Source organism: Kitasatospora sp. NPDC058162 (assembly GCF_042884005.1).
GTDB lineage: Bacteria > Actinomycetota > Actinomycetes > Streptomycetales > Streptomycetaceae > Kitasatospora.
Map to the genome: position 1 here is coordinate 300,684 of NZ_JBHVUS010000003.1, position 55,656 is coordinate 356,339.

Annotated in this window: 53 protein-coding genes (2 of these 53 running past the window's edge); 31 read left to right on the forward strand and 22 right to left on the reverse strand. The window is 73.0% G+C overall.

Going from position 1 to position 55,656, the window contains the following annotated elements:
* Positions 1–2,099 carry the 5' portion of a D-alanyl-D-alanine carboxypeptidase gene (locus ACFVXG_RS07780; protein WP_387925325.1) on the reverse strand. It extends 244 nt beyond the left edge of the window, so only the first 2,099 of its 2,343 coding nucleotides appear in the window; its start codon is at positions 2,097–2,099; its stop codon lies off the left edge, out of view.
* 298 nt (positions 2,100–2,397) lie between these two features.
* On the opposite strand from ACFVXG_RS07780, the gene ACFVXG_RS07785 reads away from it, so the two are divergent.
* The 3 genes from ACFVXG_RS07785 (at position 2,398) to ACFVXG_RS07795 (ending at position 4,730) form a co-directional block, all read left to right on the forward strand.
* Positions 2,398–3,150: a GPP34 family phosphoprotein gene (locus ACFVXG_RS07785; protein WP_387925326.1), complete on the forward strand. Its 753-nt coding sequence runs from the start codon at positions 2,398–2,400 to the stop codon at positions 3,148–3,150.
* A gap of 510 nt (positions 3,151–3,660) precedes the next feature.
* Entirely contained in the window at positions 3,661–4,524 is an 864-nt protein-coding gene (locus ACFVXG_RS07790; protein ID WP_350505096.1) for a helix-turn-helix transcriptional regulator, read from the forward strand.
* Positions 4,521–4,730 (forward strand): DUF397 domain-containing protein, encoded by a 210-nt coding sequence (locus ACFVXG_RS07795; protein ID WP_350505095.1) that lies wholly within the window; start codon positions 4,521–4,523, stop codon positions 4,728–4,730. The genes ACFVXG_RS07790 and ACFVXG_RS07795 overlap by 4 nt, the downstream gene beginning before the upstream one ends.
* A 133-nt stretch (positions 4,731–4,863) precedes the next feature.
* Here ACFVXG_RS07795 and ACFVXG_RS07800 read toward each other — a convergent pair whose 3' ends face one another.
* On the reverse strand, positions 4,864–5,979 hold the full coding sequence (locus ACFVXG_RS07800; protein ID WP_387925328.1) for an ADP-ribosylglycohydrolase family protein: 1,116 nt from the start codon (positions 5,977–5,979) through the stop codon (positions 4,864–4,866).
* A gap of 259 nt (positions 5,980–6,238) precedes the next feature.
* The gene (locus ACFVXG_RS07805; RefSeq protein WP_387925330.1) at positions 6,239–8,827 is read right to left on the reverse strand and encodes a bifunctional FO biosynthesis protein CofGH; all 2,589 of its coding nucleotides are present in this window, start codon (positions 8,825–8,827) and stop codon (positions 6,239–6,241) included.
* A gap of 181 nt (positions 8,828–9,008) precedes the next feature.
* On the opposite strand from ACFVXG_RS07805, the gene ACFVXG_RS07810 reads away from it, so the two are divergent.
* The 3 genes from ACFVXG_RS07810 to ACFVXG_RS07820 are packed head-to-tail and all read left to right on the forward strand — an operon-like array spanning position 9,009 to position 12,279.
* The gene (locus tag ACFVXG_RS07810) at positions 9,009–10,295 is read left to right on the forward strand and encodes an outer membrane lipoprotein carrier protein LolA (protein WP_387925332.1); all 1,287 of its coding nucleotides are present in this window, start codon (positions 9,009–9,011) and stop codon (positions 10,293–10,295) included.
* Positions 10,296–10,298: 3 nt separating this feature from the next.
* The gene (locus tag ACFVXG_RS07815) at positions 10,299–11,375 is read left to right on the forward strand and encodes an ABC transporter ATP-binding protein (RefSeq protein ID WP_387925334.1); all 1,077 of its coding nucleotides are present in this window, start codon (positions 10,299–10,301) and stop codon (positions 11,373–11,375) included.
* The gene (locus ACFVXG_RS07820) at positions 11,362–12,279 is read left to right on the forward strand and encodes an ABC transporter permease (RefSeq protein ID WP_387925335.1); all 918 of its coding nucleotides are present in this window, start codon (positions 11,362–11,364) and stop codon (positions 12,277–12,279) included. Before ACFVXG_RS07815 ends, ACFVXG_RS07820 begins: the two co-directional genes overlap by 14 nt.
* A 12-nt stretch (positions 12,280–12,291) precedes the next feature.
* Here ACFVXG_RS07820 and rarD read toward each other — a convergent pair whose 3' ends face one another.
* Together rarD and ACFVXG_RS07830 are read right to left on the reverse strand one after the other, a co-directional pair.
* On the reverse strand, positions 12,292–13,296 hold the full coding sequence (gene rarD, locus ACFVXG_RS07825) for an EamA family transporter RarD (protein ID WP_387925336.1): 1,005 nt from the start codon (positions 13,294–13,296) through the stop codon (positions 12,292–12,294).
* A gap of 190 nt (positions 13,297–13,486) precedes the next feature.
* A complete protein-coding gene (locus ACFVXG_RS07830) occupies positions 13,487–14,335 on the reverse strand; it encodes an SDR family oxidoreductase (protein ID WP_387925338.1) in 849 nt (282 codons plus the stop codon).
* 179 nt (positions 14,336–14,514) lie between these two features.
* On the opposite strand from ACFVXG_RS07830, the gene ACFVXG_RS07835 reads away from it, so the two are divergent.
* On the forward strand, positions 14,515–14,856 hold the full coding sequence (locus tag ACFVXG_RS07835; RefSeq protein ID WP_387925761.1) for a winged helix-turn-helix transcriptional regulator: 342 nt from the start codon (positions 14,515–14,517) through the stop codon (positions 14,854–14,856).
* A 52-nt stretch (positions 14,857–14,908) separates the two neighbouring features.
* Here the strand turns inward: ACFVXG_RS07835 and ACFVXG_RS07840 are convergent, their stop codons facing one another.
* On the reverse strand, positions 14,909–15,685 hold the full coding sequence (locus ACFVXG_RS07840) for a TetR/AcrR family transcriptional regulator C-terminal domain-containing protein (RefSeq protein ID WP_387925340.1): 777 nt from the start codon (positions 15,683–15,685) through the stop codon (positions 14,909–14,911).
* A 42-nt stretch (positions 15,686–15,727) separates the two neighbouring features.
* On the opposite strand from ACFVXG_RS07840, the gene ACFVXG_RS07845 reads away from it, so the two are divergent.
* Entirely contained in the window at positions 15,728–15,919 is a 192-nt protein-coding gene (locus ACFVXG_RS07845) for a DUF6011 domain-containing protein (RefSeq protein WP_387925342.1), read from the forward strand.
* Positions 15,920–15,978: 59 nt separating this feature from the next.
* On the opposite strand, the gene ACFVXG_RS07850 is transcribed toward ACFVXG_RS07845, so the two are convergent.
* Positions 15,979–18,000, reverse strand: coding sequence for a tetratricopeptide repeat protein (locus ACFVXG_RS07850; RefSeq protein ID WP_387925344.1), 2,022 nt, complete (start codon positions 17,998–18,000; stop codon positions 15,979–15,981).
* 246 nt (positions 18,001–18,246) lie between these two features.
* Here ACFVXG_RS07850 and ACFVXG_RS07855 point away from each other — a divergent pair, with 246 nt between their 5' ends.
* The 6 genes from ACFVXG_RS07855 (at position 18,247) to ACFVXG_RS07880 (ending at position 26,125) form a co-directional block, all read left to right on the forward strand.
* Positions 18,247–18,966: a chitinase gene (locus ACFVXG_RS07855; RefSeq protein ID WP_387925345.1), complete on the forward strand. Its 720-nt coding sequence runs from the start codon at positions 18,247–18,249 to the stop codon at positions 18,964–18,966.
* 259 nt (positions 18,967–19,225) lie between these two features.
* Complete coding sequence (locus ACFVXG_RS07860; protein WP_387925347.1) at positions 19,226–21,907, forward strand: MXAN_6230/SCO0854 family RING domain-containing protein; 2,682 nt, start codon at positions 19,226–19,228, stop codon at positions 21,905–21,907.
* A 131-nt stretch (positions 21,908–22,038) separates the two neighbouring features.
* A complete protein-coding gene (locus ACFVXG_RS07865; RefSeq protein ID WP_387925349.1) occupies positions 22,039–22,542 on the forward strand; it encodes a hypothetical protein in 504 nt (167 codons plus the stop codon).
* Positions 22,543–22,592: 50 nt separating this feature from the next.
* Positions 22,593–24,344, forward strand: coding sequence for an NB-ARC domain-containing protein (locus tag ACFVXG_RS07870; RefSeq protein WP_387925351.1), 1,752 nt, complete (start codon positions 22,593–22,595; stop codon positions 24,342–24,344).
* The gene (locus ACFVXG_RS07875; RefSeq protein WP_387925353.1) at positions 24,254–25,288 is read left to right on the forward strand and encodes a tetratricopeptide repeat protein; all 1,035 of its coding nucleotides are present in this window, start codon (positions 24,254–24,256) and stop codon (positions 25,286–25,288) included. The genes ACFVXG_RS07870 and ACFVXG_RS07875 overlap by 91 nt, the downstream gene beginning before the upstream one ends.
* Before the next feature lie 120 nt (positions 25,289–25,408).
* Entirely contained in the window at positions 25,409–26,125 is a 717-nt protein-coding gene (locus tag ACFVXG_RS07880; protein ID WP_387925354.1) for a DsbA family oxidoreductase, read from the forward strand.
* A gap of 31 nt (positions 26,126–26,156) precedes the next feature.
* Here ACFVXG_RS07880 and ACFVXG_RS07885 read toward each other — a convergent pair whose 3' ends face one another.
* From ACFVXG_RS07885 to ACFVXG_RS07915, 7 genes are all read right to left on the reverse strand, one after another.
* On the reverse strand, positions 26,157–27,275 hold the full coding sequence (locus tag ACFVXG_RS07885; protein WP_387925356.1) for an alpha/beta hydrolase: 1,119 nt from the start codon (positions 27,273–27,275) through the stop codon (positions 26,157–26,159).
* Positions 27,276–27,393: 118 nt separating this feature from the next.
* Positions 27,394–28,620, reverse strand: coding sequence for a serine hydrolase domain-containing protein (locus tag ACFVXG_RS07890; protein ID WP_387925358.1), 1,227 nt, complete (start codon positions 28,618–28,620; stop codon positions 27,394–27,396).
* Between the two features lie 222 nt (positions 28,621–28,842).
* Positions 28,843–29,295: a hypothetical protein gene (locus tag ACFVXG_RS07895; protein ID WP_387925360.1), complete on the reverse strand. Its 453-nt coding sequence runs from the start codon at positions 29,293–29,295 to the stop codon at positions 28,843–28,845.
* 13 nt (positions 29,296–29,308) lie between these two features.
* A complete protein-coding gene (locus tag ACFVXG_RS07900) occupies positions 29,309–29,608 on the reverse strand; it encodes a hypothetical protein (RefSeq protein WP_387925361.1) in 300 nt (99 codons plus the stop codon).
* Positions 29,601–29,726: a hypothetical protein gene (locus tag ACFVXG_RS07905; protein ID WP_387925363.1), complete on the reverse strand. Its 126-nt coding sequence runs from the start codon at positions 29,724–29,726 to the stop codon at positions 29,601–29,603. The genes ACFVXG_RS07900 and ACFVXG_RS07905 overlap by 8 nt, the downstream gene beginning before the upstream one ends.
* Positions 29,714–29,947 (reverse strand): hypothetical protein, encoded by a 234-nt coding sequence (locus tag ACFVXG_RS07910; protein WP_387925365.1) that lies wholly within the window; start codon positions 29,945–29,947, stop codon positions 29,714–29,716. The genes ACFVXG_RS07905 and ACFVXG_RS07910 overlap by 13 nt, the downstream gene beginning before the upstream one ends.
* Positions 29,948–29,973: 26 nt before the next feature.
* Positions 29,974–30,342 carry an ATP-binding protein gene (locus ACFVXG_RS07915; RefSeq protein WP_387925367.1) on the reverse strand — a complete coding sequence of 123 codons (369 nt, stop codon included), beginning with the start codon at positions 30,340–30,342 and terminating at the stop codon, positions 29,974–29,976.
* Positions 30,343–30,517: 175 nt separating this feature from the next.
* Here ACFVXG_RS07915 and ACFVXG_RS07920 point away from each other — a divergent pair, with 175 nt between their 5' ends.
* Both ACFVXG_RS07920 and ACFVXG_RS07925 read left to right on the forward strand, forming a co-directional pair.
* Complete coding sequence (locus tag ACFVXG_RS07920) at positions 30,518–31,405, forward strand: helix-turn-helix domain-containing protein (protein WP_387925369.1); 888 nt, start codon at positions 30,518–30,520, stop codon at positions 31,403–31,405.
* 10 nt (positions 31,406–31,415) lie between these two features.
* Complete coding sequence (locus ACFVXG_RS07925) at positions 31,416–31,616, forward strand: DUF397 domain-containing protein (protein ID WP_380397484.1); 201 nt, start codon at positions 31,416–31,418, stop codon at positions 31,614–31,616.
* A gap of 137 nt (positions 31,617–31,753) precedes the next feature.
* On the opposite strand, the gene ACFVXG_RS07930 is transcribed toward ACFVXG_RS07925, so the two are convergent.
* Positions 31,754–32,437: a RibD family protein gene (locus tag ACFVXG_RS07930; protein WP_387925371.1), complete on the reverse strand. Its 684-nt coding sequence runs from the start codon at positions 32,435–32,437 to the stop codon at positions 31,754–31,756.
* Between the two features lie 257 nt (positions 32,438–32,694).
* Here ACFVXG_RS07930 and ACFVXG_RS07935 point away from each other — a divergent pair, with 257 nt between their 5' ends.
* From ACFVXG_RS07935 to ACFVXG_RS07965, 7 genes are all read left to right on the forward strand, one after another.
* A complete protein-coding gene (locus ACFVXG_RS07935) occupies positions 32,695–32,958 on the forward strand; it encodes a hypothetical protein (RefSeq protein WP_387925373.1) in 264 nt (87 codons plus the stop codon).
* Complete coding sequence (locus ACFVXG_RS07940; RefSeq protein ID WP_387925374.1) at positions 32,939–33,457, forward strand: DUF6879 family protein; 519 nt, start codon at positions 32,939–32,941, stop codon at positions 33,455–33,457. Before ACFVXG_RS07935 ends, ACFVXG_RS07940 begins: the two co-directional genes overlap by 20 nt.
* Before the next feature lie 6 nt (positions 33,458–33,463).
* Positions 33,464–34,312, forward strand: coding sequence for a helix-turn-helix domain-containing protein (locus ACFVXG_RS07945; RefSeq protein WP_387925376.1), 849 nt, complete (start codon positions 33,464–33,466; stop codon positions 34,310–34,312).
* Between the two features lie 214 nt (positions 34,313–34,526).
* Positions 34,527–35,783: a methyltransferase domain-containing protein gene (locus ACFVXG_RS07950; protein ID WP_387925378.1), complete on the forward strand. Its 1,257-nt coding sequence runs from the start codon at positions 34,527–34,529 to the stop codon at positions 35,781–35,783.
* A gap of 141 nt (positions 35,784–35,924) precedes the next feature.
* Positions 35,925–37,151, forward strand: a complete 1,227-nt coding sequence (locus tag ACFVXG_RS07955; RefSeq protein WP_387925380.1) for an oxygenase MpaB family protein — start codon at positions 35,925–35,927, stop codon at positions 37,149–37,151.
* 160 nt (positions 37,152–37,311) lie between these two features.
* A complete protein-coding gene (locus ACFVXG_RS07960; RefSeq protein ID WP_387925382.1) occupies positions 37,312–37,791 on the forward strand; it encodes a hypothetical protein in 480 nt (159 codons plus the stop codon).
* A gap of 101 nt (positions 37,792–37,892) precedes the next feature.
* Positions 37,893–38,390: a hypothetical protein gene (locus tag ACFVXG_RS07965; RefSeq protein WP_387925384.1), complete on the forward strand. Its 498-nt coding sequence runs from the start codon at positions 37,893–37,895 to the stop codon at positions 38,388–38,390.
* A 21-nt stretch (positions 38,391–38,411) separates the two neighbouring features.
* Here ACFVXG_RS07965 and ACFVXG_RS07970 read toward each other — a convergent pair whose 3' ends face one another.
* Positions 38,412–39,833 (reverse strand): BTAD domain-containing putative transcriptional regulator, encoded by a 1,422-nt coding sequence (locus tag ACFVXG_RS07970; RefSeq protein ID WP_387925386.1) that lies wholly within the window; start codon positions 39,831–39,833, stop codon positions 38,412–38,414.
* 133 nt (positions 39,834–39,966) lie between these two features.
* Here ACFVXG_RS07970 and ACFVXG_RS07975 point away from each other — a divergent pair, with 133 nt between their 5' ends.
* From ACFVXG_RS07975 to ACFVXG_RS07995, 5 genes are all read left to right on the forward strand, one after another.
* Complete coding sequence (locus ACFVXG_RS07975) at positions 39,967–42,888, forward strand: BTAD domain-containing putative transcriptional regulator (RefSeq protein WP_387925388.1); 2,922 nt, start codon at positions 39,967–39,969, stop codon at positions 42,886–42,888.
* A 117-nt stretch (positions 42,889–43,005) separates the two neighbouring features.
* The gene (locus tag ACFVXG_RS07980) at positions 43,006–43,452 is read left to right on the forward strand and encodes a CAP domain-containing protein (protein WP_387925390.1); all 447 of its coding nucleotides are present in this window, start codon (positions 43,006–43,008) and stop codon (positions 43,450–43,452) included.
* A gap of 44 nt (positions 43,453–43,496) precedes the next feature.
* Positions 43,497–44,063, forward strand: coding sequence for an RICIN domain-containing protein (locus ACFVXG_RS07985; RefSeq protein ID WP_387925392.1), 567 nt, complete (start codon positions 43,497–43,499; stop codon positions 44,061–44,063).
* A gap of 78 nt (positions 44,064–44,141) precedes the next feature.
* A complete protein-coding gene (locus tag ACFVXG_RS07990; protein ID WP_387925394.1) occupies positions 44,142–44,942 on the forward strand; it encodes a GNAT family N-acetyltransferase in 801 nt (266 codons plus the stop codon).
* Between the two features lie 200 nt (positions 44,943–45,142).
* A complete protein-coding gene (locus tag ACFVXG_RS07995) occupies positions 45,143–45,892 on the forward strand; it encodes a hypothetical protein (protein ID WP_387925396.1) in 750 nt (249 codons plus the stop codon).
* An 83-nt stretch (positions 45,893–45,975) separates the two neighbouring features.
* On the opposite strand, the gene ACFVXG_RS08000 is transcribed toward ACFVXG_RS07995, so the two are convergent.
* On the reverse strand, positions 45,976–46,617 hold the full coding sequence (locus ACFVXG_RS08000) for a TetR/AcrR family transcriptional regulator (protein ID WP_387925397.1): 642 nt from the start codon (positions 46,615–46,617) through the stop codon (positions 45,976–45,978).
* A gap of 418 nt (positions 46,618–47,035) precedes the next feature.
* On the opposite strand from ACFVXG_RS08000, the gene ACFVXG_RS08005 reads away from it, so the two are divergent.
* The 3 genes from ACFVXG_RS08005 to ACFVXG_RS08015 all read left to right on the forward strand — a co-directional run bounded on the left by ACFVXG_RS08005 (position 47,036) and on the right by ACFVXG_RS08015 (position 49,604).
* Positions 47,036–47,386 (forward strand): DUF6542 domain-containing protein, encoded by a 351-nt coding sequence (locus ACFVXG_RS08005; protein WP_387925399.1) that lies wholly within the window; start codon positions 47,036–47,038, stop codon positions 47,384–47,386.
* A complete protein-coding gene (locus tag ACFVXG_RS08010; protein WP_387925400.1) occupies positions 47,379–49,040 on the forward strand; it encodes an LCP family protein in 1,662 nt (553 codons plus the stop codon). Before ACFVXG_RS08005 ends, ACFVXG_RS08010 begins: the two co-directional genes overlap by 8 nt.
* Positions 49,041–49,223: 183 nt before the next feature.
* Positions 49,224–49,604 carry a VOC family protein gene (locus ACFVXG_RS08015; RefSeq protein ID WP_387925402.1) on the forward strand — a complete coding sequence of 127 codons (381 nt, stop codon included), beginning with the start codon at positions 49,224–49,226 and terminating at the stop codon, positions 49,602–49,604.
* Positions 49,605–49,672: 68 nt separating this feature from the next.
* Here ACFVXG_RS08015 and ACFVXG_RS08020 read toward each other — a convergent pair whose 3' ends face one another.
* The 5 genes from ACFVXG_RS08020 to nuoN all read right to left on the reverse strand — a co-directional run.
* A complete protein-coding gene (locus ACFVXG_RS08020) occupies positions 49,673–50,743 on the reverse strand; it encodes a 2-oxoacid:ferredoxin oxidoreductase subunit beta (RefSeq protein WP_387925403.1) in 1,071 nt (356 codons plus the stop codon).
* On the reverse strand, positions 50,740–52,740 hold the full coding sequence (locus tag ACFVXG_RS08025; protein WP_387925405.1) for a 2-oxoacid:acceptor oxidoreductase subunit alpha: 2,001 nt from the start codon (positions 52,738–52,740) through the stop codon (positions 50,740–50,742). Before ACFVXG_RS08025 ends, ACFVXG_RS08020 begins: the two co-directional genes overlap by 4 nt.
* A gap of 293 nt (positions 52,741–53,033) precedes the next feature.
* Positions 53,034–53,696 (reverse strand): response regulator, encoded by a 663-nt coding sequence (locus ACFVXG_RS08030; protein ID WP_387925407.1) that lies wholly within the window; start codon positions 53,694–53,696, stop codon positions 53,034–53,036.
* 105 nt (positions 53,697–53,801) lie between these two features.
* A complete protein-coding gene (locus tag ACFVXG_RS08035; protein WP_387925409.1) occupies positions 53,802–54,809 on the reverse strand; it encodes a polyprenyl synthetase family protein in 1,008 nt (335 codons plus the stop codon).
* 252 nt (positions 54,810–55,061) lie between these two features.
* A protein-coding gene (gene nuoN / locus ACFVXG_RS08040) for an NADH-quinone oxidoreductase subunit NuoN (protein ID WP_387925411.1) crosses the window boundary here: on the reverse strand, positions 55,062–55,656 show its end. 1,043 nt of this gene lie beyond the right edge of the window; 595 of the gene's 1,638 nt are visible here — the last part of the coding sequence; its start codon lies off the right edge, out of view — the gene reads right to left on this strand; the stop codon is at positions 55,062–55,064.

Genomic DNA, 55,656 nt, shown 5'->3' on the forward strand with positions numbered 1-55,656 from the left:
ACGGTGCCGACGACGTCGCCCTTCTTCACCACGGTCTGGCCGGTCAGCCCGTTCTGCGCGGCCTGGATCTGCTTGCCGCTGACCTTGAGGACGGTGGGCAGGATGCCGTCGCCCGGGTTCGGGGAGGTGGCCTGCTGGCCGAGGGTGACGCCGAGGATCAGCCGCTTCACGCCGCCGATGTCCTTGTAGGCGGCCCACATCAGGCAGCCGCCGGCCGGGGTGCTGGAGCCGGTCTTGACGCCGATGACGCCGGTCTTCGGGTTGATCAGGTTGTTGGTGTTGGAGATCTTCACGTTGTTGAACGTGGTGTCCGGGGTGGAGACGATCTGCCGGAAGATCTCGTCCTGCATGACCTGCTCGGCCAGCTTCAGCTGGTCCTTCGCGGTGGACTTGGTGTCCGCGTTGTAGCCCGCCGGGTCGGCGTAGGTGGTGTTGGTCATGCCGAACTTGGCCGCGGTGTCGTTCATCTGCTTGACGAACGCCTCCTCGGAGCCGGAGTGGAAGCGGGCGAGCAGCCGGGCCACGTTGTTGGCGGACGGCAGCATCAGCAGTTCCAGCGCCTGGTACTCGGTGAGCTCCTGGTTCTCGGTGAGCGTCACCCGGGACTCGTCGGCGTTGCCGGACTCCTGCGCGGCCTGCTTGTCGACCTTGATCTTGGGGCCGCTCTCCCCCTTCTTGAGCGGGAACTTCTGCAGGATCAGGTAGGCGTTCATCACCTTGGTGACGCTGGCGATCGAGGCCGGCGTCTCCTGGCCCGAGCTGCCGAGGCTGCCCACGCCGACCACCTCGGCGGCGGACTGGCCCTTGGCCGGCCAGGCGATGTCGAGCTGGTCGCCGGAGAAGCTGAAGCTGCCCGCGGCCGTCATCCGCAGCTTCGGGTCCGGCAGCGGGCGCAGCAGCTGGGCCACGACGACCGCGCCGAGCACCACGGCCAGGAACGCCGTCCAGATGGTGATCCGCTTGAGCGCGCGCCGCAGCGGCGAGACCGGGCGGGCGTTGAGGGTGGCCAGCACCTCCATCGCCTCGGCCGTGTTCTCCGGTGAGGGCAACGGCTGGGGCTGGGGCTGCGGCTGGGGCGGCAGCTGCGGGGAGGGCAGCGGCTCGGGCCGGGGCAGCGGCGGGACGGGCGGCACCGGCCGCGGGTCCGGCTCGGGCAGCGGCGTCGGCGCGGGGGCGGGGCCCGGCTTCGGCTTCGGGGCCGGTTCGGGCAGGGGTTCCGGGGTCGGGTCCGGCTCGGGCAGCGGAGCGGGCTCCGGGGGCTCGGGGACGCTCCCGGCCGCGGCAGCGGCGGGCGGAGTCGCGGGAGCCGCAGGAGTCGCAGGAGCCGCGGGAGCGCGCAGCGGCTTGGGCTTCTCCAGCTTCTCGGACCGGCCCGACTGCGCCGCCCCGCCCGACTCCTGACCAGGCTGCCCGCTCTTGGTCAGTGCGACGGGCGCGGTGGCCTCGGCGGCGGCGTCGTCGGGCGTGTCGGCTCCGTCGTCCGCCTTCTCGGTCTTGTCGGCCTGCTCGGCCCGCTCGGCCTTCTCCGGCGTCTCCGCCTTCTCCGGCTTCTCGGCGCTGCGGTCCGGCTTGTCCGCCTCATCCGCCTTGTCCGCGGCCTTCCCGGCGGCTTCCTCCGCCACCGCGGTGGTCCGCATGGCGAGACGCGGGTCGGCGACGGGCGGCCGCTCGGCGGTCCCCTTCTTGCCGTCCGCCTCCGGCGCGTCCTTCTCCTCCCCCGCGTCGCCGTCGGAACCGTCCTCGTCGGCGGGCTTCAGCAGCTCGTCCGGCAGTCGCAGCGCGGTGGTCTTGTTGTCCACCGGCAGGCGCAGCATCGTCGTCCGGCTGTCCACATCCCGGACACGGAGCTCCACGGTCAGGCCGCCCTTGGCGCCCGCCTTCGGCGCGTCGGCACTGCCGTCGACACTTCCGTCGACGGCAGTGCCGGCAGCGGCCTCGACGGAAGTGTCGGCCGCGGAGGATGCGTCAGCGGACGCGTCGGGGGAGACGTCAGCGGGAGCCCCGGCTGACGCCCCGGCAGCCGTCGCGCCCGTCCGTTCGCGTTCGCGGTCCCGCTCCCGCTCGCCGTCCCTCAGCACCCTGTCGGGGGACTCGCCCACGTATCCCAGCCTCCTCAACGCCCGGCGGGGCATCGGCAGACCCGATTTCGGGAAGCCGACGCCCCGCCCCGTGTACCTGTACAGTCTCCGCCACCGGCGGCCGATCCAGCCGCGCACACCCCGCCCGACCGGGGCTTATTGCCGCCGCACGGCCGCAGCGCGGTCTGTTCAAGGGTCAGACGCCGGGCCCGAGGCCGCCGGTTCCGCGCCTTCACCGCAAGGTCACGATTCGGAGGCGTACTCGACAAGCCCGTGTGAGAGGCGTCACCCTGTCTCTCATCCACGCGGGGAGGCTTGGATGGGCAAGAGCCGCAGAACTGTTCCCGAGGAACTCTTGCTGCTCGCTTTGGACCCGACCACGGGTACCACGGCGCAGCCGCAGACCCTCGACCTCGGACTCGCCGGGGCCCAGCTCGTCGAGCTGTCCCTGGCCGGACGGATCGTACCGGAGGGCGACCGGATCGCCGTCGTGCTCGCACGGCCGACCGGGGACCCGACGCTCGACCACGCACTGGAACTGCTGCGCCGACGCGGCAGTCCGGTCCGCGCGGCGCACTGGATCGGCGGGCCCCGGCTGGGGCTGCGACAGACGTACCTGGCGCACCTGGAGCGCTGCGGCATGGTCACGGCCGTGCCGGGGCAGGTGTGCGGGGTGCTGCCGACGACCCGGTACCAGGCGTCCGACGACTGCACCAACGCCGCGATCAAGCAGCGGCTCGACACCGCGATCCGCACCGGCGTGCCGCCGGACCCGCGGACGGCCGCGCTCGCGGCCCTCGCCCACTCGGTGGGGCTGGGCAAGCACCTGTACCCGGGCAACGAGGGCCGGTCCTCACGGTCGCGGCTGCGCGACCTGATCCGGTACGACCCGCTGGGCGGGATGGTCGCGCACGCCGTGATGGACGTGCAGAACGGCCTGCCCGCGCAGCAGAACCGTTCATCCCAGGGTCCCGGGGCCGGTTCCGGGGCCGGTTCCGGTCGCTCCGGCGCCCGGGCCGCCGGCCGGGCACCGGGCGGGCGGGTCTCCGCTCCCCGGGTCGGGGTGCGCTGACCGGGAGGACCGCCGGGCCCGTACCGGGCGACGGCCTCCACGGCATACCCGGCGCGCACCGCACCGTTCGCGCCCCTCGGCGGCGCTGAACGACCCGTCGCACGTCTCCGCACCACCGGGACGACCGGTACCACCCGCACCTCCGGCACCATCCGCACCGCGAAAAGCACGAGAAGCACAACAAGCACGAGAAGCACGAGGAGCACAGAGGGGCGGTCGCCCCGCGACGCAAGTCGCCCGGCGACCGCCCCTCTGCCGTTCCCGCAGGCCCGTCGAGGCCCATCGCACGCACCCGGTTCGAGTCGCCGAGCCGCATTACCACCTGGGAGCTTCCGCTGTCTCACGGACGCGCTTTTCCGATGATCTGTTCTACTGCGCTGCTGTGATTCCCCGGCGCCGACCTGGCCCAAGGTGACATGCTGCTCCAAGTCAGGGGGGTTGGTCCCAATGTCCGAAGTGTTCCGAGGGCTGCCGTTCCAACGATCACCAGAGGTTCGGCCGGAGGTCGACGTGTCCGCGAACATCAATCCCACCGTGCGCCGCCGACGGCTCGGCTCCGAGCTGCGCAAACTCCGCGAAGGCCTGGGGATGACGGCGGAGGAGGTGGCCGGCCGGCTGATGGTCTCCCAGTCGAAGATCAGCCGACTGGAGAACGGCCGCCGCAGCATCAGCCAGCGCGACGTGCGCGACCTCTGCGACGTGTACAACGTGGCCGACGAACAGATGCGCAGCAGCCTGATGGAGATGGCCAAGGAGTCCCGCCAACGCGGCTGGTGGCACGACTTCAACGACATGCCGACCCCGTACAGCGTCTACATCGGGCTGGAGGCCGAGGCCTCCTCGATCCGCGCGTACGAGTCCTCCTTCATCCCCGGGCTGTTGCAGACCGAGCAGTACGCCCAGGCGGTGGTCGAGGGCACCCAGCCGGACACCGACGCGATCGCGGTGCAGCGCCGGGTGCAGGTACGGATGAAGCGCCAGGAGCGCGTCCACGGCGAGAACCAGCTCGGCAGCCTGTGGACCGTCATAGACGAGGCGGCGCTGCGCCGCGAGGTCGGCAGTCGCGAGGTCATGGCCCGCCAGCTGCGGCAGATGCTGGAGCTGAGCCTGCGCCCGAACATCACCATCCAGGTGATCCCGTTCTCGCACGGTGCCCACCCCGGCATGACCGGGACATTCTCCCTGCTGGAGTTCCCGGAGTCAGCCGATTCCACGGTTGTCTACTTCGAAGGTGTGACGAGCGATCTCTACCTGGAGAAGGAGGCCGATGTGCGCCGCTATACCGGTCTGTACGACTACCTGAGAGCGGCCGCGCTCGGTGTCGCGGAGAGCCGGTCGCTGATAGCCGACATCGAAAAGGGATACCACGAATGAGCACCCCCGCCGAGCACGGAACCCGTTGGCGCAAGAGCAGTCACAGCGGAGGCCAGGGCGCCTGCGTGGAGATCGCCGGACCGGCCGCGGGAGCGGTCGCGGTCCGGGACTCCAAGGACCCGGCCGGGCCGCAACTGCGCTTCTCCACCCAGGCCTGGAACGCCTTCGCCTCGGCTGCGGCCGCGGGGGCCTTCGGCGAGGTCTGAACGGGACCCGTGCTCGGCCCGGTTGCCCGTAGCGCCGGCCGTCGCCCCGAGCGGCGGTCGGCGCTACGGGCAACTGCCGTTCCGGGGGCGGTCCTTCACGAGGGCGTCAGCCGGAACGGCAGTCCGCCGGGGCTCAGTGCGCCACCGGGTAGCGGACGGCCCAGTCGGCCCCCTCCGGGCTCTGCCGGTCGTGCAGTTCGGTGCCGTGGGTCAGCTCCAGGGCGAAGTCGTCGGCGAGTTCGAGGATCGCCCCGCGCCCCTCCAGCCCCGCGACCAGGCCCGGCGGCAGGGCGGTGTCGCCGTGCAGCACACCGAGCAGGTTGCCGCATATCGCGCCGGTGGAGTCGCTGTCCCCGGAGTGGTTGACGGCCAGCAGCAGGCCCGAGCGGACGTCGTGGGCGACCAGCGCGCAGTAGACCCCGATGGCCAGCGCCTCCTCGGCGACCCAGCCCTCCCCCAGCGCCTCGACCCGCTCGGCGGACGGCTCGCCGGCCCGGACCGCGTCCAGCGCGGCCCGCAGCGCGGCGGTGGTCTCCTCGTGCGCGTGCCGCTCGGAGAGCAGGGCCAGCGCCAGGTGCACGCCCTCCTCCAGGGTGCCGCCGCGGGCGACGGCCTGGACGATCACCGCGAACGCGCCCGCCGCGAGGTAGCCGGTGGGGTGGCCGTGGGTGAGCACCGAGCACTCCACCGCGAGCTGGAACACCAGGCCCGGCTCCCAGGTGGTGAGCAGCCCGAAGGGCGCCGCCCGGACCACCGTGCCGCAGCCCTTGGAGTGCGGGTTCTTGGGCCGCTCCAGGGTGCCGAGCCGCTCGCCGTCCGGTCCGGAGAGGCCGGTCAGGCAGCCCTGGCCGGGGGCGCGCTGGGCGTACAGCCACTCCTCGCGGCCGAGCCAGCCGAGGTCGGGGCGGCGCTCGTCCGGGCCCCAGTCGCGCTGGGTGGCGGCCCAGCGCAGGTAGGCCAGGTGGAGGTCGGTCGGCGGGTGCCAGCTGCCGGTGTCACGCCGGATGTGGGCGCGGATCAGGCCGTCCACGGTGAACAGGCTGAGCTGGGTGTCGTCGGTGACGGCGCCGGTGCGCCCGTAGGCGGGGAGGTAGCCGGTGACGCCCTGCGGGCCGTGCTGGGCCCGGATCTTCTCCAGCGATTCGAACTCGACGCCGGCGCCGAGCGCGTCACCGATGGCACCGCCGAGCAGGCAGCCGCGCACGCGGCTGCGGAAGTCCTGCTGCTGGGCTCGTGACCACAGGGGCATCACGACGGGGCGCCTTTCGTCGGGGTCGGGGGCCGCGCGCACGGCCGGGGCCGCCGATGCGCCCTGGCACTGTACTTCGAAGGCTTGAACGAAAGGACGGCATCCCACGGAGTCCGCCGCCCCCGCCCGGCCCCTGCCCAGCCCCTGCCCAGCCCCTGCTCAGCCCCGGCCGGCACCGTCCCTACCCGCACGACCCCTGCCCGTACGGCCCCCGCCCCGGCCGCCGCCCGTACGGCGGCCGGGGTCCCGGTGCCCGGCCTCAGTCGAGGACGGGCAGCAGCTCCGGCAGGTGCCCGTCCGAGGCGAGCGCCGCCGCCCGCCGCTCGGCGGGCACCTCGCCGTAGAGGGTGGTGCGCTGGCGGTGCGGGCGCCCGGCCGCCTCGGCGATCGCCTGGAGGTCGCGCACCGACTTGTAGCTGCCGTACGCCGAGCCGGCCATCCGCGAGATGGTCTCCTCCATCAGCGTGCCGCCGAGGTCGTTGGCGCCGGAGCGGAGCATCTCGGCGGCGCCCTCCGCGCCCAGCTTGACCCAGCTGGTCTGGATGTTGGGGATGTGCGGGTGCAGCAGCAGCCGGGCCATCGCGACCACGGCGCGGTTGTCCCGGGCGGTCGGGCCGGGGCGGGCGATGCCGGCCAGGTAGACCGGGGCGTTGGTGTGGATGAACGGGAGGGTGACGAACTCGGTGAAGCCGCCCGTCCTCTGCTGGATCTCGGCGAGCAGCCGCAGGTGCCCGAGCCAGTGCGCGGGGGTGTCCACGTGCCCGTACATCATGGTGGACGAGGAGCGGATGCCCAGCTCGTGCGCGGTGCTGACCACCTCGACCCAGGTCGCGGCCGGCAGCTTGCCCTTGGTGAGCACCCAGCGGACCTCGTCGTCGAGGATCTCGGCGGCGGTGCCGGGGATGGTGTCCAGGCCCGACTCCTTGGCCCGCTGCAGCCAGTCGCGGATCGACAGCCCGGTCCTGGTGGCGCCGTTGACCACCTCCATCGGGGAGAAGGCGTGCACGTGGATGCCGGGCACCCGCTCCTTCACCGCGCGGGCGATGTCGAAGTAGGCGGTGCCGGGCAGGTCCGGGTGGATGCCGCCCTGCATGCACACCTCGGTGGCGCCCACCTCCCAGGCCTGCGCGGCCCGTTCGGCGACCTGCTCCAGGGAGAGGGTGTAGGCGTCGGCGTCGGTGCGGCGCTGGGCGAAGGCGCAGAAGCGGCAGCCGGTGTAGCAGACGTTGGTGAAGTTGATGTTCCGGGTGACGCAGTAGGTGACGTCCTCGCCGACCGCCGCCTTGCGGACGTCGTCGGCGATCCGGCACAGGGCGTCCAGGGCCGGGCCGTCCGCGTGGAACAGCGCCAGCGCGTGCTCGTCGGTGAGCCTGGTCGGGTCGTCGGCGGCCACCGCCAGCGCCTCGCGCAGGTCCCCGGCGAGGCGCTCGGGCGCGCCCTTGGCCAGCACCTGCTCGCGCAGCACCTCCCAGTCGCCGTACACGTCCTCGAAGTCGGCCCGGCGGTCGCCGGTGCGGCCCTCGGTGTCGACGGCGGTGTGCAGGTCGGTCCGGCCGTACGACTCCGGCAGGTCCTCGGGCTCCTGCCAGGGGTGGCCCTGGACGGTCGCGTCCGGGTTGGCCAGGCCGGTGGCCGGGTCGGCCAGGGCGCGGACGTGCGGCAGCACCCGCGGGTCCAGCCAGGGTTCGCCGCGCAGCACGTACTCGGGGTAGACGGCGAGGCGCTCGCGCAGGGTGAAGCCGGCCGCGGCGGAGCGCTCGGCGAGGCGGTCGATCTGCGGCCAGGGGCGCTCGGGGTTGACGTGGTCCGGGGTGAGCGGGGAGACGCCGCCCCAGTCGTCGACGCCGGCGGCGATCAGCCGCTCGTACTCGCCGTCGACCAGGTTCGGCGGCGCCTGGAGGCAGGCGGTCGGGCCGAGCAGGTGCCGGGCGACCGCCACCGTGGCGACCAGCTCGTCCAGTTCGGCGTCGGGCATGCCGCGCATCGCGGTGTCCGGCTTGGCGCGGAAGTTCTGCAGGATCAGTTCCTGGACGCCGTGGTAGGCCCGGGAGACCTTGCGCAGCGCGAACAGCGACTCGGCGCGCTCCCGGTACGTCTCGCCGATGCCGATCAGCAGGCCGCTGGTGAAGGGGACGGAGCTGCGGCCCGCGTCCTCCAGCACCCGCAGCCGGACGGCGGGTTCCTTGTCCGGGGAGCCGAAGTGCGGGCCGCCGGGCTCGCTCCACAGCCGGGTGGCGGTGGTCTCCAGCATCATGCCCATGGACGCCGAGACGGGCTTGAGGCGCTGGAAGTCCGTCCAGCTCAGCACCCCGGGGTTGAGGTGCGGCAGCAGGCCGGTCTCCTCCAGGATGCGGATCGACATCGCCCGGACGTAGGCGATGGTGTCGTCGTAGCCGTGCGCGTCCAGCCACTCGCGGGCCTCGGGCCAGCGGTCCTCGGGCTTGTCGCCGAGGGTGATCAGGGCTTCCTTGCAACCGAGTTCGGCCCCGCGCCGGGCCACCTCCAGCACCTCGTCCGGGGACATGAACATCCCGTGGCCGGCCCGGCGCAGCTTGCCGGGGACGGTGACGAAGGTGCAGTAGTGGCACTTGTCGCGGCAGAGCCGGGTGAGCGGGATGAAGACGCTCTTGGAGTAGGTGATGACGCCGGGGCGGCCGGCCGCCTCCAGGCCGGCGTCGCGGACCCGGGCGGCGCTCGCACAGAGGTCGAGCAGGTCCTCGCCCTTGGCCTGGAGCAGCACGGCGGCCTCGGTGAGGTCGAGGGCCACGCCGTCCCGGGCGCGACGCAGGGCGCGTCGCATGGCGTTCGCGGTCGGAGGGTTGCTTGCGTCCGTGGCGGTTCCGTCCATGGCGCGACCCTACGCCAGGGTGGTACGGCGGGATGACCCAACCCTGAGGCCGTCTCAGGGTCGGCGTACCTACCAGGTTCACCTCGAAGTGCCCCTGCAGGGCGATGACGTGGCGGCGGCACCGGCCTCTAATGGAGGGGCAGGGCCAAACGCACGGGTTCGTAGAGGAGTTGAGGAAGCCATGACCAATGAGACGGCGGGGGAAGACCGTTCGGACGGCGCGGTGCCGTACCGCTCGCGGCGGCGCACCCTGGTGCGCGCCGGGGTGCCGGTGGCGGTGGCGGCGGTGATCGCCGCCGGGGTCGGGCTGGTGCCGGCGCTGGCCGCCGACTCGCCGCCCGACCTGCCGCAGCTGTCCGCCGAGCAGGTGGTGGCCAAGGTGCTCGGCTCCGACGCCCAGACCCTGTCCGGGACGGTCTCCGTCTCCACCGACCTCGGGGTGCCCAGCCAGCTGCTGGGCGCGGCCGCGGGCAGCCTCGGCGCGGCGGCCGGGCACGGCGGCGGCGGGGGCGGCGCGACCGCGGACCCACAGGCCAAGCTGCTCGGCCTGCTCGGCGGCGACCAGACGCTGCGGGTCGCGGCGGACGGCCCGGACCGTCAGCGGGTCGACCTGATGGAGAACATGGCCGGCTACACCCTGGTCCACAACGGCGACCAGAGCTGGGCCTGGGACAGCTCGACCAACACCGCCCTGCACATGACCGGGCGTCCGGCCGACCACGCCGACCACGCCGGGAAGCCGAAGACCCCGCTCACCGGGGTGCCGACCACCCCGCAGGAGGCCGCCAAGCAGTTCCTGACCGGGAGCGCCGGCACCACCTCCGTCACGGTCGACGGGACGGCCAACGTGGCCGGGCAGAAGGCCTACCAGCTGAGCGTCAAGCCGACCCAGTCCGGCTCGACCGTCGCCGAGGTGCGGATCTCGGTGGCGGCCGACAACGGGGTGCCGCTCGCGGTGGTGGTGAAGTCCACCGACGGCTCCACCGTGCTGGACGTGCACTTCACCGACGTCTCCTTCGCCAAGCCGGCCGCCAAGACCTTCGACTTCACCGTGCCCAAGGGCGCCAAGGTGACGGAGCAGAAGGCGGACGCGGCGGCCAAGGGGCACGACGCCCAGGGCAAGCAGGACCAGGGCGACGCGGCCAAGGGCGCCGAGGGCGCCAAGGGCCACGACGGCGTGAACGTGATCGGCGAAGGCTGGACGGCCGTGGTCTCCACCCAGCTGCCCGCCGCCGTCGAGGCGCCGGACCAGGCATCCGGCGCGGCGCCGAAGGCCGACGGCAAGAAGGGCAAGCACCAGAGCCGGGCGATGAACCCGCAGGCGCTGGTGAAGTCGCTGGGCAAGCCGGTCGGCGGCGGCACCCTGATCAGCACCAAGGTCGTCAACGTCCTGCTCACCGACGACGGCCGGGTCTTCGCCGGCGCGGTGACCCTGCCGGTCCTCCAGCACGCCGCCGGGGTGAACTGACGGATGACCGAGACTCCCGTAACGGGGGACGTTACGGAGTCGGCCGGGGGTCCGGGCGCCGCTGCGCGCCCGGCCCCCGTGCCTCCAGCTCCTTCCGCTTCCCCGGCCTCCCGCACCTCCGCCGGCTCCGACTCCGGCACCGACGACGTGATCAGGACCCGCGGCCTGACCAAGCGCTTCCACGGCGGCCAGCTCGCCGTCGACGGCCTGGACCTGACCGTGCCGCGCGGCTCCGTGTTCGGCTTCCTCGGCCCCAACGGCTCCGGCAAGACCACCACCATCCGGATGCTGATGGGCCTGATCGCCCCCACCTCCGGCCTGGCCACCGTGCTCGGCGAGTCGATGCCGCAGTCCGTCGCCTCCGTGCTGCCCCGGGTGGGCGCGCTGATCGAGGGCCCGGCGCTGTACGGCTTCCTCTCCGGCCGGGACAACCTGGTCCGCTTCGACGCCGCCGACCCGACCGCCGACCCGCGCACCCGCCGGCAGCGGGTCGAGACCGCGCTGGAGCGGGTCGGCCTGAGCGCCGCCGCGGGGAAGAAGGCCCGCGCCTACTCGCTCGGCATGAAGCAGCGCCTGGGCCTGGCCGCCGCGCTGCTGCAGCCGCGCGAGCTGCTGGTGCTGGACGAGCCGACCAACGGGCTGGACCCGCAGGGCATGCGGGAGATCCGGGCGCTGGTCCGGGAGGTCGCGGCGGAGGGCACCACGGTGTTCCTCTCCTCGCACCTGCTGGACGAGATCGAGCAGGTCTGCACCCACGCGGCGGTGATGTCCCGGGGCCGGCTGATCGTCCAGGGCACCGTCGCCGAGCTGGCCGCCCGGGCCCAGGGCCGGCTGGTGGTCCGCACCCCCGACGTGGCGCAGGCCGCGGAGGTGCTGGCGGCCCACCAGGTGGGCGCGCTGGTGCCCGGCGAGGGCCGGGTCGACGGCGAGCTGGGCGCGAGCGGTGACGAGGCGCTGCCCAAGCTGTGCGCGGCGCTGGTCGAGGCCGGGGTCCGGGTGCACGGGTTCGGGCTGGAGCGGGGCACGTTGGAGGACGCCTTCGTGGCGCTGACCGGGGAGGGCTTCGATGTCGCAGGCTGAGGCGTCGCGGGCTGAAGCCCCGCGGGCCGGGACCGAGCGGGCCGGGACGGTGCTGGTGGCCGGACGACGGCCGCAGACCGCGTCCGGGTTCCTGGCGCTGTTCCGCAACGAACTGCACCTGACCTTCCGCCGGATGCGCACCAAGGTGCTGCTCGGCATCCTGGCGGTGCTGCCGATCCTGATCGGGGTCGTGGTCAAGCTCAACACCGACAGTCCGCACGACGGCGGCGGCGGTCCGAGCTTCATCGCGCAGACCACCCAGAACGGGCTGTTCCTGGTGTTCACCGCGCTGGCGGTGGCCCTGCCGGTCTTCCTGCCGATGACGGTCGGCGTGGTCGCCGGGGACTCGGTGGCGGGCGAGGCCGCCACCGGGACGCTGCGCTACCTGCTGGTCGCCCCGGCCGGGCGGACCAGGCTGCTGGCCGCCAAGTTCACCGCCGGGCTGGTGTTCTGCCTGGCCGCCACCGCGGCGGTAGCGGTGACGGCACTGGCCGCGGGCGCCGCGCTGTTCCCGCTCGGCGAGGTCACCCTGATCTCCGGGGACACCATCGGCTTCGGCGACGCCCTGCTGCGCGCGGTGCTGGTGGCCGGGGTGGTCGCGGTCTCGCTGGCCGGGCTGGTGGCGATCGGGCTGTTCGTCTCCACCCTCACCGGCAGCGGCATCGCGGCGATGGCCGCGACCGTCGGGCTGGTGATCACGGTGCAGATCCTGGACGCCTTCCCGCAGCTCGACGCGATCCGGCCGTTCCTGTTCACCCACTACTGGATGAACTTCTCGGACCTGCTGCGCGAGCCGATGTACTGGGACGGCGTGTGGAAGGACCTCGGCCTCCAGGCCGCCTACGTCGCCGTGTTCGGCTCGGCGGCCTGGGCCCGGTTCACCAGCCGCGACATCAGCGCGTGACCGGCGGGCCCGTCAGCGCGTGACGGACTCCGCGACGGACTCCGTCACGGGTTCCGCCACGGGCTCCGCGACGGCGGCGGGCTGCGGCACGGCCGCGGCCCGCCCGGCGCGGTCGGCCCGCACCTGGCGCAGCGCGTCCCAGGTGAGCAGCGCGAGCGCGGCCCACACCAGGGCGAAGCCGGCCCAGCGCGCGGGCGGCATCGACTCGTGGAACACCGCGACACCGATCAGGAACTGGAACACCGGCGCCAGGTACTGCAGCAGGCCGAGCACCGTCAGCGGCACCCGGACGGCGGCCGCGCCGAAGAACAGCAGCGGGATCGCGGTGATCACGCCGCTGAGCATCAGCAGCCCGGAGTGCCCCCAGCCGTACGAGCCGGCCACCGTGTGCCCGAAGGTGCCGCGCCCGCTGACCTCCAGGTAGACGAGGTAGCCGAGGGCGAAGGGGAACATGAAGGCGCTCTCCGCGGCCAGGCTCTCCAGCCCGCTCAGCCCGACCTGCTTCTTCAGCAGGCCGTAGGTGGCGAAGGAGAGCGCCAGGGTGAGCGCGATCCAGGGCAGCTGCCCGTAGGCGGCACTCAGCACCGCGACGGCGGCCGCGCCGATGCCGACGGCCGTCCACTGCGCACCGCGCAGCTTCTCCTTGAGCACCAGGACGCCGAAGCCGATGGTGACCAGCGGGTTGATGAAGTAGCCGAGGCTGGTCTCCACCACGTGGCCGTTGTTGACGGCCCAGATGTAGACGCCCCAGTTGACGGAGATCACCGTGGCCGCGCCGGCCAGCATGGCGAGCCGGCGGGGCTGGCGCAGCAGCGGGCGTATCCAGCTCCAGTGCCGCTGGGCGACCAGCATCAGCACCACCGCGACCAGGGACCAGACCATCCGGTTGGCCAGGATGTCGTCGGCGGCGCCGGGCTCCAGCAGGGGCCAGAACAGGGGGAAGAGCCCCCAGATCCCGTAGGCCGCCATGCCGTACCAGAGGCCTCGGCCGCTGTCCTGCTGGGTCGTCTGTGGCATGGCCGAGTGCCCTCCCGCGCGCGCGAATATCGATGCGACGGTAGCTGGCGGGAGGGCGGACTGTCATCTCCGTTGCCGGATTTTGGTCATGACAGTGCTTGCATGCTGGACAGGCCCGGTGTTCGGGCCGGTCAGTGCCGGTCGGAGCGCACCGGAGGCCGGGGCCGGCCTCCGGTGGCCGGCGTCCGCCTCAGGCGCCGAGCGCGGCGCGGACGGACTCCGCCAGCGGGACGGTCGGGCGGCCGATCAGCCGGGCCAGGTCGCCCGGGGTGCCGGCCAGCTCGCCGCGCGCGATGCCCGCGTCCACGTCGACCAGGGCCTCCGCGAAGCCCTGCGGCAGACCGGCGCCGAGCAGGACGTCCAGGTGCTCGGCCGGGGTGACGTTGCGGTGCGCGACCGGCTTGCCGGAGGCCTGCGCCAGCTCGGCGGCCAGCTCGGGCAGGCTCCAGGCGGCGTCGCCGCTCAGCTCGTACGCCCGGTTCTGCTCGCCGCCCTGCAGTAGCACGGCGACCGCCGCGTCGGCGTAGTCCCGGCGCGGGGCGGTGGCCACCCGGCCGTCCCCGGCGCTGCCGACCACCGCACCGCGCTCGACGGTGCCGGCCGCGTCGCCCAGGTAGTTCTCGGTGTACCAGCCGTTGCGCAGGAAGGCGTACGGGAGGCCGGAGGCGAGGATCAGCTCCTCGGTCGCCTTGTGCTCGTCGGCGAGCCGGAAGGTCGCCGCCCCCGGGATGCTGGTGTAGGCGAGCAGGGCGACCCCGGCGGCCTTCGCGGCGTCGACCACGGCGCGGTGCTGCGGGATGCGGCGGCCGACCTCGCTGCCCGAGATCAGCAGCACCCGGTCGCCGGCGGCGAAGGCGCCGGCCAGGGTCTCCGGCCGGTCGTAGTCGACCACCCGGACGTCGACCCCGCGCTCGGCCAGGTCGGCCGCCCGCCCGGCGGAGCGGACGGCCACCGCCACCTCGCTCGCGGGGACCGCGGCCAGCAGGCCTTCGAGGACGAGACGGCCGAGCTGGCCGGTGGCTCCGGTGACGACGTACATGGTGATGCTCCTCTGGACGGGTTCTGGGCTCTGGCCTCGAAACTCACTCTAGGGGTGGCACTAACCTTTCGAAAGTACGCACTTCGAAGTAGGGTACTGACATGAAGGTAAGCACCATGCGGGCAGTGGGCGGGGCCGCGGTCGACACCGTGCCGCCGCCGGCCAACGTCTTCGACCGGATGTGCCCGTCCCGGGGCGTGCTGGAGCACGTCACCAGCCGCTGGGGCGTGCTCGTCCTCGGCGCGCTGCGCGAGCGCGGCTACCGGTTCAGCGAACTGCGGCGGCGGGTCTCGGGGGTCAGCGAGAAGATGCTCGCCCAGACCCTGCAGACGCTGGAGCGGGACGGCTTCGTGCTGCGCGAGGCGCACCCGGTGATCCCGCCCAGGGTCGACTACAGCCTCACCCCGCTCGGGCGGGAGGCGGCGGAGCTGGTCGCGGCGCTCGCGCACTGGTCGGAGCAGCGGGTGCCCGCCGTGATCGCGGCGCGCGAGGAGTACGACGGGCGGGCTACCGCTCCCTGACCGGGCGCTCTGCGATCGGCCGCTACCTGCGCGGCCGCTCCCCGATCGACCGCTACGTGCGCGGCCGCTCCGCGATCAGCGCCGCCAGGCCGTCCAGCACGCGGGCCAGGCCGAAGGCGTACGCGTGGTCCGCGCTGTACGCGCCGCCGTGCGCCTCCCCGGCCGCGGCGCCGACGCGGGCGGCGACCGGGTGCCGCTCGGGGTCGAAGACCCGGGCCAGCAGCTCGGCGTTGGCCTGCCACCACTGGGCGTCGGTCAGCGCGCTGTCCTGCTGGGCGGCCCGCTCGTCGGCGGCCATCCGGGCGCAGGTCTGGACGAAGCCGAGCAGGTGGGTCAGCGCGGCGTCCAGCTCGACGTCGGGCAGTCCGGTGCCCTCCAGGGCGCGCAGCTCGTACTCGTACTTGGCCATCAGGCCCGGGCCGAGCGGCGGACGGCTGGTGGACACGGCGGCGACCCACGGGTGGGCGCGGAACAGCGCCCGGTTGTCGTCGGCGACGGCGGTGGCCCGGGCCCGCCAGCCCGCGTCCGCCGGGGTGCTGCGCGGCATGGTGGCGTAGACCGTGTCCAGCATCAGGTCGAGCAGCTCGGCCTTGCCCGGCACGTAGGTGTAGAGGGCCATCGGGGACAGCCCCAGCTCCTGGGCGACCCGGCGCATGGTGACGGCGTCCACGCCCTCGGCGTCGGCCAGGGCGATGGCGACGGCGGCGATCTCGCCGGTCGAACGGGCCTGCCGGGGGCCGCGCCGGCCCGGCTTCTCCTCGGCGGTGAGCCCCCAGAGCAGGGCGAGGGTGCGCGCCGGGTCTCCGGCACTGCTGCGGTCGGTGGCCATGCGGAGGATCCTCCCACGGGCGGCTGCGGCTACCGTCTCCCCATGACGAGCCCTGAGCCACTTCCCGGCACGGACACCACCCAGGCCCTCCGCTCCCGGGTGACCTGCCGGCGCTGCCACCGGCCGCTGCACGACCCGGAGTCGCGGATGCTCCGGCTGGGGCCGGAGTGCCGGGACCCGGCGGAGCGGGTCGCCCGGTTCGACGTGGACCAGGAGACCCTGCCGGGCGTGTAGGGCCGTCGGGCCGTCGGGCCGTCGGGGCGGGCCTCAGGAACGGGCTGTCAGAGCGGGCCTCAGGAACGGCCGAAGAGCCGGCGGAACAGGCCGGGGCGGGACGGCGCCGGCTGCTCCGGCCGCTGCTCGTGCTGCCGGTGCTGCTGCGGGGGTTCGGGCTCCGTCGGGCCGGGCCCCTCGTCCTCCCCGGCCGCCTCGGCTTCCCCGGCCGCCTCGGCTTCCCCGGCCGCCTCGGCTTCCTCGACCTCCTCGGCGTCCTCGACCTCCTCGGCGTCCCGCGCGTCGGCCTCGTCCAGCAGTCGCCGGGCGAGCTCGCGGTCGGGCTGCTCCGCCCACGGCGCGGCGAGCACCAGGGCGCAGTACGAGCGGAGGATCGTCACCACCCGGCTGCGGCTCGCCTCCGCGCTGTAGTGCAGCCGCTGCCGCAGCAGTCCGGCGACGTCGGCGCGCGCGGCGGGGTGGGTCCAGCCGATCGCGACCAGGGCGAAGCCGGCCGCCTCGACCACCCAGTCCTCCGGGCCGAGCAGCAGGTCGCGCAGCACCCGGCGGCGCTCGGAGCCCTCCCAGGGCTGGTCGGTGCGGTGGTGGGCGATGCCGAGGCAGGCGAAGGCCTGGACGGCGCGCACCCACAGCTCGGGCTGGTGGGCGAGCAGCGCGCGGCCGAGGTCGTCCTCGCGGGGCATCGGCGGGTGGACCAGCACGCCGAGCAGTTCGTCCAGCGGGAGCCCGGCCAGCCGGACGGCGTGGTCGTAGGCGGCGGGGACGGTCGGCCAGACGATCTCGGCGGTGGCGCGCACGAGGTCGGCGCTGGACGGGGCGGGCGCGGCGACGGCCGGGCGCGGGTCGGTGCCGTCCCAGGCCCAGATCCGGGTGGTGGGCTCGGTCAGCGGCAGCCGGGGGTCGGGTGCGCCGACGGACCGGTAGGACACCGTGGAGCGCGGCAGCGCGAGCTGCACGGCCAGCACCGAACTGGGCGGCTCGACGGCGGAGGCGGTGCAGTCGATCTCGGTGTCGCGGCCGGTGCCGGCGGAACCGAGCACCTGGTGCAGCACGTTGACGGTCGCCTCGGTGGCGCCGGAGACCATGCCGAGCCAGGGCTCCCGGTGGCTGAGCCGCTCCAGCAGGTCCTGGGCGTACTCGTGGTCGGGGTGGTCGCGGTGGTGGTCGGCGAGGGCGAGCAGGTGGGCCGCTTCGCCGTCGACGGCGTGGCGCAGCCCGTGCACGGCGGGGCCGGCCTTGGGGTGGCCGGGTTCGGTGGCGAGGACGCGCTCCAGCCAGGGCAGGCCCTCGGCGGGCCGGCCGAGGGTGCCGTACAGCTCGGCGACGTCCACGGCGAGGTAGCTGCTGGAGTTGCCGTCGTCCGGTGCGACCCGGGCCAGTTCGTCCTCCCAGACGGCGAGTGCCTCCTCGGGGCGGCCGTCGGCGCGCAGGGCGTTGCCGAGCATCACGGAGGGCAGGTAGCCGGGGGCCAGCCGGTGGGCCCGCTCGGCGAGTTCGACGGCGCGGGTGGTGGCGCCGAAGCGGCGGGTCAGGCCGGAGGCCATCGCCAGCAGCAGCGGGTGCTCGGGGTGGTGGGCCACCACGGCCCGCAGGAAACGCTCGAAGGGCCTTACGGTGTCCGCTAGTTCGGTGGGCAGCGGGTCCGGCAGCGCTCCGGCGGCGCGGGCCGTCGCCTGGGCGACGGCGTCCGGGTCGACCAGGACGGGCAGGTCCTCGCGGGCGAGCCAGGCGGCGTGCGCCCAGGGGCGGGCCGGCTCGTACTGGATCGCCGAGGCGAGCAGGCTGACGGCGGTGTCCCAGTCCCCGGCGGCGGCCTCCACGTGGGCGCGACAGACGACCGTGCCCAGGTAGACCTCGCCGTCCAGCGGGAACAGCTCGCGGGCCGCGGCGGGGCCGCCCGCGGCGGCGCACAACTCGGCGAGGGCCTCGTGCAGTTCGGGCAGCTGGGAGTCGGCGAGGATGGCGTCGGCGAGGTGGTCGGCGGCGTGGCCGAGGTCGCCGGAGTCGATCGCCAGCCGGGCGACGGCCACCTCGCCCTCGGCCGCCAGCCGCTCGTCGCCCTCGTCGTCGGTGTGCGCCATGCCCTGTCCCCCGGTCGCGCGGTGTTCGGTGGTTCCTCGGTTCTCGTGCGCGGACGAGGCTATCCGGTGGATATGACTGGCGGATGATCACCCCGCGCCGGGCAGGGCGACAACTGCCCCATCGGATACGACTCTTACGAGTGGTTTGGACCGCGGAAGGGTTCAGCTCCGGGGCGGCGGCCACCACGATGGCTCAGGTGCTTCGAGAGCGAAGCACCGTCCACGTCCCGAACCTGCCGAGGAATGATGAAGCTCTCCCGCGTACTCTCCGCACTCGCCTCCGCCGCCGTCCTGAGCACCCTCGCCCTGACCGGCCCGACCGCCGCCCCGGCCTCCGCCGCCGGCTCCTTCGTGGTCAGCGAGGCCCAGTTCAACAAGATGTTCCCGAACCGGAACTCCTTCTACACGTACAAGGGCCTCACCGACGCCCTCGGCGCCTACCCCGGCTTCACCACCACCGGCGACGACGCCACCCGCAAGCGCGAGGCCGCCGCCTTCCTGGCCAACGTCAGCCACGAGACCGGCGGGCTCAAGTACGTCGTCGAGCAGAACACCGCCAACTACAGCCACTACTGCGACACTTCCCAGCCCTACGGCTGTCCGGCCGGGAAGTCCGCCTACTACGGGCGCGGACCGCTCCAGATCAGCTGGAACTTCAACTACAAGGCCGCGGGCGACGCCCTGCACATCGACCTGCTGCACAACCCGAACCTGGTGCAGAACGACCCGGCCGTCTCCTGGAAGACCGCCCTCTGGTTCTGGGACAGCCAGAAGGGCGCCGGCACGATGACCCCGCACGACGCCATCGTCAACAACCGGGGCTTCGGCGAGACCATCCGCAGCATCAACGGCGACCTGGAGTGCAACGGCAAGAACCCGGACGAGCGCAACGACCGGATCAACCTGTTCAAGCAGTTCGTCGGCGTGCTCGGCACCAACGTCGGCGGCGGCAACATCTCCTGCTGACCCGCTACCCCTGCCCCACGGGCCCCTGGCGGCGCTGCCCCCCGGGGCGGGAAATCGGCCGGTCCGACTTCCCGCCCCGGGGGCGAACAGCTGAACGGGGTGGCCGAAATAAATCGGTTGGCGGCCGCCAACCCCTCGGCTACGGTGGCCACATCGGCGGCTCCGCGACGCGCTTCCTTCTCTTCCTCCTCTGACACCCAGTAGCGCGCCCCCTTTCCGCCCCCTCCTTCTTTCCGCCTCCGTGGGGGGATCTCTCCGCATGCCCCGAGCCACCTCGGCTCCTTTCGACGTCAGCGTCGATCTCGATCTCGGTTCGTTCCTGCTCCGCCGGCGTGGCGCCGTCGCCGTCGCCCCCGGGGAGTCGCTCTCCTCCGCCGATCCGTGGAGTGCTCGGGGCCTGCTGGCCCTCGATGCCGACCTGGTCCGACGCGGTTACCTCCTGACCACTCAACTCCGGTCCGCACTGGCCCGGTTGGCGCCGGTGCGACTAGCCGAGCTGGGTGACGGGCTGCTCGCCCGGATCGACCACCTGCTGGGCGCGGACCGCGAGCACCTGCCGCTGTTCCGCCGCTTCCCGGACGCCGTGCCGGACCACGCGCACGTCTTCTACTCCCGGCAGATCAGGGCCTTCCTGCTCAACCAGCCGAACCAGCCGTGCGCGCACTGCGGCCGGCGCGGCGCCGAGGTCGGCGTCGGCGCGCTCGCACCCTGCGCGCACCTGATCTGCGCGCCCTGCCTGGACGCCCTGACCGCCGACGGCCGGGGTGCGCGATGCCCGCTGTGCGGGGCGGAGCTGGCCGAGGGCACGTACCTGGGCGAGGACAGTCCGGCCGGGCGCAAGGCGGCCGAGGACTTCGGCGGGCAGCAGTCCCTGCGCCCGCTGCGGCTGATCGCCGCCGACCAGGTCACCGCCGCGATGGGCGAGTTGGACCGGCTGCTGGCCCGCCGCACCCCGCTCTCCCCGCAGGACCGGGAGGACCTCGCCGCGCTGCTCGCCCACGCGCCGCGGGACCTGCCGCAGCGGCTGCCCGCACAGATCCCGCTGCGCGAGTCCAAGGCGACGGTGCTCGCCGCGCTGCTGGAGCGGGACGGCGCCGACGCCCTACCGGTGCTGGCCGCACGGGTCGACACCGCGACCGACGTGCTGCGACTGCTCTGGGCCCGCTCCGGCGCCGAGCCCGACCTGCTGCCCGCCACCGCGCGGCGGCTACGGCTGCGCAACCTGCCGCGCCCCCTGCGCCGGGGCCTGCTGGAGGTCCTGGAGGGCCTCTCCCCCACCGCACTCGCCGAGGACCTGCGCCGCCACCGCTCGGCCTGGCTGCGCGCGGGCGAGCTGCTGCACCCGTACGAGCACCGGCACCGCTTCCCGAAGGTGACGGCCGCGTTCGTGCTGCTGCGGGAGACGGACCTGCGCACCCATGAGGTCGGCCGGGAATTCGCCGAGCCGCCCGCACCGCTGCGGGTGGTGACGAACGGCGACCGCACCCGGCTGGCGTTCACGGGCTTCGCCGGGCGGGTCGAGTCACTGCTGGCCGCCGGGGACGCCCTCGGCGCGGTGCGGGTGCTGGCCGCGCGGCCGGGCGAGCTGGTCCGTCGGCTGCACCACGTCCTGCGGGTGCACGCGGACGGCGCGCCCGGCGCGGAGCTGCCTCCGGAGCTGCTGGCCACGACGGCGCAAGCGCTCCAACGGGTCGCCCCCGGACCGCTGCTGGGTGCGTACGGTCGGCTGCGCGGGGCGCGCACCCAGGGCGAGCGGCGGCTGTACTTCCCCCGGGGCACGGTCTCACTGGCGCACGCCCGGGCGGACCACGGCACCGTGGTGCCCGCCGAACTGAGCACGCCCGTCTGCGCGTTGATCGAGGCCGAGCTGCTGCGGCGGGGCGCCGCCGACGGCGCGCGGTACGACCGCGCACTGCTGGACGAGGAACTGGTCGACCTGGTCGCGCCGTTCGCCGAGCGGGCCGCCGCCAAGACCCTGGTGTGCGTGCCGCGCGGCAGTCGGCAGCGGCTGCCGGCGGGCGAGCGACTGCGGATGTTCGTGCACTGGATGCAGCCGGAGCACCTGCGGGTGGACCTCGACCTGGCGGTGGCGCTGTACGACGAGCACTGGCGGTTCAGCGGCCTGTGCGACTACACCAACCTGGTGCACGGCGACCGGGCGGCCGTGCACTCGGGGGACTACGTGTCCGCGCCGCCCCCGGACGGTGCGACGGAGTTCGTCGACCTGGACCTCGCCCGGTTGGCGGCCAGCGGCGCGCGGTACGCCGTGGTGATCGTGTTCAGCTACAACGACGTCGCCTTCGAGCAGCTGACCGAGGCCTTCGCCGGATTCATGGACCTCGGTGCGACGCCCTCCGGCGGGAAGCACTACCACCCGAGGGCGGTGCGCCAGCGGCTGGACCTGGTCGGGGACGCCAAGGTGTCCGTCCCGATGATCGTCGACCTCACCGAGCGGCGGTACACCTGGACCGACCTCAACACGGGCGCCGACGGCGGCTTCCACAGCGTGTACCGGCACCAGGCCGAGGTCGGCTCGCTCAGCCGCGACGTACTCGCCCACTTCGGCCCGGAGAACCGGGCCACCCTGTGGGACGTCGCCTGCGCCCGGGCTGCGGCCACCACCGACGAGGTGCACGTGCGCGGCCGCGACGGCGTGCGGCGGTGGCGCCGCCGGGACGGCGAGAGCGTCGGGGCGTTCGCCGACCGGCTGCGGGGGCTGCGGGCGCACGACGGCGTCGGTGAGGCCGAACTCCCGGACGGCGCACGGGCGTTCGTCGCCCTGGTGACCGGGGACGTGCCGGCGCCGGAGAAGCTGTCCGGCACCCTGTACCGGCTGTACCCGGGCCCGGTGGACGCGGCGCCCGAGGAGCTGGAGCGGCTGACGGCGGGGGACCTGGTCGCGGCGCTGGCGCCCCGCGCGGCGGGGGCCGCGCAGCCGTAGCCGGTCGTCGCCCGGTCGTCGCCGGTCGCAGCCGGGCCTCCTGGCCAACACGCGGACGCGGGCGCCCGGTTGCGGGTACGGTCGGGGGCGGATTTTCCGATCGGCCGGCAAGTGGTTGGAAAGGGGGCGCCGTGTTTCCCGGTGTCGAGATCGCGGTGGGGTACGTCTTCGCCTGGGCGGTACGGAAGGCGAAGCTGGTCGCGGGGCGGGCGGACGGCGAGGTCGACCGCGCCCTGGAAGCCGGGATGGACCGGGTGCACGACGTGGTGAGCCGCAAGCTCGGGCAGGATCCGGCGCTGGAGCAGGTCGCCGAGGAGGCCGGTGAGGGCCGGGAGCAGCTCTCGGACGAGACGCGCCAGTGGCTGGCGTTGAGCCTCAACAACGCGGCGAAGAAGGACGAGGAGTTCGCGGCGGCGCTGAAGGCCGCGGTGGAGGAGGCCCGGGCCGCGGAACGGGCCGCCGCCGGGGGCGGGGCCTCGGCCAGCGGCGACGGCATCGCCATCGGCGGCGGTGTGGAGATCCACGCCGAGGGCGGCTCCGTCGCAGCGGTGCGGATCGACGGGCCGGTCACCCTGGGCACCGCGAACCCTCCGCAGCCCGCAAACCCTCCGCAGCCGGGGACGGCCCAGGGCTGACCGTACCCGGTGCCACGACCGTCCCGGCGGACCTCGTCGGGCCGGGGCCCGTGCTGACCGCCACCTCAGGGGGCATCGCGGCCGGGGTGATCGGCCAGGTCCACCACCACGCCCCGCCCCGCCGGGCGGCCGCCTGGCCGCACCAGGTCGGCGCCGTGCCCCCGCAGGCGGCCCACTTCCAGGACCGGGAGGAGTCCGCCGAGCTCACGGCGGCGCTGGCCGGAGGCGGCACGGCCGTCCTCGGCCAGGAGGGGCGGGTCACCGTCGTCGGGCTGGGCGGAGTCGGCAAGAGCCAGCTCGCCGCCCAATACGCGCGCGGCGCGATGCGCTCCGGCGAGGTGGACGTCCTGGTGTGGACCACCGCGACCACCAGGTCCGCCGTCATCGACACCTACGCCCGGGCCGCCGCCGAACTGATCGGCCCCGCCGCGCCCGAGGACCCGGAGCACGCGGCAGCGGCGTTCACGGCCTGGCTGGAGGCCAAGGCCGGCCGGCCGAACTGCCGGTGGCTGGTCGTGCTGGACGACCTCACCGACCCGGACGACCTGACTGGGCTGTGGCCGCCCGCCTCCCCCGTCGGCCGCACCCTGGTCACCACCCGCCGCCAGGACCCGGCCCTGCTCACCGGCCGCCGGCTGGTGACCGTGGGCGTCTTCTCCCCCGACGAGGCCCGGGCCTACCTCACGGACGTGCTCGACCGGCACCCCGCCGGGGAGTTGGACGCGCTCGCCGCCGACCTCGGGTGCCTCCCGCTGGCCCTCGCCCAGGCCGCCGCGTACATCGCCGAACTCGCGGACACCGGCATAACCCCGGCCGCGTACCGGAGCCTGCTCACCGACCGTACGACAGCCCTGCGCGACGCCGCCCCCGACCGCCTGCCGGACGGGCAGGCGCTCACCGTCGCCGCGACCTGGTCGCTGTCGATCGAGCACGCCGACACCATGCGACCGGCGGGGCTGGCCCGGCCGATGCTCCACCTCGCGTCGTTCCTCGACCCCAACGGGATCCCGGACGCCGTCCTCACCGGGGGGCCTGCCCTGGGGTACCTGGCGCGGTGCCGGGGAGGGGGCGCGGCGGAGGAGCGGCGCGGGCTGCTGGCCCGGTTCCGCCGCCGCAGCCGCACCCCGTCGGCGACGGAGGCGGAAGCCCGGAGGGCGCTGAGCGCGCTGCGCCGCCTCAGCCTGGTCGAGCACTCCCCCGACCGCCCGGCCACGGCGGTCCGCGTGCACCAGCTCGTCCAGCGCGCCGTCCGCGACACCCTCGCGAACGAGCAGCGCGACCGGCTCGCCCGCACGGCGGCCGACGCGCTGCTGGCCGCCTGGCCGGACGTCGAGCGGGACACCCCCTCGTCGCCGCCCTGCGCGCCAACACCACCGTGCTCGCCGAACTCACGGGGGAAGCGCTGTACCGACCGGATGCCCACTCGGTGCTGTACATGGCCGGCGACAGTCTGGGCGAAGCCGGCCACGTCGACGCGGCCCGTGACCACTTCGACCGCCTCACCACGCTCACGACCCGCCACCTCGGACCTGATCACCCGCACACCCTCGTCGCACGGGGCCGCCTCGCCGATTGGCGCGGGAAAGCCGGGGACGTGGCCGGCGCGGTCACCGCGCTCACCGAACTGCTGCAGGACGAGCTACGGCTGCTGGGAGCCGACCACCCCGACACCCTTGCCATCCGGAGCAATCTCGCCCACTGGCAAGGCGAGATGGGGAACGTGGCGGGTGCGGTCACCGCGCTCACCGAATTGCTGGCCGACCTGGTACGGGCGCTGGGCCCGGACCACCCCCATACCCTGATCACCCGGGGCGCCCGCGCCGGCTGGCAGGGGGAAGCGGGCGATCAGACCGGCGCAGTCGCCGCGTACGGAGAACTACTGCCGGACCTGCTGCGGGTCCTGGGACCCGACCACCCCCAAACCCTCGCCGTCCGGAACAACCTCGCCCGGCTGCGAGGACAGGCAGGGGACGTGGCCGGTGCGATCTCCGCGCTCGGTGAGCTGCTGCAGGAGCAGCTCCGGGTGCTGGGCCCCGACCACCCGGACACCCTCACCACCCGGGGTGACCTCGCCGAGTGGCAGGGCAGGGCAGGGAACGCTGCCGGAGCCGTCTCCACCTCGAGCGAACTCCTCGAGGACCAACTGCGGCTACTGGGCCCCGACCACCCCGACATCCTTGCCTCACGAAGCAACCTCGCCCACTGGCAGGGCGAGGCCGGGGACGTGGCAGGAGCAGTCACCGCGTACGGCGACCTGCTCCAGGACAGGCTGCGGGTACTGGGCCCCGACCATCCCGAGACCCTCACCACACGGAACAACCTCGCCTACTGGCAGGGGGAAGCAGGGAATCCGACGGACGCGGTCACCGCGCTCACCGAACTGCTGCCGGACCTCCTGCGGGTACTGGGGCCGGACCATCCCAACACCCTGGCCGCCCGGGGCAACGTCGCCCAGTGGTTGAGGCAGACAGGAGACGCGGCGGCTGCGATCACCGCGCTCACCGAACTGCTGCAGGACCTCCTACGGGTGCTGGGCCCCGACCACCCCCGAACCCTCGTCGCCCGGGGCAACCTCGCAGGCTGCCGATGGGAAGCGGGCGATCAGGCCGGTGCGGTCACCGCGCACCTCGAACTACTACCGGACCTGCTACGGGTGCTGGGCCCCGACCATCCCGACACCGTGACCGCTCGGAACAACCTCGCCAGCTGGCAGGAGCTGGCCGAAGAAGCGGCGGGCGGCGAGTGACACCCTGCCGAGCCGGGCAGCCACCTGAATATTTCTTGTCCTGAAATATTCAGGTGCAGTACCGCGTTCCCCTGAGCATCGACGCGGGACAGCCCTGCGCGACGAGAGGAGTGCGGCGCCGTGCGCGTGGAGATCTGGAGCGACATCACCTGCCCGTGGTGCTACATCGGCAAGGCCCGGTTCGAGCGGGCCCTGGCCGCGTTCCCGCACCGCGAGGAGGTGGAGGTCGTCCACCGTTCCTTCGAGCTGGACCCGAACGCCCCGCGCGCGGCCCGCCCGCTCATCCCGCTGCTCGCCGCCAAGTACGGGCTGAGCCTGGACGAGGCCGAGGCCGCGGAGGCCCGGATCGCCGAGAACGCGCGCGGCGAGGGCCTGCCGTACCTGGGCAGCGGGCGGGACGCCGCGAACTCCTTCGACATGCACCGGCTGCTGCACTTCGCCGCCGAGCACGGCCGGCAGGCCGAGCTGCTGGACGCGCTGTACCGGGCCAACTTCGCCGAGGAGCGCTCCGCCTTCGACACCGGGCGGCTGGTCGAACTGGCCGTCGGGGCCGGGCTGGACGGCGAGGCCGCGGCCGCCGTGCTGGCCGACCCGGAGGCGTACGCCGACGCCGTCCGCGAGGACGAGGCGACGGCGAGCGCGATGGGGGCGACGGGCGTGCCGTTCTTCGTGCTCGACCGGCGGCTCGGGGTGTCCGGCGCCCAGCCCGCCGAGACCTTCACCATGGCGCTGGAGCAGGCCTGGGAGAGCCGGGTGCCGACCCCGCTGGTCCAGGTCGGCGCGCCCGGCGACGCCGAGGCCTGCGGGCCGGACGGCTGCGAGCTGCCGCAGCGGTGACCGTCGGCCGCTGATCCTCAGCCGTTGACCGTCAGCCGGTCTTCCCGACGGTCTGGGTGAGCCAGGTGAACACCTGCGGCACCAGCGGCGCCCAGGTGGAGGTCAGGTGCGGGCCGTTGACCTCCACCGGGGTGACGGCGGTCGGCGCCTTGGCGTTCTTCTGGAGCGCCAGGGCGTCCTCGAAGCCGTCGCCCTTCTTGCCCGTCACGTACAGGGCGACGTTGGGCGGCGTCTGCGCGTGCTGGAGCAGGTAGACCGGGTTGGAGACCTCACGCAGGTGCGCGTCCTTGGCGGTCAGCGAGTCCGGTTCCCCCATCGGGTCGTTGTAGCCGGACATGCTGACGGCCGCGTGGAAGCGGTTCGGGTGCGCCAGCGCGAGCCGGGCGGCGCAGTGCGCGCCCGCCGAGTAGCCGGCCACCCCCCAGCTCTCGGGGCCGGGCTCGGCACGGAAGTTGTCGAGCACCATCTGCGGCACGTCGCGCGCCAGCCAGGTCTCGGCGTTGACCTTGCCCGGCACGTCCGCACAGCCGGTGTCGACGTGGCTGCCGAGCAGCACGACGCGCGGCGAGACCAGGATGAACGGCGCGATCTGCCCCGACTTCATCAGCGGTGCCAGCTGCTTGGAGACGTTCATGGTGCCGAACCAGGCGCTGGACGAGCCCGGGAAGCCCGCGAGCAGCTCGACCACCGGGAACTTCTTGTCCTTGTAGGCCGGGTCGTCGTACTGCGGCGGCGTCCAGACCAGCACCTCGCCGTCCACCCCGGAGACCCGGCCCTTGAGCTGGGTCGTCTTGACGTCCTTCGGCACGGCGTTGTCGTCCACCGGCCCGAACTGCTGCACCACCTTGGGCTGGTCCGGGGCGTTCGCGGCCGCCGTGGCGTCCGCCGGGGGCGGGACGGGTACGGCACGCACGTGGCTGCCGGTGCCGAGCAGGTCGTCCCAGTTGCCGTACAGCTGGTTGTCGTTGTTGACCACCACGAAGACCAGCGTCACCGCCGTGACCTGCGCGAAGGCCACCATGAGCAGCCGCGACCCGAAGCGCAGCGCCTGCGGGCCGCGTACCCGGTTCCACAGGTACATCAGCAGGGCGACGGAGATCGGGACGAGGAGGAGCGCGAGGACGAAGAACGGGGTGCCGGTGAGCTTCACACCTGCTGAAACGGGTGGCAACGGGTGTTCGGTTGCACCTGAGGCGGCAGGGAATCCCGCACCGGAAGTCGGCGGGGCCGACTTCCCGCTCCCCGGAGATCGTTCCCGGCCGCAGCGCTTACTTGACCGGAGGCGCCAGGACGGCTGCCAGCAGGCGGTTGGCCAGCGGGCTCGGGGCTGCGAAGTCGGAGCTGAGGTTCGAGACCGAGTACACGGCCCGGACGGACAGGTCGCGGGTGGCGAACATGCCGTTGGCGTAGCCGTCGTCGTGGCCGGTCTTGCCCCAGAGCACGGCGCCGTTCGGCAGCGGCGTGGACATCAGGCCGGCGCCGAAGCACGCCACCTTGTTGCAGGAGGTGCCGCCGACGAACGGGACGGGCTTGCCCCGGTCGTCCTTGGGCAGGGTGAACAGCTCGTTCTGCTGCGCGGCGGGCAGCAGGCGGCCCTGGAACAGCGCGGTCATGAAGCGGTCCAGGTCGGCCGGGGTGGAGATCATGTTGGACGGGGTGCCGCCCTGTTCGCTGACGTCCACCGCCTCGCCCCGGCTGTCGGTCATGTAGCCGTGCAGGTAGGGCCGGGGCATCTCGGGGTCGTCCTCGGGCACCGAGGTCTGGTCGAGGTGCAGCGGCTCCAGGATGCGGTCGGTGACCTCCTCCTTGAAGGAGTGACCGGTGATCCGCTCGATGAGCTCGCCGCCGATCCGGAACGCGAGGGAGTTGTACTCCTGCTCGGTGCCGGGGGCGAAGTGCGGGCCGGGCCACGGGCGGTCGGCGGGGCGCAGGGTGTCCTGGACGACCTCGTCGAAGGTCCGGAAGGTGTAGCGGTTCGCGATCGTGTCGTCGACGCCGGCGTCGGGCTTGCCCTCGTCCACGTCCGGCAGGCCGCTGGTGTAGTTGATCAGCTGACGCACGGTGATCGGCTGGAAGGTGTCCGGGAGCAGGCCGGGCAGGTAGTGCTGGACGGTCTGGTCGAGGTCGATCCGGCCCTCGGCCGCGAGTTGGAGGGTGACGGTCGTCTGGAAGACCTTGGAGATGCTGCCGGCGTGGAAGTGCGCGTTCTCCGGGATCTTGCGGCCGGTCTGACTGTCGACGGTGGAGCCCTTCCACAACTGGCCCGGCTCGCCGACCCGGACGATCGCACCGGCGGAGCCGTCGGCGGGCCGGGTCTGGATCGCGGCCTCCAGGGCGGCGGGGTTCAGCGCCGGGAATGCCGTGGTGGCACCGGAGTTCGGCCCGCTCGCGGCGAAGGCCTGGGCGCCGCCCGCGCCGACGCTGAGGGCGGTGAGGCCGGTGAGGGCGGAGCAGGCCAGGGCGAGGGTGGCGGCGCGACGGGCGAGGGGCTTCATGGGTGGGGCTCCGTGGGATCGGCTCGGCTGGGCGGGTCCTTGCGACGTCGTCCATCCTGCCGAGCCGACCCGGCGTCGGATATCGGGTCCGACCCTGACCGTCCCCTGAGCCGGCCCCGACCCCGCCTCGGGACTCGTCCCTGACCCTGCGTCGGATCGCCGGACGATCCCCGGACTCGGCGGCTCCTGCCGGAGCAGGAAGTCGGACGGGCCGACTTCCTGTCAGTCGTAGAAGAACTGGCGAAGGTCCTCGGCCGAGCCAGGCCCGAAGAGGAAGACCTCCGCCTTGACGACCTCGGCGATGGGCGGCGGGCCTTCCGTCCGGAGGTTGCGGCGCCAGATCTCGCCCTGCTCGCCGACCGCGTAGATGCCGGAGAGCAGTTCGGCCATTCCGGCGGGGCGGGGAGGGACCGCATCGGTGACGGGCGTGAGCTCCCAGCCGCCGGCCCCGGCGGCGAGCCGGAGCGCGGCGGCCCAGCGGGTGATGCGGGCGAGCCGGGCGATCCAAGGGAGTTCCTCGGGCGGGGTTGGACATCCGACCGTCGCGGCGGCGATGTCGTCGATGATCCGGCGTTCGAGGGCGGTACGGATCCACCGGCCCTCCTGGGAGTCCTCGATGGCGGCGCCCCACCACTCCCAGGCAGCGTCCATGCGTCGCGTGAACTCGTCGTGCATGGGGCCGAGGGTTTCACACGGGCGCGCGGGGGTGGAGGCGGGCGGCCGGCCAGGGGGCGTTGCGACCGGCGGCCTCGCGGTAGGCGATGCGCTGGACGGCGGAGAGGAGGCGGTAGAGGTTGAGGGCGGCGTCGGAGTCGTCGGCGGCGAAGCCCAGGCGGAAGACGAAGTCTTCGAGGGACGGCCAGTCGAAGTCGTCGGGGACGGGCGGGGTGACGGGGGTGCTGGTGGTGGAGAGGGAGTTGAAGGCGGCCGCGACGGCGTAGTGCGCGGCGGCGAGGGCGTTCGCGAGGGCGGGGTCGGGGTCAGACATCCCCGGGCTCCTCTTCGTCGGGTCTTGCAACGTTGAGTGCGGTGATCACGCCCAGGGCGACGGTGGCCAGCGCGAGGGCGAGGAGGACGGCGAAGGCGGCGGCGATCAGGAACCACACGGGCGCTCGCGGTCGGCGTCGAGGAGGAGGGTGAGGAGGTTGAGGAGGGTCGAGGCCGGCGCCGTGTTGAAGCGGACGAGGATGCGGCCATCGAGCGTCTGGTCGGTGGTCGCGGAGGGGAAGATCAGACCGAACTTGCGGCCCCGCTCGTGGAGTTCGGCCAGGAGCGTGCGGATGTGCTCGTCGGTGTAGGCCCGGATGCGGGGATCGGTGGGCTGCATCGGGCGACGCTGGCGGTGGCTCGGGTTCACGCGAGGGGCTCCAGTTCAAACCAAACGATCTTGCCGTGCTTGCGGGAATCGGCACCGAAACGGTGAGTGAGCGCGCGAACGAGGTGGAGGCCCCGGCCCGAGAGGGAGAGCGGGTCCACGGGGAGGTGGGGGTCCGGCGGAAGGACGGGGCTGTCGTCGCAGACCTGCACCCGAAGGCGGTGGGGCGAGAGGGAGAAGGTGCAGAGCGGCGCCAGGCTGCCCGCGTGCTCCCAGGCATTGACGAAGAGCTCGTGGAAGGCGAGTTCGGCGTCGGAGACGAGGGAGGGCGGCCACCCGGCGGCGGAGAGGAGGGAGGAGAGCTCGCTGCGAGCGGCGGAGCAGTCGGGGGGAATGAAGGCACACATGAGTAACCCCTGGGAAGAGGTGGGGGGCCACTGACGTTCCGTCATGTGACCGGTGCAACACTGAGAGTAGGGCAGGCAGTTTCAAACCTGCAACAGTTTCGCCGAGCATCACCCTTGTGGGTGGCGCCTCGCAGTCCCGGGGAGAGAGACTGCGCCGACACGGAAGGGAAGATCCTTGGCACTCAGGACCGAGATCAGCGAACGTCAGCGCCGCTTCGGCGTCGAGCTGAGGCGCCTGCGCGAGGAGGCCGGTCTCGCCGTGAAGGATGCCGGCGCCCTCATCGAGATGGGAGCGCCCCAGCTCAGCCACATCGAGGCCAGCCGCACAGGCTTGGACTCTGCGCGGCTCACCAAACTGCTGAGCCACTACGGCTGCACAGACCAGACCTACATGGCCGAGCTGGACGATCTCGGAGCCAGCGACGGCAAGGGCTGGTGGACTGCCTTCAAGGGGCAGATCACTCCCAGGGCCCTCGATCTGGCCGAAACCGAGGCCCGGGCATCCATCTTGGACAACTATGAAACCTTCTACATCCCCGGCTATCTACAGCTGCCCGCCTACACCGAGGCGATGTTCGAGGACGCATACCGGGAGCGGAAGCAGACGACCGAGGCAACGGTCCAATTCCGCGCCGAGCGTCAGCGCATCCTGACCGACGAACGGCAGAGGCAGTTCCGATTCGTCATCCATGAGGCCGCCCTGCGCATGCAGTTTCCCGGGAAAGCTGTGATGCGCGCCCAGTTGACACACCTGCTCGCCATTTCAGAGCTGCCCAACGTCACCATCCAAGTACTGCCATTCACGGTCCCGAAGAAGCCCCCACGGGCGAATTCATTCCTGGTCTGCACTCCTAGCTCACCTGCGCTCTCGACAGTCATCCTGGATGGGCCAACCTCTGCCGAGTACCTCGTTGATCAGACCTCGATCGCCAGCTACCGCGATCGCTTCGAGCAGCTGAGCGAGATCGCCCTACCCGCCATCAGCAGCGATAGGTCGATGCAGGATGATTCACGAGACTCCTGGGGGTTGATCCAACACCTTCTGTACCTACTGCAGGAATGAAAGGCGCACGATGTCCGAACTACGCTGGCAGAAGTCGTCGTTCAGCGACACGGACGATGGCAGCCACTGTGTAGAACTAGCTCGCGGCGAGGGCGATCTCCGCTACGTCCGCGAGTCCGATGACCCCTCTCTCATCCTGACCACCTCGGCCACCAAGCTCCGCACACTCCTCCTCGGGGCCAAGGCCGGCGAGTTCGACCACCTCGCTTGAACCACCACTGCGCCCGCCCGTCGGAGTCCGACGGGCGGGCGCAGTTCATCTTGAACGTGGCGGGGCGGAACGACGAATCCTCCCTCCCTGCTCGCTCGCCGCCTCGGCGAGCGAGCAGGGTTCACCGCATCCCGCAATCAGGCCGTGCGCTGCTTGGGCGCGTACCGCAGGAGGACCACGTCACCAACGGTCGTGGCGTCGAGCAGCTTCATCCGGCTGGTGCTGCCACCGGGATACTCGGCGGGGTGGATGAAGCGCGGAGCCTCGGCCTGGCCGACCAACAGCGGCGCGATGGCAAGGTGCACCTCATCAGCAAGGTTCTGGGACAGGAACTGCGTGTGGATCTGTCCACCACCTTCCACCATGAGGCGCTCGACGCCGCGGCTACCGAGGTCATCGAGCATGGCTTCGAAGTCCACGGCCGGACCGGTGCTGACCACGTCGGCCAGACCGTCGAGCTCTTCCCGGAGCTTCGTGACCGCCCCGTCGGTGGTGTAGACGACCTTCTGATCACCGAAGTGCCAGAACTTCAGATCACGGCCGAGGTCGCCGCTGGCCGTGATCGTCACCTTGAGCGGGTATTCCGACTTCCCGGCAGCGACCCGGTCGCCACGACGCTTCTCACTGTTGACGAGCAGCCGCGGGTTGTCGCTGCGGAGCGTGTTGCCGCCGATCAGGATGGCGTCGGACTCCGCCCGGACCTGGTCGACGCGGTCGAAGTCCTCAGCGTTCGACAACAGCAGGCGCTGAGCTGACGTGTCGTCAATGTGCCCGTCCACAGAGGTGGCGACACTCAGCAGGACGTACGGGCGCTCGGCCATCTCAGGTTCCTTCGCATGGTGGAGCCGGGGCTCCAGCCGCTTCGCAGAAAAGCATCCCCACGCGAGGGTACCGGCGCACTCCTCCTCGGAGCCAAGGCCGGCGAGTCGACCACCTCGCCTGAACCACCGCTCCTCCCCGCCCGCTCGTTGGAGGCCAACGAGCGGGCGGGGTTCGTACCAGCGGTTCTTGCGCTCATCGACTGCTCGGGGCGATAGTCGTGCAACTGAGTGCGACCGGCCCGATACAGGGAGAGGTCATGAGGCTGCGTTTCCTGGGCATCATCCCGAACACCCCCGTTGACGACTCGCCGACGATCTGGCTGGACGAGGACAGCGGCGACCTGCTGATCCAGTCCTACAAGGCCACGGCGGAAGAAGTGAAAGCGTGCCAGGAGATCGGATCGATCCCCGGTCACAGCACGGACGTCCCCGGTCACGAGACGATCGTCCGGCTCCCCGCCGTGATGCGGCAGTTCATTCCGCGACTGGAGGACGGAACCGGTGAAGTACCCCGTACGTGAGGGCTTGGCCGGGGCACAGCGCTCCGCCGTGCATCTGGAAATGCGTGACAGCTACACGCCCGACGACCCGGAGTTCGCCCGCTGGCGCGCCGGCCACCGGTACGGCAACGATCCCTCCAAGCTGCCCGACTGGTGGGGCTCCTGGGCCGACCTCGCGGCCGAGACGACCGGGCGCGGCGTGGTCATGCGGCGAGCTCGCATCGTCTCGGAGCCGGTGACGGACTACATCCGGTACGAGCACGACCTCACATTCGCCAACGTCTCCGCAGGCGAACTGGTCCGCTGGCTGCCCCGGCGGAGGGCTGCCGACATCGCGCTGCCGGGAACGGACCTCTGGATGTTCGACAGTTCAGCCGTGCTGTTCACGTACTTCTCCGGCGCCGGGGAGGTCGTCGACCGGGAGTGGCGGACGGACCGGGCCACCGTTCAACTGGTCGACTCCGCCTTCGAGGCCGTCTGGGAACGGGCCACACCGCACGAGGACTACGAACTGATCTGACCCCCCATGCCCGCTTCCGGATCGTCCCACGTCCAAGCCGCCCGGCGGGTCCTCGCGGATCGCCTTCGGGAGATGCGCCAGGACGCCGGGCTGGACGGCAAGCAGCTGGCAGCACTGTGCGGTTGGCATCCGTCCAAGGTGTCCCGGATCTGCGGCGCCAGAACCTCGCCGTCCGCCGACGACCTGCGCGCATGGTGCCGCGCCTGCGGCAGAGAGGACCAGGCAGCGGACCTGGTGGCCTCTCTGCGCACCGTCGAAGGCATGTGGGTGGAGTGGCGCCGCATGGAGCGGGCGGGCCTGCGAAGGGCGCAGGAGGCCGTTCTGCCGCTCTTCGAGCGAACGCACCGGTTCCGGGCATACTCGTCATGGCTCGTTCCCGGACTCCTCCAGACGCGCCGGTACACCGAGGACGTGTTGCGCGCCGTCCAGCTCAGACGGGTCCCGGTCGACGACGTGGCTGCTGCCGTGGCCGTCCGGATGGAACGGCAACGCGTGCTCCGCGAGGGGCAGCGGCGCTTCGCGTTCCTTCTCGAGGAGTCCGTACTGCTCAACGGGCTCGGTGACGCCGACACCCAGACGGAGCAGCTCGAGCAGCTGCTGACAGCGAGCACTCTGCCGAATGTCAGTGTGGGAATCGTCCCCGCCCGGCTGCACCGCACGAGGATGCCCGTGGAAGGGTTCTGGATCTTCGACACGACCCAGGTGAACGTGGAGCTTGTCTCCGGGCACCTCACGCTGACCCAGCCCGGCGAAGTGGCCATGTACGCCGACACGTTCACCACCCTGGCGGGCATGGCGGTCCACGGCTCGAAGGCCCGCGCGCTGATCACGGCCGCGATGACCTCGATCGGGTGATGCCGTGCAATCCCGTAGAATCCGCTGGCTCCCAACTCGCCCTCGTTCCTAGCGTATTGGCATCGATTCCAGCAACTCCGAGGAGTGGCCGACATGGGCAAGCACGGCGATGGCAAGGGCGGCGGGTCCGGGGACAAGAAGCAGTCCCCGAAGGAGTCGGACGGCCAGTGGACCAAGCCCGTCACCGACCCGCCCAAGAAGTGAGCCCGAACCGATGGACGAGTACGCGCAGTTGTTCGCCGGCCTCGCGGCGGCCGGCGAGCTGGGCGAGGAGTGGCGGGGCGCCTTCGAGCGCGCCCCGCGCTCTGCCTTCGTACCTGCCGACATCTGGGTCGAGGACGGAGCCGCCGCCAACGGATACCACCTGGTCAACAGGGGTGTGGACCCGGTCGAATGGTGGGCTGAGGTCAACTCCGGCCGACAGGTCGTCACCCAGCTCGACGACGGGCGGGCGGACGGACCCGGTGTCGCCACGTCGTCGGGATCCATGCCGGTCCTGGTCGCCTCCATGCTCCGCCACCTGGGCGTGACGGACGGGAACACGGTGCTCGACATCGGCACCGGCACCGGCTGGACCAGCGCCCTGCTGTGCCACCGGCTCGGCGACCGGGCCGTCACGACGGTCGAAGTCGACCCGGCGGTGTCTGCCACCGCCGGGGAGCACCTGGCGGCACTCGGCTTGAAGCCCCGCCGGATCGTCGGCGACGGCCTGCTCGGCCACCCCACCGGTGGCCCCTACGACCGGATCCATTCGACGGCGGCCGTTCAGCGGGTGCCGCTCGCATGGGTCGAGCAGACCCGCCCCGGCGGAATCATCGTGACCCCCTGGGGCACCCCGTACGCCAATGCCGGACTGCTCCGGCTGGAGGTCGGCGAGCGGGGGCGGGACTCGCACGGGCGATTCGTGGGCGACGTGTCGTTCATGTGGATGCGGGCCCAGCGACCCCACACGGTCACGAACCCGGACCCGTCGACGGCCCGCCGGGGCCCGTCCCCGATGGACCCCGACCTGGCCGAGGAGAACGTCCACGCGGCGTTCGCCGTCGGACTGCGGGTACCGGGCGTCCGAACCCTGCACACCTGGCAGGCCGCCGATCCGGCCGGTACCCACCGCTTCCAGCTCTCGGACGATTCGGGGTCCTGGGCATCCGTGCGTTTCAGCAACTGGCACGAAGCCGACGCCGTCCACCAGGGCGGGCCCCGCCGGCTGTGGGACGAAGTGGTTGCCGCACGCCACGCATGGCTGGCGGACGGCAAGCCGGAACTGACCCGCTTCGGGCTGACCATCACGGCCGACGGTGATCAGCACGTGTGGCTGGACGACCCCGGCAACACTCTGCGCCGACCCCGGACCGCAGCCAGGGAGGACGCCTCGCCCCAGCGCCCACCCCGCCCGCTCGTTGGCCTCCAACGAGCGGGCGGACCCCAACCGTTGACAGGCCACATGAGCTCCGGCCGCTCCTGCTGCTGACCCCCGAACCACCCCCACTCCGCACCGAATCACCCTCCCGTGTCCGCGTCCGCACAGCGAGCTGACGCCGGTTCACCAATGCGGGTGAGCCCCGTAGTGATCAAGCGCACCGCCAGGGTTCGGCCACACACCATTGGCCGCATGGACCAACACGTAACCAGGCGCACCACCCTCGCCGCCGCGCTGGCCGCCGGTGCGGCCGCCGCCGGCCTCCCTGCCGCCGCGCCCGCAGTAGCGGCGGACCGTCGCGACCCTGCCGTCGCCCCCGAGGCCGCCTGGGTCATGCCCGCCGACCAGGCGGCCCTGGCCGGCGACCCCGAAGCCGACGACGTCATCGACCAGCTGGTGCGCGACGACCAGATGCCGGCGGCCAACCAGGTGTTCCACGCCTGGACCCGCAACGACCAGCCGGTACCGGACACGGCACCGCCGGTGCTGTACGAATTCCTGCGGCGCAACGTCGTACTCGCCCCCGAGGAGCGCGCGGCCCTCGACCGCCTCGCGCACGGCGACACGATCAAGCTCATCCAGGGCAACATGGAAGCGCTCACGGTGACCGAGGCGTTCGGCGGGCTCTTCGCGGCTCTGGCCGATCCGCTGCTGGCCAAGTCGGTCTGGTACGCCAAGTACGACCTCGTGATGGACATCGGCCGACGGTTCTCCCGCACGATGAACACCCTGTGGGACACGCTCGGCACCAACAGCTGGGACCCGTCCGGCAACGCCTTGGTCACCCTGGTCAAGCTGCGGCTCGTCCACGCGGCCGCCCGGCACATGGCCCTGGCCCACGGGTGGGACCGCGGCCGGGCGGGCATGCCGATCAGCCAGCGCCTGGAGGTCGAGGAGCTCATGTACGTGGGCGCCTACAACGTCCAGCTGGCGGCCAAGTACGACTTCCACCCGACCCCGCGGCAGATCGACGAGCTGATGGCCGTGGTGCGGGTCGGCGGCCGGTTGCTGGGCATCGAGGACAGGTACAACCCGCGGACCCTCGAGCAGGCGAACCAGGTCCTGGCCGATGCCGCCGCGAACCACCGGGCCACCTCCGACGAGGGCGTCAAGCTGGCGCGCAACATGCTGGACTGGATGGACCGGAAGATCTTCCCGGGTGCCGGCGCCCTCGGAGCGTCGATGGTCCGGATGATGGACGCCCACGTCGCCGACGTGCTGGAGATCCATGCCAACCCGCCGCTCGACACCACCGTCGCCACGCTCGCCCCGTACCTGTACCGCCCCGCCTACGAGGTCCAGCAGAAGTTCCCGCTGCTCGCCCCGACCCACGCGCAGATGTTCAAGATCGCGTCGCAGATGGTCGCCTGGTACGCCGTCGACTTCCGTGACTACGATCTGCAGATGCCCACCCGCTGACCGGTCGGCCGGCCGACCCGATGAACGGCGACGCCCGCCCGCCGTCCCCGGCGGGAGGGGCGTTCATCGCTTGTCTACCGCCGTTTGCCATGATCCTCTTCGACACGGCGCCCCCGGGGGATCACGGGGCGCGGAGCACGGAGAAGGGGTACACGGGGACATGAAGAAGACGAAGAAGACGCTGAGGCACATGGCCATGGCCGCGGGCGCCGGTGCGCTGGCGCTGGCCGCGACGATGGTGTCGGCGGGGGCCGCGCAGGCCGACCCCATGGCGAGCATGGACGAGCCCGGGGTGCTCCAGCAGGGCGATCGCCTCTCCAGCGACGACACCAGCCTGATCATGCAGGGCGACGGCAACCTGGTCCTCTACCGGGGCACCAACACGGCCTACCCCTACCCGGTGTGGGTCGCCCCCAACACCCTCGGCTGCGGCATCAAGGCGATCATGCAGGGCGACGGCAACTTCGTCGTCTACGGCGTCAACGCCAAGGTCTGCTGGGCCAGCGGCACCAAGAAGAGCAACCCCGCCGGCACGGCCTCCCTGGTGGTCGCCAACAAGGGCGGCCTCGCGATCTGCTTCACCAACCCGCCGTCCCACGGCCTCGAGTGGGCGAGCCTGCGCAGCTCCGACCTGTACTGAGACCGCCGGGGCGGGCTCACCCCCGCCCCGCGAACCACCTTCGACACGGCGCCCCCGGGGGAACACCGGGCGCGGAGCATCTGGAAGAGGCACACGGGGACATGAAGACGAAGAAGACCCTCCGGCACATCGCGATGGCCGCCGCGGCCACCGCCCTCGCCCTGGCCGGGACGATGGCCACCACCGGCACCGCCCAGGCAGCGGTCGAGAAGGGCGACGGCTACACCGCGATCTACGACGACGAGCCGCTCTACCCGGGCTGGCACGTCGACTCCATGACCACCCGGGTGATCATGCAGTCCGACGGCAACTTCGTCGTCTACCAGAACGACGGCAGCGGGCAGTTCAGCAAGGTCGCCTTCGCGAGCGGCACCGTCGGCTGCGGCTACAAGGCCGTCATGCAGTCCGACGGCAACCTCGTGGTCTACTCCGCCAACGGCGGCCTCTGCTGGGCCCTCGGCACGGCCGGCCACCCGCACGCCAAGCTGATGGTCTTCGACGCCGGCCGCTCCGGCGTCCACTGGAACGGCGGCATCATCCCCCGCAGCAGCAGCGGCGGCGACCGCAACACCGTCCCGCTCTCCTCCGACCTGTACTGAGGCTGAGACCGCTGGGCGGGCTCACCCCCGCCCCGCGAACCACTGCACCAGGTCGGCCACCGACCACTGCGGGCGGGCCGCGAGCCGGGTCGCCGCCGTCCGCAGCAGGACGGGCAGGTACCCGCAGAGCGAGGCCAGCCCGGCCACCGCGTCCGGCTCGCGCCGGATCCGGTCCGCGCCCACGATCCGGGCCAGCAGCTCGTAGGCGTCGTGCGGCTCCAGCGGTCCCACCGCGAGCCGCACGGCGTCACCGGGCAGCGCCCCCGGCTCGGCGCCCGCCACCACCGCGGCACAGCCCGGCACCCCCGGCAGCAGCAGCGCCGGGTCGGCCACCCCGTCCAGCACCACCAGCACCCGCCGCCCGGCGAGCAGTTCCCGGTAGCGCACGCCGAGGTCACCGACCTCCGCGCCCTCGCCGGGCCGCTCCCCCAGCGCACGCAGGAACCCGGCCAGCACCGCACAGGCCTGCCCGCCGGCCGCGTACAACTGCCCGTCCGGGAAGGCGTCCTGCACCGCGTGCGCGACGTGCACGGCCAGCGCCGAGGCCCCGCTGCCGGACGGCCCCGACAACCCCACCACCGGCGAGGCGCCGGCCCGCAGCGCCCGCTCCGCCTCCCGCACCAGCCCCGCCCGGCCGACCAGGTCCGGGATGTCCGGGGGCAGCTGACACGGCCGGGGCAGCGCCCGGACCGCCGCCAGCGGCTCCCCGCCCCGGATCCGCTCCGCCAACTCCGCGACCGCGGCCCCCGGTTCGAGGCCCAGCTCCCGGTCCAGCCGCTCCCGCAGCCCCTCGTACGCCGCCAGCGCCTGCTCGGCCAGGCCGCAGCGGTACAGCGCCAGCAGGTGCAGCCGGTGCACCTCCTCGTCCAGCGGGTACGCCCGCGCCAGCTCGCCCAGGGGCTCCAGCGCCTCCGCGTGCCGGCCGAGCGCCAGGTCCAGGTCGTAGCGCACGTTCAGCGCCGCCAGCCGCCCGGCCGCCAGCCGCTCCCGGGCCCGCTCGGCCAGCGGACCGGGCACCCCGTCCAGCGCCCGCGGACCCTCCCAGGCGCCGAGCGCCTCGCCCAGCAGCTCCCGGGCCCGCAGCGGGTCCCGGTGACGCAGCGCGACGGCCTCGGCCACCGCGGCCTCGTAACGGAACAGGTCCACCGAGGCGCGCGGCACCGACAGGCGGTACCCGCCGGCCGCCGCCACCAGCAGCCCGGGGGCGTCCAGCGCCCGCCGCAACCGGTGCGCGTGGGTGCCGATCTGGCCCACCGGATCCTTCGGCCAGCGGGCGTCGTCCTCGCCCCACAAGCCCTCCACCAGCCGGTCCGTCGGTACCAACTGCCCAGGGGCGAGCAGCAGCGCGGCCAGCACCGCCCGCTGCTGCGGCCTGCCGAGTTCGGCCTCACGGCCCTCGCACCGGGCGCGCAACGGCCCCAGCACGCGGAAATCGAGCTCCACTCCCCACCTCTCGCCTTTCCGGCGTCCAGGGCACAATCTGTGAACAGAGCATAGAAGCCGGGGTATGGGGGCGCCGCTGTCCGGACGGAAGTGGCGAGATCCCGGCACGGGACGACTCACGAAACGGGACGACATGGTGGACATCGGGGGGGCCGGTTTGCGCTTCGCGCTGCTGGGCCCGCTACGGGCCTGGTACGGAACCGAGGAGGTGGAGCTCGGCCGCCCGCAGCAGCGCGCCCTGCTCGCCGTGCTGATCGGCGCCGCCGGGCGGACGGTCGCGACCTCGGTGCTGGTCGAGGGGGTGTGGGGCGGCGCCCCGCCGTCCGACCCGCGCAAGGCCGTCCAGCTGGCCGTCTCCCGGCTGCGCGCCGCGTTCAAGCCGCACACCGGCGACGACCCCGAACAGCTGCCGCTGCTCCGCGTCGGGGACGGCTACGCGCTCCGCCCGGCCCCCACCGACACCCAGCGCTGGCAGGCCCTGCTCACCGAGGTCGAGGACCTGCGCCGGGCGGACGCGCCCCCGCAGGACGTCCGGGAGGTGCTGCGCGACGCCCAGCGGCTGTGGGCCGGCGAAGCACTCGCCGGACTCCCCGGACCGCACGCCGAAGCCGTCCGGGCCCACCTCGCCGAACAGCGGATCTCGGCCAAGGAGACCCAGCTCGAACTGGACGCCGAGCTCGGCGACCGCACCGACCTCACCGCCGAGGCCACCGCGCTCGCCCTCGAACACCCCGGCCGGCCCCGGCTCACCGCCGTCCTGATGCGCGCCCTCTACCAGGCCGGGCGCAAGGCCGAGGCCCTCGCCGCCTACGAGGACGCCCGCCCCGCCCTGCCCCCGCACGACCGGGCCGCCGCCGAACTCCAGCTGCGCATCCTGCGCGAGGACGCCACCCTGCTGCCCGCCCGGGCCGCCACCGCCCCCGAACCGGCCGCCGCCGCCACCTGGCAGGCGCCCGACCAGCTCCCCTCCGGCCTGCCCGACTTCACCGGCCGCTCCGAGGAACTGGACGCCCTCACCGACCGGCTGGCCGGCGCCGGCGGACGCGCCGTCGTGGTCTCCGCCCTGGACGGCATGGGCGGCGTCGGCAAGACCACCCTCGCCGTGCACACCGCCCGGCAGGTCCGCGCCCGCTTCCCCGACGGCCAGCTCTTCGCCGACCTGCGCGGCGCCGACCGCACCCCGCCCGACCCCGGCACCGTGCTGGCCGGCTTCCTGCGCGCCCTGGGCGTCGCCCCCGGCGAGATCCCCAACGACACCGGCGAACGCAGCGCCCTCTACCGCTCAGCCCTCGCCGGGCGGCGCGTCCTGGTCGTCCTCGACAACGCCGCCACCCTCGACCACGTCGAACCGCTGCTGCCCGGCTCGGCCGGCTGCGCCGTCCTCATCACCAGCCGACGGCGGCTCACCGGCCTCTCCGGCGCCCACCACCTGCGCCTGGACACCCTGCCGCCCGCCGAGGCCCTGGAGCTGCTCACCCGGATCGTCGGCGCCGAACGCGTCACCGCCGAGCCCGAGGCCGCCGAGGAGGTCGTCCGGGCCTGCGGGCTGCTGCCGCTCGCCGTCCGGATCGCCGCCTCCCGGCTCGCCGCCGACCCCGCCCTCACCCTCGCCGCCCTCGCCGAAGGCCTGCGCCACGAGCACCGGCTGGCCGAACTCAGCGACGGCGAACGGACCGTGGAGGCCACCTTCGCCCTCTCCTACCACCGCCTCGACGCGGAACTCGCCCGCGCCTTCCGGCTGCTGTCCCTGCCCGACGCCCCCGACCTCCCGCTGCCCTGCGCCGCCGCCCTGCTCGGCCGCACCGAGGACGAGACCGACCAGCTCCTCGAAACCCTCGTCGACCTCAACCTGCTGCACTCCCCCCGCTTCGGCCGCTACGGCTTCCACGACCTCGTCCGCGACTACGCCCGCGGCCGGCTCGCCGCCGAGGAACCCCCCGCCGAGCACACCGCCGCCGCCGACCGGCTCACCGACTTCTGCCTCGCCGCCGCCCGCAACGCCGACCGGGCCGCCCGCAAGGCCGAGGACGCCGAACTCAGCCTGCTCCGCGCCCCCGTGACCTCCCCCGGCGTGCCCATCGCCGACGGCCCGGAGGCCGTGCGCTGGATGCGCGACCAGGCCGAGGTGCACGCCGCCGCCATCGCGCTCAGCTGCGACGACCCCGCCCTGCCGCTCGACCGCGCCGCCGAGCTCGCCGACCGGATGGGCGCGGTGCTCGCCGAACGCACCCAGACCCGGGTCATCGTCGACCTCGCCGGACGCCTCGCCGACGAGGCCGGGGCCCGCGGCGAACCCGGCCCGCTCGCCCTCGCCCGCTACCTGCGCGGCGCCATGCTCTGGCACGTCAACCACTACGCCGAGTCGGAGGCGGAGCTGCGCCGCGCCGTCGACCTCTGCACCACGCCCGACACCGAACGGGTCCTCGCCAAGGCCCTGGTCAACCTCGGCGGCAACGCCCGCGTCCACGGCCGCCACGCCGAGGCCGCCGAGCACGCCGGCCGCGCCGCCGAACTCTTCCACCGCCTCGGCGCCGAACGCGCCGAAGGCAGCGCCCTCGGCGAGTTCGCGTTCAACGCCGCCCACAGCGGACGCCTCGCCGAGGCCCGGGACGCCGCCGAACGCGGCGCCCGGCTGATGACCGCCGCCGGACCGGTCTCCGCCGCGACCGGCCGCTACTACCTCGCCCGGGTGCTGCGGCTGTGCGGGGACGGCCCGGCCGCCCTCACCCACGCGCTCGGCGCCCGGGACGAGTTCGCCGCCCTCCGGGTCACCGTGTTCGAGGCCGCCGCCGGGGACCTCGCCGCCCGGATCCACGTCGAGGCCAAGCGCTGGCTGCTCGCCGCCGACGTCGCCGAGGCCGCCCTGCCGCAGGCCCGCCGCACCAGCCCCGCCCTGGAGGCCGGGCTGCTGCGCACCCTCGGCACCGCCCTCACCGGCCTCGGCCGCCCGCGCCAGGCCCGCGCCTGCCTCACCGACGCCATGGACGGGTACCGGCGGCTCGGCCTCGACGAGGACGCGGCCCAGGTCGGTGCCCGGCTGGCCGAGTTGGGGTGATCATCCGCTACGCGCGTTGACCGCCTGTCTACCGCGGTCCGGGACCGTACTCCTCATCCGGCCCCGGACCGCGGACCACGCGGCCCCGGGGCGACACCCCGAGGAGAGACGCGACCCATGACCACGCTCGAGCAGGGCGGCCCGGCCGTGACGCCGACGACGGCGGGCTGGACCGCCGTCGGCGACTTCCGCACCGAGATGCTGACCTCCGTCAACTTCCGGCGCGTCCACGGCGGCGCCCGGCTCCTGAACCCGGACGAACGGCTGAACGCCGCGGCCCAGCGCCACGCCGCCGACCTCGCCGCGCACGACCTGCTCCAGCAGGACGGCAGCGACGGCAGCACGCCCTGGCGCCGGGTCCGGGCGGCCGGCTTCGCCTTCCGCTTCGCCGCCGAACTCGTCGCCCCGGCGGACAGCGTGCCCCAGGCCGTCCAGCTGTGGATGACCAGCCCCCGGCACCGGGAGACCGTGCTCGACCCGCGCTTCAACCACCTCGGCATCGGCTTCGCGCCCGGCCGGGGCGGCGCCCCGGGCCGTTACGTGCTGACCCTCGGCCAGGTCTGACGGCCGCCGCGCACCCCACCTCACCCACTCGAAGGAGAACCGCCATGACCACCCCCACCCCCGCCCGCCGCCTGCTCGCCGGACTCGGCGCCGCCGCGGCCCTGGCCGCCACCGTCCTGGTCGCCGCCCCGGCCGCCCAGGCCGCCACGCCCGGCCCCTGCGACCTCGGACCGTCCGTCGGCGCCACCGTCAGCGTCTTCAACGGCTCCGCCGGCGCCCTCGACCTGCCCAACAACGACGAGACCAACGGCAAGCGGGTCGGCACCTACACCGCCAACCAGTCCCCCGCCCAGACCTGGACCTTCTGGGACTACTGCGACGGCACCACCGCCATCTCGCACGGCGGCAACGGCAAGGTGCTCGACCTCGACTCGCACGGCAGCGGCGCCGTCCAGCTCTGGGACACCCCCGGCGGCCTGGACGGCCTCAACCGGCAGAACGGCCCCTGGATGGGCGCCAACCAGAAGTGGCGGCTCACCGACGAGGACCGCGGCTGGTACCTGATCCGCAACGTCGCCACCGGGCAGTGCCTCAAGGGCAACGGCATCGCCCAGTACACCTCGGTGACCTCCTGCGACGGCAACGACCCGGCCCAGCGCTGGCACAAGTAGGCACCCCACGGCCCCCGTTCCGCCGACCGCCCCTCCGGCGGAACGGGCCCCCAGCGCGACGGGCCTAAGCTCGACCGCGTGCCCCTCATCAGCCTGCACGACCGCACCGCCCTCGCCGCACGGTTCCGCACCGACCCCGCCCTGCACCTGTTCGAGCTCGGCGACCTGGACGACACGCTCTGGCCCAACACCGCCTGGTACACGGCCGATCCGGAGAGCGGGCCGGTCGCCCTGCTCTACAGCGGCGGCGACACCCCCGTGCTGCTCGCCTTCGCCCGGCCCGCCGCCGTCCCCGCCCTGGAGGAGCTGCTCGGCGCGCTGCGCCCCTTCCTCCCGCGCCGCTTCACGGCCGGGCTCCCGGACGGCGCCGAGCGGGCCCTCGCCCCCGACTACACCGCCGAGCGCCGCACCCCGCTGCTGCGGATGATCCTCCCGGACCCGAACCGGCTGCCGACCGAGCCTGCCGATCCCGTCCAACCCGCCCACCGGGCCGAGCCGTTGGGCCTGTCCGACCTGGACGACCTGCGCGCCCTGCTGGCCGCGGGCTACCCCGAGTCCTGGTTCGACCAGCGGCTGCTCGCCGACGGCGGCTACGTCGGCGTCCGGGAGCGGGGCCGGCTGCTGGCCGCCGCCGGGGTGCACGTGCACTCCCCCGCCCACCGGGTCGCCGTGCTCGGCAACGTCGTCACCCACCCCGACGCGCGCGGCCGCGGCCTGGCCCGCGCCTGCGTCACCGCGCTGTCCCGCCGGCTCGTCCCGACCACCGACCACCTGGGCCTCAACGTCCGCACCGACAACGCCGCGGCGATCCACCTCTACCGGCAGCTCGGCTTCACCACCGTCACCACCTACAACGAGCTGACGATGACGGCGGGTTAGACGGTCCACGGAGCGCGGGCCACGGCATCCGCCGAGGTGGCAGGCGGTTCGGGTACCACTGATCACGACTCGGCATCCCTTGTCACGGACCCGCGTGGGACTCGTCACGGCGGAGTCAAGACGGCGCCAAAGCAATGGCGCCCGGCTTTCCCGCTGCGCTATGAACGTCCCTCAGGAGGACCGCCGCCACGGTGGTCCGCATGCACGGGGGACGTCACATGAAGACCATCCGCAACAGTCGCACCATGGCCCTGGCCGGTCTGGCCGTGGTCGGCGCGCTCACCATGAGCGCCTGCAACGACGACGCCGCGTCGTCCGACAGCGCCGCCACCACCCCGCCGGCCACCCAGGCCCCGGCCACGCCGTCCGCCGCGCCGACCACCCCGGCGGCCTCCGCCTCGGCGGACGCCCCGACCGGTGGCGCGACCGGCGGCACGGGCGGTGCGGGCGGTGCGGCGACCGGCGGGACCACCGGCGGCGCCCCGGCCCAGGCCGGGCCGACGGCGGCGGCCGGCTCCACGGTGAAGATCGGCGACGCGGCCACCATCCCGTTCAGCTCGGGCAGCACCAAGGGCACCGTCTCGCTCGCGGTCACCTCGATCGACAAGGGCGACCCGGCCGACCTCACCCCGCTGAAGCTCGGCGACAAGGCCGCGGGCATGGTGCCGTACTACGTCCGCTTCAAGGTCACCAACACCGGCAGCACCGACCTGTCCTTCGCCAGCCTGACCCAGATGAAGGGCACCCTGCCGGACGGCTCGGAGGCCGCCGAGGTGATGCTGATCGGCACCTTCGACAAGTGCCCGCACCCGTCCTTCCCGAAGGGCTTCACCAACGGGCAGTCGATCACCTCCTGCGTGCTGGCGCTGGCCCCGGCGGCCACCAAGGTGTCGGGCGCCGAGTACTGGGGCGAGCCGTACACCCTGGGCAAGGGCGTCAACTGGAAGTAATCCCTGGAAGTGATCCACTGACGGTGACCCGCGACGACCGGTGGGCGGGGCGGCCCGGCGCCGCCCCGCCCGCCGGCGCGCGCTCAGCCCGCGGCCGGCCCGCCGTGGATCCGCAGGAAGGCGTCCACCCCGGAGTCGGCGATCCGCCGGACCTCCTCCTCGGCCACCGGCAGGGCGCCCCAGAAGGAGCGCTCGGCCACCCCGTGGAAGGTGAGCAGCGTGAACTGCTCGGCGGCCAGCCCCGGATCGGTGACGGCCAGCAGCCCGCGCCCGGTGAGCGCGGCCAGGCACTGCGCGAGGGCGCGCTGGGCGGCCGCCGGTCCGGTCTCCAGCCAGGCTTCCAGGACGTCCGCCGGGATGTTGGCCACCTCGGCGCGGATGGCCCGGCCGAGCGCCCCCAGCTCGCCCGCGGCCGGCACCGCGTTCGCCCGCTCCACCGCGAAGTCGGTGAGGGCGCGCCGCACGTCCACCGCCCCGTCGAGGTGCTCGGCCAGCAACTCGCGCATCCGCTCGGCCAGTTCCGCCGAGTTCTGCAGGGCCACCGACAGGAAGAGGGTCTCCTTGTCGGCGAAGTGGTTGTAGACCGTGCGCTTGGACACCCCGGCCTCGGCCGCGATCGCGTCCATGCTGGCCCGGACGTACCCCTCCCGTCCGAACACCGTGGTCGCGGCCCGGGTGATCGCCCTGCGCTTCTCCGGCCGTCCCGCTGCGCCCGTGGTCGCCACGACGTTCTCCTTCTCCGTCGGCGCCCCGCCGACCGTCTCAGAAACTGCCCGGTGTAGTGTCTGCAGGCCCGTTCACGAGCGGGCTTGCCACCGAACAGGCGTGCTCTATGCTGCGTACGATCTCTACACCTCTGTAGAGCAAATCCGAAAACGTGCCTGCCCCCGAGCAGCAGCGGGAAACCGAGAACGGGAACCGGCCGGCCGAACACCAGCGTCCCGTACTGGCAGCGCCGCTACCGCTCTTCCCACAGCAGACCCGGCGCAGCACCGACGTGGCGCGCGAAGCACGGGAACACCCGGGGGTGAGTGAGTGGCGGGGCAGCGAGGACGGTCGTCCGACCAGGGTTCACGACGGCGGGCGGCAGCCCGGCCCGCGGGCCCCACACGTCCCTTCTCCGGCGGGCCCGCGCTGCCCGCGGTGGTGGCCGTCGGGCTGCCGCTGGTGGGCGCCGTGGTCGACGAGCTCTCCGGGCCGGGCATGGGCCTGGCCTTCGCGGTCTGCGCGGTACTCGGCACCGGCCTGGCGGCCGTGCTCAGCACCCACCGCGGCTGGTGGTGGGTGCTCGCCGCCTCCCCGGTCATAGTGCTCGGCGTGACGGCCGTGGCCGAACTGGCGGCCAACGGCGACAAGTACCAGGGCAAGGCCCTGGCCACCGGCGGTGCCAAGTGGGTGGTGCACGGCTTCCCGGTGATGGCGCAGGCCGCCGCGGCGGCCCTGCTGGTGATCGTGGTCCGGGTGGTCCGGGACCGGAGGAGGCAGCATGGCTGACGAGCGTGAGCGTCCGGCGGGCGGCCGGGCCGCCAACCGCAAGGCCCAGGAGGCCCCGGCGGAGCGCCGCGGCGGCTCCCCGCTGCTGATCGCCGGCCGGGTGGTGGCCACCACGGTCGGCTTCGCGGTGTTCGCGGCCAGCGGCGTGGTCTGGTACGAGTACACCTCGCTGACCGACGGGATGACCACGTCCAACGCGATCTCGGTGACCAAGAAGGACGCCCCGAAGCACCTGGACAACTCGGTCAACCTGCTGCTGATCGGCCTGGACAGCCGCAAGAACATGGACGGCTCCGACCTGCCCCCGGAGTTCGTCCAGGACGAACTGCACGCCGGCCACAGCTCGGACATCGGCGGCTACAACACCAACTCCCTGATCCTGCTGCACATACCGGCCAACGGCGGCAAGGTGCAGGCGATCTCCATCCCCCGCGACGACTACGTCATGACGTACAACGGGGACGGCTCCCAGCAGGGCATGCACAAGATCAAGGAGGCGTACGGCAACGCCAAGGACGCCTTCGACCGGAGCTCGAAGGCCAAGGGCCTGAAGGGCGCCGACCTGGAGAAGGCCGGCCGCGACGCCGGCCGCGCGGCCACCATCCGCACCGTCCAGACCTTCGTGAACCAGCCGGTCGACCACGTGGCCGAGGTCAACCTGATGGGCTTCTACGACATCGCCAAGGCGGTGCAGCCGATCCAGGTCTGCCTGACCCACGACACCAAGGACCCGGCGATGGAGGGCCAGGGCTCCGGCGCCGACTTCAAGAAGGGCATCAACACCCTCAACGCCTCCCAGGCACTGGCCTTCGTCCGCCAGCGCCACAACCTGGACGACGGCAAGGGCAACACCGGCGACTTCGCCCGCACCCACCGCCAGCAGGCCTTCATCTCCTCCGTCGTGCACAAGCTCAAGCAGGACGGCATCATCAGCGACCTCGGCAAGCTCAAGGACCTGTTCGGCGTCGTCCAGAAGGACCTGGTGATCGACAACGAGTGGAACGTCCTGGACTTCGCCCAGCAGGCCCCGGCGCTGACCGGCGGCAACGTCGAGTTCAACACCCTGACCTTCGACGGCTTCGGCACCAGGAACGGCCAGGACGTCAACCTGGTCACCCCCTCGAAGATCCAGAAGGTGGTCAAGCAGGTGTTCGGCTACGCCGACGCGGCCGCCCCCGCCGCCCCGGCAGACGGCGCCACCGACGCCCCGACCACCGAGGCCCCCGCCCCGGCCCCGACCGCGACCACCCCGGCCAAGGCGGCCTCCCCGGCCACCGTGGACGTGTACAACGCCTCCTCCGCCGCCGGGGTCTCCTCCTCCGCCGAGTCCAAGGCGCTGGTCGCGATGGGCTTCAAGGAGGGCACGAACGGCCCGGCGCGCACCAAGCCGAAGGCCACCATGGTGACCTACGGCAAGGGCGCCAAGGAGGCCGCCGACCAGATCGCCGCCCGCTACGGCGTCACCGCCACCGAGTCGGCCGCCGCCGCCTCGGACCACGTGGTGGTCACCCTGGGCTCCACCTTCACCGGTGTCGCCGGCGACAAGCCCACCACGCCCGGCCCCGCCCCCACCGGCGACCCGGCCGCCAACCTGCCGATGCAGGGCCCCGGCGTCGACGCCGAGTCGGACGGCGGCATCCCCTGCGTCTTCTGATGCTCCTCTGGTGCGCTCGACGCTCGTGACGCTCTTCTGACGCGATCCGCAGCACGACCGAGGGAGGTCCCCACCGGGGGCCTCCCTCAAGTCTTTCCCAAGCCCATCCCTGGCGAAATTCTCCGTACTATGTATAGTGTACTGCGTACGGGATAACCGTGCGCGTTGACGAAAGGGCTCCGCATGCAGATCACCAGCACCGTCGTCTCCCTCACCGTCGAGGACACCGGCACCTCCGCCGCCTTCCTCCAGCAGCACTTCGGCTACACCGAGCGGATGTCCGCCGACGGCTTCGTCTCGCTCGGCCACCCCGGCGGCGGGGTCGACGTCGTCTACCTGCGGCGCGGCCTGGAGGTACTGCCCGAGGAGCAGCGGGACCGCACCGCAGACGGGGTGATCCTGGCGTTCACCGTCGAGGACGTCGCCGCGGAGGAGGCGCGGCTGCGCAGCGAGAGGGTCGCGATCACCCTGCCGCTGCGCGAGGAGCCGTGGGGCGAGAAGCTGTTCCAGGTCACCGACCCGAACGGGGTCCTGGTCGAGCTGGTGGAGTGGCCCGAGCAGTAACAGCACATACGCGCAGGCGCCCCCGTCCGGCGAGGAACGGGGGCGCCTGCGCGCATGCGACGGGACGGTCAGCCCACCGTCCAGGTGTCGGCACCGGACAGCAGCGTCGCCAGGTCGCCCGGCCCGCGGTGGGCGGCGGCGGTGGCCAGCTGGCTCTCCATCAGGTCGTCGTAGACCGGGCGCCGGACATCGCGCAGCACGCCGATCGGCGTGTGGTGCAGGGTGTCCGCGTCGGCGATCCGGGAGAGCGCGAAGGCCCCGGTGGGGCTGGCCGCGTGGGCGTCGTGCACCAGCACCCGCGCCTCGTTCTCCGCCGTGACCGGGGCGGTGAACAGCTCGCCGTCCTCACCCCGGAAGACGCCGTTGGCCGCCTCCGCGCCGAAGCGGATCGGCTGCCCGTGCTCCAGCCGGATCAGCGCCTCGTCCCGGGTGCCGGCCTCCTTGAGCACCTCGAAGGCGCCGTCGTTGAAGATGTTGCAGTTCTGGTAGATCTCCACCAGCGCCGTGCCCTCGTGCTCGGCCGCCGCCCGGAGCACCGACTGCAGGTGCTGGCGGTCCGAGTCGATGGTGCGGGCGACGAAGGAGGCCTCGGCGCCGATCGCCAGCGACAGCGGGTTGAACGGCGCGTCCAGCGAACCCATCGGGGTCGACTTGGTGATCTTGCCGAGCTCGCTGGTCGGCGAGTACTGGCCCTTGGTGAGCCCGTAGATCCGGTTGTTGAACAGCAGGATCTTCAGGTTGACGTTGCGCCGCAGCGCGTGGATCAGGTGGTTGCCGCCGATCGACAGCGCGTCGCCGTCCCCGGTGACCACCCACACGCTGAGGTCCCGCCGGGAGGAGGCCAGCCCGGTCGCGATCGCCGGCGCCCGGCCGTGGATCGAGTGCACCCCGTAGGTGTTCATGTAGTACGGGAAGCGCGAGGAGCAGCCGATGCCGGAGACGAACACCGTGTTCTCGCGCTTGATGCCGAGCTCCGGCATGAAGGACTGCACCGCCGCCAGGATCGCGTAGTCCCCGCAGCCCGGGCACCAGCGCACCTCCTGGTCGGTCTTGAAGTCCCGGGCGCTCTGCGGGCCTTCGGCCTTGGGCACCAGCTTCAGTGACGGGAAGCGGCGCTCTTCGGGGGCGGTGTCGCTCATCGGTGGTCCTCCTCGTCCAGGCTGCCGATCGCCGCCCACAGCACGTCCGCCAACTGCGCCGCCTTGAACGGCAGTCCGCGCACCTGGTTGTAGGACTCGGCGTCCACCAGGTACTTCGCCCGCAGCAGCAGCGCGAGCTGGCCCAGGTTCATCTCGGGCACGATGACCTTCTCGTAACTGCGCAGCACCGAGCCCAGGTTGGCCGGGAACGGGTTGAGGTTGCGCAGGTGCGCCTGGGCCACCTCGCCGCCGTCCGCGCGCACCCGGCGCACCGCCGCGGTGATCGGCCCGTAGGTCGAGCCCCAGCCGAGGACCAGCACCCGGGCGTCGCCGGTCGGGTCGTCGACCTCCACCGGCTTGACCGTGATCCCGTCGATCTTCGCCTGCCGGGTGCGGACCATCAGGTCGTGGTTGGCCGGGTCGTAGGAGATGTTCCCGGTGCCGTCCTGCTTCTCGATGCCGCCGATCCGGTGCTCCAGGCCGGCCGTGCCGGGCACCGCCCAGGGCCGGGCCAGGGTGTGCGGGTCCCGCAGGTAGGGCCAGAAGGCGCCGTCCTCGCGGTTCGGGCCGGTCGCGAACTTCGGGTCGATCTCCGGCAGTTCACCGACCTCCGGGATCCGCCAGGGCTCCGAGCCGTTCGCCAGGTAGCCGTCCGAGAGCAGGAACACCGGGGTGCGGTAGGTCACCGCGATCCGGGCCGCCTCCAGCGCCGCGTCGAAGCACTCGGCGGGCGTGGCCGGGGCGACGATCGGCACCGGCGCCTCGCCGTTGCGGCCGAACATCGCCTGCAGCAGGTCCGCCTGCTCGGTCTTGGTCGGCAGGCCGGTGGACGGGCCGCCGCGCTGGATGTCCACCACCAGCAGCGGCAGTTCCAGCGAGACCGCCAGCCCGATCGTCTCCGACTTGAGCGCCACGCCCGGCCCCGAGGTCGTCGTCACGCCGAGCGCCCCGCCGAAGGCCGCGCCGAGCGCCGCGCCGATGCCGGCGATCTCGTCCTCGGCCTGGAAGGTGCGCACCCCGAAGTTCTTGTGCCGGCTCAGCTCGTGCAGGATGTCCGAGGCCGGGGTGATCGGGTACGAGCCCAGGTACAGCGGCAGGCCGGAGCGCTGCCCGGCGGCGATCAGCCCGTAGGACAGCGCCAGGTTGCCGGAGATGTTGCGGTAGCGCCCGGCCGGCAGCTTGGCCGGCGGCACCTCGTAGGAGACCGCGAAGGACTCGGTGGTCTCGCCGAAGTTCCAGCCCGCCCGGAAGGCGCTGATGTTGGCCTCGGCGATCTGCGGCTTCTTGGCGAACTTGGAGCGCAGGAAGGTCTCGGTGCCGTGGGTGGGCCGGTGGTACATCCAGGACAGCAGCCCCAGGGCGAACATGTTCTTCGCCCGCTCGGCGTCCTTGCGGGCCAGCCCGCTGTCCTTGAGCGCCTCCAGGGTCAGCGTGGTCAGCGGCACCCGGTGCAGGTGGAAGGCGTCCAGCGAGTCGTCGCCGAGCGGGTCCGCCGCGTAACCGACCTTGGCCAGCGCGCGCTTGGTGAACTCGTCGGTGTTGACGATGATCTCCGCGCCGCGCGGCAGGTCCGGCAGGTTGGCCTTCAGCGCCGCCGGGTTCATCGCCACCAGCACGTTCGGGGCGTCGCCCGGCGTGAGGATGTCGTGGTCGGCGAAGTGCAGTTGGAAGGACGAGACGCCCGGCAGGGTGCCGGCGGGGGCCCGGATCTCGGCCGGGAAGTTCGGCAGCGTGGAGAGGTCGTTGCCGAACGCGGCCGTCTCCGAGGTGAAGCGGTCACCGGTGAGCTGCATGCCGTCACCGGAGTCCCCGGCGAACCGGATGATCACCCGGTCGAGTCTGCGAACGGGCTTGGCGCGCCTCTCCGGTGGGCTGCCCGGGGCGTGCGGACCTGCCGGCCCGGCCGTCGATCCGGGGCGTCCGTCACCACTGCCGGAACGACCCCCGTCGCCGCCCGATCCGTCCACTGCCTCTGACTGATCGACCTGACTGGTCACTGCCGCGGACCTCCTCGTGGACGCACCACCGCGGGCGCGGCCCCGTGCCCCGTCCGCTTGGTGCACCGTTCGCATCCTATGCGCGCGAACTCGGGCCCGGCTGGAACTCGGGCCGGAATTTCACCTGCCCGTGGTCGGTACCGCACCTACGTTCAACGCCCGGCCGCCGGAGATCATTCCGCGTACGGAGCAGGCGCCCCGCGCCCGGGCCCCGGGGGCGCCCCCGGCCCGGACCGGCCGGCCCGGGGAAGCCCGGGACGGCCCCGGACCGCGCCGCGCCGGGCGGCCCCGGACTAGGAGTTGAGGTAGGTGAGCACCGCGAGCACCCGGCGGTGGTCCTCCGGGCTCTGCGCCAGGCCCAGCTTGAGGAAGATGTTGCTGACGTGCTTCTCAACCGCCCCGTCGGACACCACCAGCTGCTTGGCCACAGCCGCGTTGGTGCGCCCCTCCGCCATCAGACCGAGCACCTCGCGCTCGCGCGGCGTGAGATTGGCCAGAACGTCGCCCTTGCGGCTGCGGCTGAGCAACTGCTGCACCACCTCCGGGTCCAGCGCGGTGCCGCCCTCGGCGACCCGCACCACCGCGTCGGCGAACTCGCGCACCTCGGCGACCCGGTCCTTCAACAGGTAGCCGACGCCCCGGGTCGACCCGGCCAGCAGCTCGGAGGCGTACCGCTCCTCCACGAACTGCGACAGCACCAGCACACCCAGCTGCGGGTAGCGCCTGCGCAGCTCCACGCAGGCGCGCAGGCCCTCGTCGGTGTGGGTCGGGGGCATCCGCACGTCCGAGACCACCACGTCCGGCAGGGCGTCGGCCGCCGCCAGGTCGTGGATGGTCTTCACCAGGGCGGCGCCGTCCCCGACCCCCGCGACGACCTCCAGACCGCGGTCGGTGAGCAGCCGGGTCAGACCTTCCCGCAGCAGTACGGAGTCCTCGGCGATGACGACGCGGCGCATGGCGACCTTCCGGGCAGGCGAGAGCTGACGGGAGTCAGTCTCCCCCATCCGCCCGCGCCCGTACGGGCTCGGGGTCGGATCCGCCCGGAGGCGGTCACCCGGTGCTCACATGGTGCGGATCGCCACCGCGTCGCACAGCCCGTCCAGGGCGGCCTTCGCCGCGCAGTCCGGCAGCGGGGCCAGCAGCGCCCGGGCCTCCTCGGCGTGCCGCAGGGTCTCCCGGCGGGCGCGCTCCAGGGCGGGGTGGGCGCGCAGCAGGCGCAGCGCCTCGGCGTGCAGGCCGTCGTCGGAGAGGTCCTGGGCGAGCAGTTCGCGCAGCCGGGTGTCGTCCGGGTCGGACGGGTCGGCGGGCATCTGCTCCAGCAGCAGGGTGGGCAGGGTCGGCACGCCCTCGCGCAGGTCGGTGCCGGGGGTCTTGCCGGACTCGTGGCCGTCGCTGGCGATGTCCAGCACGTCGTCGGCCAGCTGGAAGGCGATGCCGATCCGCTCGCCGAACTCGCCGAGGGTGTCCACCAGCGCGGGCGAGGCGCCGGACATCAGTGCTCCTATCCGGCAGGAGACGGCGATCAGCGATCCGGTCTTGCCGGCCAGCACGTCCAGGTAGTGCAGCAGCCGGTCGGACTCGCCGGGGCCGCGGGTCTCCAGGATCTGGCCGGTCACCAGCCGCTCGAAGGCCTCGGCCTGCATCCGGACCGCCTCCGGGCCGAGGTCGGCCAGCACCTGGGAGGCGCGGGAGAACAGGAAGTCGCCGGTGAGGATGGCCACCGAGTTGTCCCAGCGGGAGTTGGCGCTCTCCGCGCCGCGGCGCACCGGGGCCTCGTCCATCACGTCGTCGTGGTACAGCGTGGCCAGGTGGGTCAGCTCGACGACCACCGCGGCCGGCACCACACCGGGCGCCCCCGGGTCGCCGAACTGGGCGGCCAGCAGCAGGAGCAGCGGACGGAAGCGCTTGCCGCCGGCCTCGATCAGGTGGCTGGCGGTGACGGTGATGAAGGGGACGTCGCTCTTGACGGCCTCGGAGAGCGCCGCCTCCACCGCGTCCAGTCCGGCCTGGACGTCCCGGGTCAGGTCGCGGTCCTGCACGCTGAGCCCGAAGGGTCCCACGACGGTCACGAAGACCACTCCTCTGTCCCTGGTCGATCTAGCGGCCTGGTCCCTGAGTGCCGCCGCTGGCCATACAGGCAGGGTATCCGGTCGCGAGTGGATCACTGCACGGGCGTGCGGATCCCGTCATGACCGCGCCGGAAGCCCTGGTCAGGAGGCCTGCGCGGGCGAAGCGGCGGTGGGGGCGAATTCATCGGTAAACAAAGGCCGGAGATCGGCCCGCGGATCCGGACCGATCTCCGACGAACCGACCGGCGCCGGTCAGTACGCGAACAGCGAGGCCTTGGACGCGAGGTCCAGGAAGTACTGCGGCAGCAGGCCCAGGCCCAGCGTGACCAACACGCCCAGCCCGATCGCGGTCGCCGTGAAGGCGCTCGGGATCGCCACCGTCGGACCGCCCGGCTGGGGGTCGGAGAAGAACATCAGCACGATCACCCGGATGTAGAAGAACGCGGCCACCGCCGAACTCAGCACACCGACGATCACCAGCGGCGTCGCCCCGCCGGCCGCCGCCGCCTGGAACACCGCGAACTTCCCGGTGAACCCGGAGGTCAGCGGGATCCCGGCGAAGGCCAGCAGGAACAGCGCGAACACCGCCGCCACCAGCGGCGAGCGCCGCCCCAGCCCCGCCCAGCTGGACAGGTGGGTCGCCTCCCCCTTGGAGTCGCGCACCAGGGTGACCACGGCGAAGGCGCCGAGCGTCACGAAGGAGTACGCCGCCAGGTAGAACAGCACCGAGGACAGGCCCTGCTTGTTGACCGCGATCACCCCGGTCAGAATGAACCCGGCGTGCGCGATCGAGGAGTACGCCAGCAGCCGCTTGACGTCCTGCTGGGTCACCGCCAGCACCGCGCCC

What these genes read in the sequence shown, in the direction of transcription:
- ACFVXG_RS07785 (WP_387925326.1), top strand. Translation starts at nt 2,398, where the DNA reads ATGGGCAAGAGCCGCAGAACTGTTCCCGAGGAACTCTTGCTGCTCGCT.
- ACFVXG_RS07795 (WP_350505095.1), top strand. Translation starts at nt 4,521, where the DNA reads ATGAGCACCCCCGCCGAGCACGGAACCCGTTGGCGCAAGAGCAGTCAC.
- ACFVXG_RS07800 (WP_387925328.1), bottom strand. Translation starts at nt 5,979, where the DNA reads ATGCCCCTGTGGTCACGAGCCCAGCAGCAGGACTTCCGCAGCCGCGTG.
- ACFVXG_RS07805 (WP_387925330.1), bottom strand. Translation starts at nt 8,827, where the DNA reads ATGGACGGAACCGCCACGGACGCAAGCAACCCTCCGACCGCGAACGCC.
- ACFVXG_RS07810 (WP_387925332.1), top strand. Translation starts at nt 9,009, where the DNA reads ATGACCAATGAGACGGCGGGGGAAGACCGTTCGGACGGCGCGGTGCCG.
- ACFVXG_RS07815 (WP_387925334.1), top strand. Translation starts at nt 10,299, where the DNA reads ATGACCGAGACTCCCGTAACGGGGGACGTTACGGAGTCGGCCGGGGGT.
- ACFVXG_RS07820 (WP_387925335.1), top strand. Translation starts at nt 11,362, where the DNA reads ATGTCGCAGGCTGAGGCGTCGCGGGCTGAAGCCCCGCGGGCCGGGACC.
- rarD (WP_387925336.1), bottom strand. Translation starts at nt 13,296, where the DNA reads ATGCCACAGACGACCCAGCAGGACAGCGGCCGAGGCCTCTGGTACGGC.
- ACFVXG_RS07830 (WP_387925338.1), bottom strand. Translation starts at nt 14,335, where the DNA reads ATGTACGTCGTCACCGGAGCCACCGGCCAGCTCGGCCGTCTCGTCCTC.
- ACFVXG_RS07835 (WP_387925761.1), top strand. Translation starts at nt 14,515, where the DNA reads ATGTGCCCGTCCCGGGGCGTGCTGGAGCACGTCACCAGCCGCTGGGGC.
- ACFVXG_RS07840 (WP_387925340.1), bottom strand. Translation starts at nt 15,685, where the DNA reads ATGGCCACCGACCGCAGCAGTGCCGGAGACCCGGCGCGCACCCTCGCC.
- ACFVXG_RS07845 (WP_387925342.1), top strand. Translation starts at nt 15,728, where the DNA reads ATGACGAGCCCTGAGCCACTTCCCGGCACGGACACCACCCAGGCCCTC.
- ACFVXG_RS07850 (WP_387925344.1), bottom strand. Translation starts at nt 18,000, where the DNA reads ATGGCGCACACCGACGACGAGGGCGACGAGCGGCTGGCGGCCGAGGGC.
- ACFVXG_RS07855 (WP_387925345.1), top strand. Translation starts at nt 18,247, where the DNA reads ATGAAGCTCTCCCGCGTACTCTCCGCACTCGCCTCCGCCGCCGTCCTG.
- ACFVXG_RS07860 (WP_387925347.1), top strand. Translation starts at nt 19,226, where the DNA reads ATGCCCCGAGCCACCTCGGCTCCTTTCGACGTCAGCGTCGATCTCGAT.
- ACFVXG_RS07875 (WP_387925353.1), top strand. Translation starts at nt 24,254, where the DNA reads ATGGGGAACGTGGCGGGTGCGGTCACCGCGCTCACCGAATTGCTGGCC.
- ACFVXG_RS07890 (WP_387925358.1), bottom strand. Translation starts at nt 28,620, where the DNA reads ATGAAGCCCCTCGCCCGTCGCGCCGCCACCCTCGCCCTGGCCTGCTCC.
- ACFVXG_RS07895 (WP_387925360.1), bottom strand. Translation starts at nt 29,295, where the DNA reads ATGCACGACGAGTTCACGCGACGCATGGACGCTGCCTGGGAGTGGTGG.
- ACFVXG_RS07900 (WP_387925361.1), bottom strand. Translation starts at nt 29,608, where the DNA reads ATGTCTGACCCCGACCCCGCCCTCGCGAACGCCCTCGCCGCCGCGCAC.
- ACFVXG_RS07910 (WP_387925365.1), bottom strand. Translation starts at nt 29,947, where the DNA reads ATGCAGCCCACCGATCCCCGCATCCGGGCCTACACCGACGAGCACATC.
- ACFVXG_RS07915 (WP_387925367.1), bottom strand. Translation starts at nt 30,342, where the DNA reads ATGTGTGCCTTCATTCCCCCCGACTGCTCCGCCGCTCGCAGCGAGCTC.
- ACFVXG_RS07925 (WP_380397484.1), top strand. Translation starts at nt 31,416, where the DNA reads ATGTCCGAACTACGCTGGCAGAAGTCGTCGTTCAGCGACACGGACGAT.
- ACFVXG_RS07930 (WP_387925371.1), bottom strand. Translation starts at nt 32,437, where the DNA reads ATGGCCGAGCGCCCGTACGTCCTGCTGAGTGTCGCCACCTCTGTGGAC.
- ACFVXG_RS07935 (WP_387925373.1), top strand. Translation starts at nt 32,695, where the DNA reads ATGAGGCTGCGTTTCCTGGGCATCATCCCGAACACCCCCGTTGACGAC.
- ACFVXG_RS07945 (WP_387925376.1), top strand. Translation starts at nt 33,464, where the DNA reads ATGCCCGCTTCCGGATCGTCCCACGTCCAAGCCGCCCGGCGGGTCCTC.
- ACFVXG_RS07950 (WP_387925378.1), top strand. Translation starts at nt 34,527, where the DNA reads ATGGACGAGTACGCGCAGTTGTTCGCCGGCCTCGCGGCGGCCGGCGAG.
- ACFVXG_RS07955 (WP_387925380.1), top strand. Translation starts at nt 35,925, where the DNA reads ATGGACCAACACGTAACCAGGCGCACCACCCTCGCCGCCGCGCTGGCC.
- ACFVXG_RS07960 (WP_387925382.1), top strand. Translation starts at nt 37,312, where the DNA reads ATGAAGAAGACGAAGAAGACGCTGAGGCACATGGCCATGGCCGCGGGC.
- ACFVXG_RS07965 (WP_387925384.1), top strand. Translation starts at nt 37,893, where the DNA reads ATGAAGACGAAGAAGACCCTCCGGCACATCGCGATGGCCGCCGCGGCC.
- ACFVXG_RS07975 (WP_387925388.1), top strand. Translation starts at nt 39,967, where the DNA reads ATGGTGGACATCGGGGGGGCCGGTTTGCGCTTCGCGCTGCTGGGCCCG.
- ACFVXG_RS07980 (WP_387925390.1), top strand. Translation starts at nt 43,006, where the DNA reads ATGACCACGCTCGAGCAGGGCGGCCCGGCCGTGACGCCGACGACGGCG.
- ACFVXG_RS07985 (WP_387925392.1), top strand. Translation starts at nt 43,497, where the DNA reads ATGACCACCCCCACCCCCGCCCGCCGCCTGCTCGCCGGACTCGGCGCC.
- ACFVXG_RS07995 (WP_387925396.1), top strand. Translation starts at nt 45,143, where the DNA reads ATGCACGGGGGACGTCACATGAAGACCATCCGCAACAGTCGCACCATG.
- ACFVXG_RS08010 (WP_387925400.1), top strand. Translation starts at nt 47,379, where the DNA reads ATGGCTGACGAGCGTGAGCGTCCGGCGGGCGGCCGGGCCGCCAACCGC.
- ACFVXG_RS08015 (WP_387925402.1), top strand. Translation starts at nt 49,224, where the DNA reads ATGCAGATCACCAGCACCGTCGTCTCCCTCACCGTCGAGGACACCGGC.
- ACFVXG_RS08020 (WP_387925403.1), bottom strand. Translation starts at nt 50,743, where the DNA reads ATGAGCGACACCGCCCCCGAAGAGCGCCGCTTCCCGTCACTGAAGCTG.
- ACFVXG_RS08030 (WP_387925407.1), bottom strand. Translation starts at nt 53,696, where the DNA reads ATGCGCCGCGTCGTCATCGCCGAGGACTCCGTACTGCTGCGGGAAGGT.